Below are 47650 nucleotides of genomic sequence, written 5' to 3' on the forward strand. Positions count from 1 at the left end.
GGGTTGCCCGAGGGGAAGAAGACATGGCCGAGCGTGACGGCGATGTAGCCGTAGACGCCGAAATCGAACCATTCCATGGCGTTGCCGAGCGCGGCAGCGCCGACCGCGCGCTTCAGCAGCGAGCGGTCTACCAGGGTAATGTCGTCAATGGCCATTTCACGGCGGGATTTGAACCAGCCGAATTGCGCATGTTGCGCAGCGGCGCCAGATTGCGCATTTCGCGCAACAGGATCGTGCATGTCTGTCTCCGTTCACGCCCGGGCAGGCGCAACGAAGCGGCACCACGATCACCAGGCGAGAGAACGGCCGCAAGGCGGCCGTAAAGGGATGCGATGCCGACAGGGCATCAAGCGGGGGAGGCGCCCCCATAGACAGGTTTGCGGAAAAAGGGGCTGCTAATGGCCGAACCGTGCCTCTGCAGCGATGAGTTGAAAATGCGCACGACTGAGTCGGCGGCGATTGTGCATCGCCGCCGACCAGGTTTTCGTCAGTTCAAAAGGGATCAGAACTGGAAGTTGACGGATGCCGAGAAAGTGCGCGGAGCACCGATATAGGCATAAGTCGTCGCGGTATTGGTGATGCCCGCGTCGTCGAAGGCACCGTAGTAGAACTTGTCGAACAAGTTGGTGACGTTGACTTGCACGAAGGTCTTGTCGTTCAGGCCCAGGAAGCCGAGGTTGAGCCGTGCGTCGAGGTTGACGACGGTATAGGCCGGGACCTTGGCAGCCCAGAGCTGGTTGCCCGAACTGTCGACCACGGCGGCGTTGAGGCTGTTGTAGTAGCGCGATCCGGTCTTCTTGACTTCCACGCCCAGCGATGCGGGGCCGGCATTGCCTTCCACGCGGCCGCCAAAGCTGTAGTGCGGCACGCCGCCTTCCATCTTGCCGGCGGTTTCCGCGTAGCTGGAAGCGCCGGTCTGCACGTCGTCGCGGATGCTCGACCAGAGGTAAGAGCCGAACAGATAGGCCGAGACATGCTTGTCGGGACGGAACGAGACGCTGCCGTCGATGCCGTAGCGATCCACGGTGCCGAGGTTGGTGTACGTGGAAGTCTGGGTGTCCGGGTTGTAGGCCGAGGACAGGCGGTTGGAGAAGATCGTGTACCAGCCCGCGACCGATGCCTGGAACATGCCCGAACGGTAGCGCAGGCCGAGGTCGAAGTTGTCGGTCGTTTCCGGCTTGGGATCGGCCGAGCCGTCCGAATAGTAGAAGGCGTTGGTGTAGAGGTTGTCCGTGCCCGGGACCTGCAGGCCCTTCGAATAGTTGGCGTTCATCGACAGGGCCGGGGTGAAGTCGTACGTGAAGCCCACGTTCGGCAGCACGCGGCTATAGTCGAACACCTTGTTCTGCGGCGCTGCATAGGTCGTGGTCAGGCTGGCCTCGTAGGCGGCCAGGCTGTCCGCATCGGCAAGGCAGTTGACCGAGCCGCTGTTGCTGTAGGTCACGCAGTTCTGCGTCAGGTTGCGGCGGAAGAACGGCACGCGCAGGCCGCCGACGACGTGGAGCGAGTTGTTGACGAAATCGCCCGAGTATTCGCCCGAGACCTGATGCAGGATCGCGTAGGACAGGCGGTCGCGCTTCTGCAGGACGTTGCCGTTCACGTCGGTCAGCGCATCGTCGGTGTTGAAGTAGTTCGATGCGAAGCCGTTCGAGTCCAGGTAGCCCAGCTCGCCGGTCTGGTGATGGCGGCCGCGATCGTAAGTATAGGCCACGCGGACACGCTGGTTGTCCGAAAGGTCGTAGCGCAGCGAGGCGATCACGCCGATGCGGTAGGTTTCGGTCTGGCTGGGCGCCGAAAGGCGTACCGTGTCCAGCGTATCGCCGTCGCCGTTGAGGTCTACGCCCCCAAAGTAGGGGGTGCCGCCGATATAGCCGCTGGCGATCGTGCTGCTGTAGCTGCCTTCCTTGGCTGCCACGGTGCCGCCGCCGTTGGCGGAAGTATACTGGAGGTAGGGATCGACCGTCAGGGTCAGCTTGTCGCTGAGGGTGAAGCGCGAATTGATGCGGATGTTCGCGGTCTTCGACGGGTTGTAGCGATATTCCCAGGCCGATCCGCAGGAGCTGGCGGCATCGGCCACGCCTTCGGTGCCGGCCGGGATGGTGCAGCGCGCGACGGTATAGGCGTCACGCTCGTCGGCATTGGTGGGGATGCCGCTGGTGTTGGTCAGGGCCCAGTCAGAGGCCATGGTGTTGTGATTGACGTTGTAGTGGCCCGAGATCGCGATGAAATCGCCGTTGCTGCCCAGCGGCTGGTAGAGCTTGGCGTTGAACTGCGTCTTGTCGATCTGGCCGATGCCGCCGTAGAGCGCGTCGTACGTGTCCTTGGAGGCCGAGAACCAGGCGCGGGTGCCGGACGAATTGAGATCGCCGGTGTTGACCATGCCGAACACGCGCATCTTGCCGTAATCGCCGACGGTGCCGACCATGCGGGCGCCGAATTCGTGGCTGGGGTCGATGGAGCGGTAATTGACGGTGGAACCGGAGGCCGAGGCAGTCGGCGAATCGACATCGGTCGTGCCAAGGTTGACGTTGACCTGCTCGATCAGTTCGGGATCGAGCTGTTGATTGGTATAGAGCGCATAGTTGCCGGTATCGTTCAGCGGAATACCGTCGAAGGTCTGCGAGATGCGGCTGTCATCGAAGCCGCGGATCATCAGGCTGCCGCCCGAGGAGCCGTAGCCGTCGTAGCTCTGGAAGTTCACGCCGGGGATCAGGTTGATGATCTCGTCGATCGACTGGCCCGGCGTCTCGCGGCCGATCACGTCCTTGGTCAGGACCTGCTTGGCCTTGGGCGTGTTCGGAATCTCGATTCCGGCAATGTCGTTCTGGGTGCGGCCGGTGACGACGATTTCCGACTTCTCGAAATCGAGCGAACCGGTGGACTGGGCGCGGGCCGGGGCGGAACCGAGCACGCAAGCAACCGCGAAGCTCGCCGCGGAGGCGGCGAGAACGGAACGTTTCTGCATTGGATTTACGACCTCATTGGTTCCCCCTGAAGGGGGCATCATGGCTTCAGCATGCGTCTCCGGGCCTCGGGAAGCACAATCGTCCGCCAACGGTCGTCTTCGGGCAGCCAGGGCGTCGCTGCTGCCGAAGCCTTAATCGGTTTTATGTGACAGTGTCGAGACAGTTGCCCCAGAGTTGAACTGACGAAGATGCCAAACTCTATTTGGTGAGGACTTTATGCAACGGCGTAAATCCACATTTCAATCGGATTTCAACTCTGTTGCATCGCCTTGATACAGTCGTGCCCAATTGTATCGGCGTCGTCAATCGCGAACGACTTCGCCTTCACCGCGAATCGATGTAGCCGGAATGCGGATTTCGGCGATCAATCCGCCGCCGTCGCGGTTGCGCAGGCCGATCGCGGCGCCGAAAGTACCGACCTGGGCCTGGGCGATCGCCAGGCCGATACCGGTGCCGTTGCCCTTGCTGGACGACAGGCGGCGGAAGGGCTGGAACGCCAGTGCCAGTTCGTCCTCGGGCAGGCCCGGCCCCCGGTCCGCCACGCGGATCACGAGGTCCGCGCCCTCGCGGTGGCAGCTCAATTCCGCACCGCCGCCGTACTTGAGCGCATTGTCCACGAGGTTGCCGAGCGCGCGCGCCAGGGCATGGGGCTTGACCCGCGCTTCGACATCGCAGCCCTGGCTGAAGACCACGCGGTGCCCGAACTCGGCCGCGTCCTCCGCCGTGCTGGAGAGGATGGAATCGATGTCCAGCACCGACCAGGGTTCGCGGATCTCGCTGCTGCGGGCAAGGTCCAGCCCGTCGCGCACCATCTGCTGGGTCACTTGCAGGTCGGCGACGAGCCGGTCGCGCAAGGCTTCGTCCTCCACTTGCTCCAGCCGCAGGCGCAGCCGGGTGAGCGGGGTCTGGAGATCGTGCGTGACGGAGGCCAGGATCTGCGTGCGTTCGCGCAGGCCTTCGCGCACGCGCTCCTGCGCGAGGTTGAAGGTCTCCAGTGCGGCGCGCACTTCGCTGGGGCCCTTGACCGGGATCGGCTCGAACTCGCCGACCAGCGAGAAGGCGCGGGCGGCGCGTTCCATGCGGCGCAGCGGCGTGGTCGCCAGGCTGGCCGCGAGCAGGCCCAGCAACGCCCCGGCGACGATGATGAGTTCGATATAGGGCGGCCCGACGCGGTGCCGGTTCCAGCTGCGATCGGGCCAGAGGTCGACGACATAGTCCAGCTTGCGGTCCCCGGCATCGACGCGGATGAACCAGCAGTCCGGCAGCGGGTCGGTGTTCATGCCCGCCGCGTGGGGATAGCGCGTCAGCTGGGCGAAGCATTCGCCGTTCAGCAGCGGCATGACCTGGGCGGGACGGCCGAGGCGCTCGGACAGGCGCCGCGAGAATGTCGGGTCCGGCGCGGTCATGCGCCATGCGGGATTGGCATCGTGCGCCCCCAGGATCACGCCGCGTGACAACAGGTTGGCGGTCCTTACAGGCTGCCGCTCGAAGCGGTGTGCGATGTCTTCGGCGCTGTCGAGCGCGGCATCGACCTGGTCCCTGCGGAACGTATAGTGGCCCAGGCCGTCGGAGGCCTGCAGCGCCAGGATCGCCGAGGCCGCCATGCCCAGCGAGAGCACCAGCGTCAGGCGCCCGGCCAGCGAGCGCGGATAGTCGCGCAGGCGCTTCAGGAAGCCGGGTTTGACAGGTTCGGCGCTCGTCATTCGAAGGCGATGGGCCCAGGCAGGACGTAGCCTTCGCTGCGCACCGTCAGGATCAGTTCGTCGCCGCCCGGCTCGCTGGCCAGCTTGTGGCGCAGGCGGCTGATCTGGATGTCTATCGAGCGGTCGAAGGCGACGGTGGCGCTGCGCTCGGGCAGCAGTTCCTCGCGCGAGAGCACCTGGTTCGGCGCTTCGATGAAGCGTGAGAGCAGGCGGTATTCGGCGGAGGAGAGCATGACCAGCCGGTCGTCGTGAGTGACCAGGCGGCGCTGGTGCAGGTCCAGCCGCCACGGCCCGAGGCGCGCGAAACGGGCGACGCGGGGGCGCTGGCCGCCCTGTCCCGCCGCGCCGTCGAACACGCGCGAGCGGCGCAGGAGATTGCGCACGCGGGCCAGCAGCTCGCGCGGTTCGAAAGGCTTGGTGAGATAGTCGTCCGCGCCGAGTTCCAGGCCGAGCACGCGGTCGATCGGGCCTTCGCGCGCGGTGACCATCATGATCGCGCCCTGATGTCCGGCGGCGCGCAAGTCCCGGCAGATGTCCAGCCCGTCGCCGTCCGGCAGGTTGAGGTCCAGGATCAGCAGGTCCACCGGATCGCCCTGGAGGCAGGTGCGCAGTTCGGCCACCGAGCCGACCGAATCCACGCGCTGCGGCTCGCGCGAAAGCTGCGCGGCGATCAGTTCGCGAATGTCGGGATCGTCCTCAAGGACGATGATGCGGCCTTCCGGCGCATCGCTCTGCGGGATCATGAATGAAGCCATAAACGCGCTGCCCGGTGAAGTCTGCCCTGGTGATACACGATGAAACAATAGGCTACCGCCGGCAACTTGACGATACGCGCTGTTGATTGCCGTTCCGTGCTGCGGCGCACAATTGCAGGATCAAAGCTGCAACCGTGCACAGGAGCCCCCCGCTTGCGCCCTTCGTTCAAACATTTCGCCATGGCCCCGATGCTATCCATGGCCGCGCTTTCGCTGGCGACGCTGAGCCTTGGCGGGTGCGGCCAGCAGCAGGCCATGCCGCAGCAGGAGGTCGAAGTGGGCGTGGTGACGCTGCGGGCGGAGCCGGTGACGGTCTCCACCACGCTGTCGGGCCGCACCGCTGCGACGACGGTGGCGGAAGTGCGCCCGCAAGTGGACGGGGTGATCCAGTCGCGCCTGTTCGAGGAGGGCTCGCTGGTCCACGCCGGACAGCCGCTCTACCAGATCGATTCGCGGCTCTATCGCGCGTCGCTGGATACCTCGCGCGCGCAGCTGGAGAACGCGCAGGCCACGCTCTACAGCGCCGAGGCCAAGGCGAAGCGCTATCGCACGCTCGGGGACAGCGAGGCGGTGAGCGGACAGGACCGGGACGAGACGATCGCCGCCGCCCGCGCCGCGCAGGCCGCCGTGCACCAGTACCAGGCGACGAGCCGCAGCGCCGCGGTGAACCTGGAATTCACCCGCGTGCTGGCCCCGATCACCGGGCGCATCGGTCGCTCCTCGGTAACCAGGGGCGCGCTCGTCACGGCCAGCCAGACCGATGCGATGGCGACGATCCAGCAGCTCGATCCGATCTTCGTGGATATCACCCAGTCCTCGGCCGACCTGCTGCGCCTGCGCAGCGCGCTCGCCAAGGGCAGCATGATGCCGGCCAGCGCGAAAGTCTCGCTCACGCTGGAGGACGGCACGAAATACCCGGGCGAGGGGACCATCGAGTTCAGCGAGGTCAATGTCGACCCCCAGGCCGGAACGGTGACCCTGCGCGCCCGCTTCCCCAACCCTGACGGCCTGCTGCTGCCCGGAATGTTCGTGAACGTCGCCGCGCCGCAGGGCGTGGTGCAGAACGGAGTGCTCGCGCCGCAGCAGGGCATTTCGCGCGATGCAAAGGGCAACGGCACGGCGCTCGTCGTCGATGCCTCGGGCAAAGTGGAGCAGCGCAAGGTCGTGACGGGCCAGGCGATCGGCGACAAGTGGCTGATCGTCAGCGGGCTGAAGGCGGGGGACCGCCTGATCGTGGAGGGCACCGACAAGGCCCGCGCCGGGGCCAGGGTCAAGGCCGTCATCGTGAAGCTGGGCGACTGATCCGATGAACCTCAGCCGCTATTTCGTCGACCGGCCGATCTTCGCCTGGGTCATCGCCATCATCGTCATGATGGCCGGCGTTGCCGGCATCATGAGCCTTCCCGTCGCGCAATATCCCGATGTCGCGCCGCCCTCCGTCACCGTCAGCGCTACTTATCCGGGCGCTTCGGCGCAGACGCTGGAGAATTCGGTCACCCAGGTGATCGAACAGCAGCTGACCGGCATCGACAACCTGCTCTACTTCTCGTCGAGTTCGGACAGTTCGGGTTCGGCTTCCGTCACCGCGACTTTCGCCAAGGGCACCGACCCCGACGTGGCGCAAGTGCAGGTGCAGAACAAGGTGCAGCAGGCCAATTCGCGCCTGCCCACCCAGGTCCAGCAGCAGGGCCTCACCGTCACCAAGTCGGGGTCGGACATGCTGCTGGTGGTCGGCCTCTACGACGAGAGCGACAAGACCACAGACAGCGACGTGGCCGACTATCTCGTCTCGAATTTCCAGGACGATCTCGCCCGCGTCAACGGCGTGGGCGGGGTGCGCGTGTTCGGCGCGCAATATGCCATGCGCATCTGGCTCGACCCGGCCAGGCTGGCGGCGCGGCAATTGATCCCCTCGGACGTCACCAGCGCGATCTCGTCGCAGAACGTGGACCTTTCCGCAGGCCAGCTCGGCGCCGAGCCGCTGGCCAAGGGGCAGATGCTGAACGCCGTCGTCAAGGCGAAGTCGCGCCTGCAGACGCCCGAGCAGTTCCGCGACATCGTGGTGAAGACGCTGACGGACGGCTCCGTCGTGCGCCTTTCCGACGTGGCGCGGGTGGAGCTGGGACAGGAGAGCTATTCGACTTCGGCCCGCCTCAACGGCCATCCGGCTTCGGGCATCGGCATCGAGCTGGCCTCCGGCGCGGACGCGCTCAAGACCGTGGCCGCGGTGAAGGCGCGTGTCGACGAACTCGCGCAGGGCCTGCCCAGCGGCTACAAGATCGCCTACGCCCGCGACACCAGCGACTTCGTGAAGCTTTCGATCAAGGAAGTGATCGAGACCCTGGTGATCGCCATCGTGCTCGTCGTCCTGGTGATGTACGCCTTCCTCCAGAGCTGGCGCGCCACGCTGGTGCCGGCCATTGCCGTGCCGGTCGTGCTCATGGGCACCTTCGGTATCCTGGCGTTGCTGGGCTATTCGATCAACACGCTGACCCTGTTCGCCATGGTGCTGGCCATCGGCCTCCTCGTCGACGACGCCATCGTCGTGGTCGAGAATGTCGAGCGCCTGATGCACGAGGACGGCCTCAGCCCCTATCGCGCCACCGTCCGCTCGATGGAGGAGATCGGCTCCGCGCTGGTCGGCATCGCGCTGGTGCTTTCGGCGGTGCTGTTGCCGATGGCGTTCTTCGGCGGCTCGACGGGCGTGATCTATCGCCAGTTCTCGGTCACCATCGTCTCGGCCATGGCGCTTTCGGTGCTGACCGCGCTGATCCTCTCGCCCGCGCTCTGCTCCACTTTGCTGAAGCCGCGCGAACATGAGGATCACGCGCAGGTCCCCGCCACGGGCCTGCGCGGCACTGTCCAGCGGGTCCAGAAGCGGATCGACGGCTGGTTCGGCGGCTTCAATCGCTGGTTCGACCGCATGACCGGCCGCTATGTCGACACGACCGAGAAGCTGATCGCCAGCCGCCGCGTGTGGCTGGTGGTCTACGGACTGGTGATCGTCGCGCTCGTGGTGGTCTTCACGCGCCTGCCCACCGGCTTCCTGCCGACCGAGGATCAGGGCCAGGTCATGGTCGTCTACCAGCTTCCCGCCGGCGCGACCTCCGAGCGGACCGACAAGGTGCGCGAACAGATCGAGGCGGCCTTCGCCTCCGAAGGCGACAACGTGCCGCTGCGCTTCACCATCGGCGGTTTCAGCTTCAACGGAGCGGGCCAGAACGCGGGCATGGGCTTCGCCAGCCTGGCGCCGTTCGACGAGCGCAAGGATTCCAGCAAGAGCGCCGCGGCGATCAGCGGGCGGATCATGGCCAAGCTGGGCAAGATCCGCGATGCGCAGGTCTTCGTGATGACCCCGCCTTCGATCCAGGGGCTGGGCCAGTCGAACGGGTTCTCGTTCCAGTTGCTCAATTCCACCAACATGGACCGTACCAAGTTCGTCGCCCTGCGCGACAAGCTGATCGCGGCGGCCAACCAGGATCCCAAGCTCTCGCAAGTCCGCGCTTCCACCCTGCCGGATACGCCGCAGTTCGACGTCCACTACGATGACGCCAAGCTCTCCGTCCTCGGCCTCTCGGTGGACAATGCCACCGACACCCTGAGCACGGCCTGGGGCGGCACATACGTCAACGACTTCATCGACCGTGGCCGCGTGAAGAAAGTCTACGTCCAGGGCGAGGCTACCGCGCGCATGCTGCCGAGCGACCTCGACAAGTGGTTCGTCCGCTCGACTTCGGGCACCAATGGCGACGGCACTAGCAAGATGGTGCCGTTCTCCGCCTTCACGACGATGGGCTGGGAAACCGGGCCGAACAGCCTCTCTCGCTTCAACGGCCGCTCGTCCTACACGATCCAGGGCGATGCCGGGTCGGGCTACAGCTCGGGCGATGCGATGAAGGAGATGGTCGCGCTGCAGCAGAAGATCGCGCCGGGCACGAGCTATGCCTGGAGCGACCTGTCCTACCAGCAGAACCAGTCGAGCGGGCAGGCGGTCTACCTCTATGCGCTGTCGATCGCGGTGGTGTTCCTGTGCCTTGCCGCGCTTTACGAAAGCTGGTCGGTGCCGCTGGCGGTGTTGCTCGTGATCCCGCTGGGCGTGATCGGCGCGGTGATCGCGGTGGCCGCGCGCGGGCTGGAGAACGACATCTACTTCCAGGTCGGCCTGCTCACCACCATCGGCCTTGCCGCCAAGAACGCGATCCTGATCGTCGAGTTCGCGGAAATGTCCTGGCGCGACGGCAAGGACATGCTCCACGCCGCGCTGGACGCGGCCCGCGTGCGCCTGAGGCCGATCATGATGACCTCCATCGCCTTCATGGCCGGCGTCGTCCCGCTCGCCATCGCCAGCGGGGCAGGCGCGCAAGGCCGCATCGCCATCGGCACTGCCGTGCTGGGCGGCATGCTGACCGCGACGGCGCTGGCGATCTTCTACGTGCCGATGTTCTTCGTCGTCGTTGCCAAGCTCTTCCACCGAGGCGGCAAGGACGACGCTGCCCGGGACCTGCGGCCTGCATCGCATGCCGAAGTCCCGGGCACCCCATCCGAAGGAGAGGCCTGAGCCTCCCCTCTCTCCCCATTCATCGGCGCGGAACAGTCGCACCCTCCCGCGCCGGTGAAGCCCGGAGCCCCATCAGGTCGGGGCTCCGGGCACCTTCATCGAGGAACCAGTCGATGCGTCGCACCCTGATACCGCTCCTTGTCGCCGCCACGGCCCTTGCCGGCTGCAACATGGCGCCCAAGTACGTCCAGCCCGAAGCGGCCGCGCCTGCGCAGTGGCCGCAAGGCGCGGCCTATGCCCCTGCCGAAGCGGGCGAGGCAGGCATGCCCTGGCGCACGCTCCTTGCCGATCCGCGCCTGCAATCGGTGATCGAGCGGGCGCTTGCGAACAACCAGAACCTTCAGGCCAGCCTGGCCAATGTCGCTTCGGCGCGGGCGCAGTACCATGTCGAGCGGTCGTACCAGTTGCCGACCCTGGCCGGCACGGCCAGCGCGACCGGTACGCGCGGACTCCGGTCCTCGCAGGGCGATACCCAGACCTACAGTGCCAATGCCGGCTTCAGCGCCTTCGAACTCGACTTGTTCGGGCGCCTCAAGAACCAGAGCCGCGAAGCGCTGGAGACCTATCTCTCGACCGAGTCCGGCTATCGCGCCGCCCGGCTGACGCTCGTGGCCAATGTGGCGACGGCCTATGTCACGCTCGCCTCCGACCGCGATCTGCTGACCCTGGCTCAGGAGACGCGCGCCAGCGGCCAGCGCTCGGTGGACCTGACGCAGAGCCTGCTGAAATCGGGGCTTGCGGCGGCCGGAGACCTGGCCTCGGCGCAGACGGTGCTGGAGCAGGCCAACTCCGACGTCGCTTCGCAGACGACGCTGGTGGCACAGGACCGCAATGCGCTGGAGCTGCTGGTCGGCGGCTCGGTGGAGGATGCCCTGCTGCCCGCCTCGCTGGCCGAACTGGATGCGCGCATCGGCCAGGTTCCTGCCGGCCTCTCTTCCGAAGTCCTGCTGCGGCGCCCGGACGTGGTGGAAGCCGAGCATCAGCTGAAGGGGGCCTATGCGCAGATCGGGGCGGCCCGCGCGGCGTTCTTCCCGACGATCTCGCTGACTTCCGCGCTCGGCCTGGCCAGCACGGCGCTGGGGGATCTCTTCACCGGCGGCGCGCTCGGCGCCAGCGGCACGGCGAGCGCGAGCCTGCCGATCCTGGGCGGCACCAACAAGGGCAACCTCGAATATACCAAGGCGCAGCGCGAATATTACCTCGCGACTTACCGCGCGGCGGTGCAGTCCGCCTTCAAGGATGTCGCCGACGCGCTCGCCCGGCGCGGCACCATCACCCAGCAGCGCGCGGCGCAGGACCGGCTGGTGACGGCGGCGGAGAGGAGCTACCGCCTGGCAGACGCGCAGTACCGGGCGGGGACGGATACCTATCTCGATGCGCTGGTCGCCCAGCGGTCGCTCTACGCCTATCGCCAGACCCGGATCGCGACGATCCTGGCGGACCTCACCAACCGGATCACCGTCTACAGCGCGGTGGGCGCGGACGATACGCTGGCAGGGCCGGTGAGCGCTGCGACCTAGGTCCCGACCCTAAGCGACCGCGGCGGCGCGTCTCGGGCCGTGCGCGGTCAGGCAGGAGACGACGCTTGCGCCCATGCAGGCGATGGCCAGCATTTCGGGAACGGTCGGCAGCCGGGCTTCCCAGAGGAAGGCGTAGAGCAAGGCAAAAGCGGTCTCGAACAGGATCATCTGGCCGACCATGGTGAGCGGCAGCAAGCGGCTCATGGTGTTCCACAAGGCATTGCCCACGACCGAGGCGAACAGCGCGACCGCGCCGGACACCGCCAGGAACCGGTACCATGCCGCCGCATCGTGCGCGGCCGGTTCGAGCAGGAGCGCGAGCGGCACCAGCACCACTGCCTGCAGTCCGGTGACGATGCCCAGCAGCAGGCTCCAGTCGTGGGCGGAGACGTGCTCCAGCCGCACCAGCCAGCGGCTGTTGATGATGGCGAACGTCGCCCAGGACGCCAGCGCGCCCACCGCGCAAAGCAGCCCGATCAGCGGCATGATACCGGCCTGGGCATGGCTGCTCGCCAGGGTCTGCCAGCCGATGCAGCCGATCGCGCCGATGCCGAGCAGCAGCGAGGGCGCCAGCCGCGCCAGCGAAGGCGCGCTGGCATCGCGGCTGCCGACGATGGTGACGACGACCGGGATGAAGCCGATGATGAGCGACGTCACCGCGATCCCCGCCATCTGTACCGCGCTCGACAGCAGGATGTAGTAGAGCGTATTGCCCAGCAGGCTCAGCCACGCCAGCGCGATCCACTCGGTACGGCCGAGATGACGCACCAGCATCGGCCACCTGGGCACCAGCAGCGCCGCCGCGATCAGGCCATAGGCAAGATAGCGCCCGGCGGCGAGGTAGAGCGGGCCGAAGTCTCCCGCCAGTTCCGGCGCGAGGAAGACCAGCCCCCAGACCGCGCCGGCCGCTGCGCCGAACCCCACTCCGACAATCGTGTTCCGCGCGTCCGACACTGCTGACTCCGTCCAGAAAGGCGGCAGGTTGCAACGGTTGCCCGCGGGGGTCTTGTCCCCGTCTACGCCGGTTTTGACCGAGGCTCCGGCCCGGTCTCGCCCTGCGTCTCTGGCGGGCTTTCCGCGATCGCATCCTGCATCTGGCGGCGATAGGCCGCCGGCGGCAGCCCCGTGGCCTTGCGCAGGGCGCGCGTCAAGGCGCTCTGGTCGGAATAGCCGAAGCGATAGGCCAGTTCGGCGATGGAGCGATGCCCCGCGGCCAGCGCCTCGCGCACCCGCTTCAGGCGCAGATCGGAAAGCCAGGCGCGCGGCGTGGTGTCCAGTTCCTGGCGGAACAGCTCGTGAAGGCGGCTGACGCCGACACCGGCATGGCGGCCCATCGCGGCGGCCGTCCAGTCCCGGCCCGGCTCGGCCTCCAGGGCCGCGAGCAGGGCGGCCAGCCGCAGGCGAGAGCGCGGCATGCCGCCTGCCAGCGTATCGAGGAACAGCGGTGCCCAGCGATCGACCATGGCCTGTGTCGTTTCCGCCGAGGCATCCTGCTGCGCGGCCATCAGCGCCATGAAGTCCACCAGCTTGCCCGCGGCGGGCGAGAGCGCGGTGTAGGGGCGGCGGATCAGTTCCTCGCGCAGGCGCGGGGCCAGCGCCTCGGGGTCGAGGTCGAGAATGAACGAACGGTTCGGCACCGCGCTCACCTGGTCGTGGAGCGTGTCGCTTTCGACGAAGGCCATGTCCCCGCGCAGGATCGCCGCGCCGCGCGTGCCGATCTCCATCGACAGCGCGCCTTCCAGCGGCAGCACGATCTGTGCGAAGCCGTGGCGATCGGTCGTGCTGTCCGGGCCGTAGCTGCGCAAGTCCAGGGAAAGGGTGGGTGGCGGCGCCATGCCCCCGTCTACCACCGATCGCCGCCCCGGTGACAGACAGTTTCGCTATCAGGACTGGCGGGCGGGGCGCTGGCCGTGCGCAGGAACTGGCAGGTGCAAGGGTTGAAACCGGCTGGCAAGGTCGTGTAAGGGGCCGCCATTCGCAAGGAGCCCGGTGAGAATCCGGGTGGCTATTCCGGCCGCCGATCCGCCGGACAATCTCGCATGACTTCCTTCATTCAGCACCGGCACTGCCGGCGTCATGCGCAATTGCGGACTTTTTCCATGTCCAATGCTCTCACCCGCTATCGGCGGCAGTGGTTCAGCGACGCCCCGACGGCGCGCCGCGACGTGCTTGCGGGGATCGTTGTCGCCCTCGCGCTCATTCCCGAGGCCATCGGCTTCTCCATCATCGCCGGGGTCGACCCCCGCGTGGGCCTCTACGCCTCGGTGGCGATCGCCATCGTGATCTCCATCACCGGCGGCCGCCCGGCAATGATCTCGGCCGCGACGGCCGCGGTGGCCGTGCTCATCGGCCCGCTGGTGCGCGATCACGGCCTCGAATATCTCTTCGCGGCAACGATCCTCATGGGCCTGTTCCAGATCGTCGCGGGCCTGTTGCGGCTGGACCTGGTGATGCAGTTCGTCTCGCGCTCGGTAATCACCGGCTTCGTCAACGCGCTGGCGATCCTGATCTTCATGGCGCAGCTGCCCCAGCTGACCCATGTGGGCTGGGAGACTTACGCCATGGTCCTGGGCGGGTTGGCGATCATCTACCTGTTCCCGCGCCTGACCCGGGCCGTGCCGTCGCCGCTGGTGGCGATCCTGGTGCTTTCGGCCATCGGCATCGCCATGGGCCTGCCCGTGCACACGGTGGGCGACATGGGCCGCCTGCCCGAGGGCCTGCCGAGCTTCGCGCTGCCGCAGGTTCCGCTGACGCTGGACACCTTGCGCATCATCCTGCCCTATTCGCTGACGATGGCCGCCGTCGGCCTGCTGGAATCGCTGCTGACCTCGCAGATCGTCGACGACATGACCGATACCGACAGCGACAAGCGCCGCGAATGCGCAGGCCAGGGAAGCGCCAATATCGTTGCCGCCCTGTTCGGCGGCATGGGCGGCTGCGCCATGATCGGCCAGTCGGTTATCAATGTCAGCTCGGGCGGACGCGGACGGCTTTCGACGTTCGTGGCAGGCGCCTTCCTGCTGTTCCTGCTGGCGGTGCTCGGCCCCTGGGTGGGCCGCATTCCCATGCCGGCGCTGGTCGCGGTGATGGTGATGGTCTCGATCGGCACGTTCAGCTGGGCCTCGATCGCCAACTTGCGCCGACATCCGCCGACCTCCTCGGCGGTCATGCTGGTGACGGTCGTGGTCGTCGTCGCCACGCGCGACCTGTCACTGGGCGTGCTGGCGGGGGTCCTGCTTTCGGGCGTGTTCTTTGCGGGCAAAGTGCAGCGCATGTTTGCGGTGGAACGGGTGCTTTCCGCCGACGGCACGCATGCCACGTACCGCGTCACCGGGCAGATCTTCTTCGCCTCGGTCCAGCGCTTCACCCGCGCGTTCCAGTCCGAGAGCGAGGCCTCGCACGTCCTTATCGACGTTTCGGCCGCGCATTTCTGGGACATCTCCGGCGTCGGCGCGCTGGACAAGGTGGTCGCCCGCCTTCGCCGGGAAGGGCGCAGCGTGGAGATCGACGGCTACAACCGGGCCAGCGCCGATATCGTCGACCGCTTCGCCCTGCATGACAAGACCGGCTTCGAGACCGGCGCGACGCCGCATTGACGATGAAGCTCCGGGACTGCCTCGCGCCGTCCCGGAGCGCGTGGCACCTTTCAGCCGGTGCCGGCCGTATCGCTTCCCGTGCGGATCAGAAGTGGCCCGAGCAATAGGCCAGCAGCAGGATGATGGGGATCGGAACGCCGATCAGCCAGAGAAGTCCCGAACGCATGGTTTTTCCTTTCCAATTGTTCGGGAAACAATCCACGGAAGCAGCCGCGGTTCCCGTCAGGACGCGGCCGGGGCACCCTCTTCGGCGGGCTGGAACTGCATCGGACCGCGCATCCCGAGACGCTCCGAGACGATCGTGGGTACCAGGGCCTGCCCCGCCACGTTGACCGCCGTGCGGCCCATGTCCAGGATCGGGTCGATGGCCAGCAGCAGCCCCACGCCCTCCAGCGGCAGGCGCAAGGTGGAGAGCGTGAGCGTCAGCATGACGACGGCGCCGGTCAGGCCGGCCGTGGCGGCCGATCCGATCACCGAGACGAAGACGATCAGCGCATAGTCGGAAAGCTGCAGCGGCACGCCGTAGAACTGGGCCACGAAGATCGCCGAGATCGCGGGATAGATCGCCGCGCAGCCGTCCATCTTGGTGGTCGAGCCCAGCGGCACGGCGAAGGCGGCATAGGAGCGCGGCACGCCGAGGCGCTCCGTCACTTCCTCGGTCACCGGCATGGTGCCCACCGAGGAGCGCGAGAGGAAGCCGATCTGGATGGCCGGCCAGGCCACCGAGAAGAACCGGATCGGGTTGATGCCGTGGATCAGCAGCAGGATCGGGTAGACCGCCAGCAGGACGATCGCGAGGCCGATGTAGACCGCGCCGGCAAAGGCGCCGAGCGCGGAAAGAGCATCCCACCCATAGCTCACCACGGCATTGGCGATCAGCGCGGCGGAGCCCAGTGGGGTCAGCGCGATCAGCCAGCGCAGCATCTGGCGCAGCACGAGGTTGGCGGACGTCATGAAGGTCAGGAACGGTTCCGCCTTGTCACCGATGCGCACGGCAGCGGCGCCCACGGCCACGGCCGCGATGATGATCTGCAGGACGTTGAACGAAACAGCGGTTTCCGGGCCGCCCGCCTCGATGGTGGTCGATGCGGTGATGCCCAGGTAATTAGCGGGGACCAGTCCTTTCAGGAAGTCCAGCCAGCCGCCCACCGCCTTGGGGACTTGCGCGGCGCCGGCATCGACGCTGGCGTGAAGGCCGGGCTGGATCGTCAGGCCCAGGGCTATGCCGATGAGCACGGCGATCAACGCGGTGATCGCGAACCACAGCAGGGTCTGGCCCACCAGCTTCACTGCATTGTCGAGCCCGCGCAGCGCCGCGACCGAGGCGATGATGGCGGTGAAGACCAGCGGCGGCACCAGAGTGCGCAGCAGCTGGACGAAGATCTGGGCGATCGTATGGAATGTCTCGCTCGCACCGCTGGCCAGCGCACTGTCGGCACCCAGTTGCCGGACCACCAGCCCCGCGCCGAGGCCGACGACCATGCCCAGCATGACCTGAGTCCCGAAACCGGGAAGCCATGACCGTTGGGAGCGCGGGGAATTCGACATTCGCTTACTTTCGTTACCGGCTTGCCGCCACTGGCCTGCTTCGCCGGTGTGGGCCATCGGCGGTGCTGGCCGGAAGGCCCGGGCCGCAGCCCATTTCGTCGCTTGCGGTGCATCCTGCAAGGGCAGGCGGCCGCAAACTGTCGATCCGGGCGCTCGCACACTGCCTCTTCAATGTCAACTTAATCGGTAGACAATGCGTCCGATCCGACGTTCTCCGCCTCCATGTCGCGCGGCTATAACGTAAAGATAGACTTCCATAACTTTATGGTTTGGAATACTATAGCAATAACAAAGCAATAAGCGATTGCCCTTGCGCAATTCAAATTGGTCGAGAGCGTGATGGAGTGCCAATGCGCGACGCTTCCAATCCGTGCAGTCACCAGACCGGCAAAGCATTGATTGCGCGCTGTTCCTGCTTTCCTGAACCGGAAGGCCGGATCGCGCGTGTCCTGACCGTTTCTGTTCGCCTTTTTCCGCGCTGCGCGATTCTGAATCGCATGTGAAATCAAAGCAAGGAGGTGCCGAATGCGGGGCACGAAGTACGACGCCAGGAAGCACGACGCCAATATGCCGACAAGGGCATGGCTCTTCCTGCTGGGGGTGGTGGTCGTGGCCGCCGGGCTCTTCTTCACGATCGGCGGCGCGAAGCTCGTCAGTCTGGGGGGCAGCCTCTACTTCGTACTGGCCGGCCTCGCGCTGATGGTCTCGGGCGTGCTGATCGCGCGCCGCCGGCCGATCGGTGCACTGCTGTTCGGCGCAGTCTTCCTGCTGACGGTTCCCTGGGCGCTCTGGGAAGTAGGCTTCTCGTTCTGGCCGCTGATCTCGCGCCTTCTGGCCATGGGCGTCGGCGCGACGGTGGTTGCGGTCTCCTATCCGCTGCTGCGCCGCGCTGCCGGCCTGGCTCCGGCGTGGAAACCCGCGCTGGGCGTGGCGGCGGTCGTCGGGCTTGGCTCGGCCGCGGGTTTTGCGGGCATGTTCGTGCCCCATGCGACCGTTGCCTTCTCGGGTCCGGAAGGCGCTCTGGTCCCGGTCGATCCCGCGCATGAGCAGAAGAACTGGGAAGCCTATGGCAACACCAGCGGTGGCAGCCGCTTCGCCGCGCTGGACCAGATCACCCGCGACAACGTGAAAAACCTCAAGGTCGCCTGGACCTACCGCACCGGCGATGTGGCCGTGAGCGACGGCAATGGCGCCGAGGACCAGGATACCCCGCTCCAGGTGGGCGATACCGTCTATATCTGCACGCCGCACAACAACGTCATTGCGCTCGATGCCGATACCGGGCGCGAGAAGTGGAAGGCGCGGATCGATGCGCGCGCTTCCGTCTGGAACCGCTGCCGCGGCCTGGCCTATTTCGATGCCAGGGCACCCCTTCAGCAGCCGGCGATGCCCGGATCGAGCCCGGTGACCGCCGTTACCGTGCCTGAGGGCGCGCCGTGCCACCGCCGCATCCTGATGAACACCATCAATGCCGAACTGATCGCGCTCGATGCCGAGACCGGCAAGTTCTGCCCGGACTTCGGCAACGGCGGCCGCGTCGACCTCAAGGCCGGGCTCGGCAATGCGCCGGACCCGCAATATCAGCTGACCTCGGCGCCGACCCTGGCCGGCACTACCGTGGTCGTCGGCGGCCGCGTGGCGGACAACGTGCAGGTCGACATGCCGGGCGGCGTGATGCGCGGCTTCGACGTGGTCACCGGCCAGCTGCGCTGGGCTTTCGATCCCGGTAACCCGGCGATCACCGGCATGCCCGCGCCGGGCCAGACCTATACCCGCTCCACCCCCAATGTCTGGGCGGCGATGTCCTACGATCCGGCGTCGAACACCGTGTTCATGCCGGTGGGCAGTTCCTCGGTCGATCTCTACGGCGTTCCCCGGAGGTCGCTGGATCACCGCTACGGCGCTTCGATGCTGGCGCTCGATGCCACGACCGGCAAGGAGAAGTGGCACTTCCAGACCGTCCGCAACGACCTCTGGGACTTCGACCTGCCGATGCAGCCCAGCTTCATCGACTTCGCGGCCAAGGACGGGCGGACGGTCCCGGCGCTGGTCTTCGGCACCAAGGCCGGCCAGCTCTACGTGCTCGACCGCGCGACCGGCAAGCCGCTGACCGAAGTGGCCGACGTCGCGGTCAAGGCCGCGGATATCCCCAACGAGCCTTACGCGCTCACCCAGCCGCGTTCGGTGGGCATGCCGCAGATCGGCGTGGGCCCGCTGACCGAGGCGGACATGTGGGGCGCCACGCCTTTCGACCAGCTCCTGTGCCGCATCGCCTTCAAGGGCATGCGTTACGAAGGGCTCTACACCGCGCCGGGCACCGACAAGTCGCTCAGCTTCCCGGGATCGCTGGGCGGAATGAACTGGGGCGGGCTTTCGACCGACCCGACCACGGGCACGATCTTCGCCAACGACATGCGCCTGGGCCTCTGGGTGCGCATGGTCGCCCAGACCAGGGCGCAGGCGGGCAAGGCCGGCGCCGCGGGCGAGGCGATCAACACCGGCATGGGCAGCGTGCCGCTGAAGGGCACGCCCTATTCGGTGGTGAAGGACCGCTTCCTCTCCGCGCTGGGCGTTCCCTGCCAGGCCCCGCCCTTCGGCACGCTGACGGCGATCGACATGAAGACCCGCAAAGTGAAGTGGCAGGTCCCGGTCGGCACCGTGCGCGATACCGGCCCCATGGGCATCAAGATGGGCCTGCCGATCCCGATCGGCCTGCCGACCCTGGGCGGAACGCTGGCCACGCAGGGCGGCCTGGTCTTCATCGCCGGTACCCAGGACTACTACTTGCGCGCCTTCAACGCGGCGAACGGCAAGGAAGTCTGGAAGGCCCGTCTGCCGGTCGGCAGCCAGGGCGGGCCGATGAGCTACAAGTCGCCCCGGACGGGCAAGCAATATGTCGTCATCACTGCAGGCGGTGCGCGTCAGTCGCCCGACCGCGGGGACTACGTGATCGCTTATACGCTCAAGTAGCGGCTGGGGGCGGCGCCGGTCGCCGCCCCTTATTCCTTCAAACGAAAGCAAGCCCGCGTCACGCAGGACGGCGGGGAGGAGGGGGCCTTGGCCCGAAGCATCCAGACCTTGATTCGCCGTGCCGCCCGGACCACCGGTTTCGGGCTGCTTCTCGCCGCGCCGCTGGCCGCGCTTCCCGCTCATGCGGATGAACCGGAAGCGCCGCAAACCGCCGGGCCGGTCGAACCCCCGGCCGCCGCCGAAAAGCCGGTCCCGCCGCCCGCCGGGCGCGAGACCCTCACGGGGGACTGGGGCGGCTTGCGCACCCGGCTGAAGCAGTCGGGCGTGACCTTTCGCGGCGACTACGTCTCGGAGACATTCTCGGCCGTGGATGGCGGAGAGCGCCGCGGCACCACGTACGTCCAGCAAGTCCGCATGGGTACGGATCTCGACATGGAGCGCCTGGCCGGCTGGCAGGGCGCCACCGTGCACCTGACCGTGAACGACCGGCGGGGCGTGGGCCTCTCTTCGGACTACGTGGGCAATCGCCTGCCGATCCAGGAGGCGGCCGGCGGCTATTACGCGCGCCTGACAGAGGCCAGCATCGAGCAGAGCCTGATGGGCGGCAAGCTCGACCTGCGGCTCGGCTATTTCGCCATGGGCAACGATCTGGGCGGCATGCCGATCGGCTGCAATTTCGTGAACGCGGCCTTCTGCGCCCATCCGCTGTCGATGTCCGGCGACAGCGGCTGGTACAACTACCCCAATGCCCGCTGGGGCGCGGCCTTGCGCTATCGGTTGCGGCCGGACCTGATCGTGCGCACCGGGCTCTACCAGGTGAACCCGCGCCTCAACGATCAGGACAATGCCTGGAACCCCTTCGCCGGCGGCACCATCGGCGTGCTCCTGCCGCTGGAGTTCGAATACGATCCCGGCGCGGCGAAAGGCAGCCGCGTCCTTCCCGGGCACTACAAGGTGGGCGGCTATTACGATACGTCTCGCGTCACCCGGCAGGGCGGCGGCGGCACCGTGAAAGGGCGCTACGGCTTCTATATCCTGGCGGACCAGATGATCTGGCGCGAGAGTAGGGGGCGGAGCGGCAGCAGCCGCGGCCTCTCGGTCTTCGGGCAGTTCACGGCCAATCCGCAGATCTCGGCGCAGATCACCCGCTGGTACGCGGGCGGCCTGGTCAAGACCGGGACGTTCGCGGGCCGTGATGCCGACACCGTGGGGCTGGGCTTCACCCATGCCGTTGTCGATCCGCGCCTGCGCCGCCTTCATGTCGATACGGCGCCGGTGCCGGGCAGCTATGCCTCGCTGCCGGCAGGGGAAACGGCCATCGAACTGAGCTACGGCTTCCAGGCGAACCGCTGGCTGGTGGTGCGTCCGGACGTGCAGTACATTCTCGACCCGGGCGCGTTCAGCTTCCGCTCCACGGCAGATGCGCTCGCGCTCGGCTGTCAGGTGAGGATGCAGTTCTAGGCTTTCGGGCGGCCGCATTTTCTCCGCGTGCGATGAAATCGATTCCTTGAGCGTTGGGCAGTGGATCGTCTGTCCGTCCCGCCACGTTCCACTATCAGCCGATGCAGAGCGCGCCCCCGCACCCCGGCCGGGGCCGGTCTCGGCATAGCAGAACGACACCAAGGAGAGCATCGATGAATCGGCGTGATTCGAACTTCGGCGGCCAGCAGTCCGGTGGTTACCGCAACGAAGACTCCGACTGGGAAACTCCCCGCCAGGCCAACCAGTGGCAAAGCGAATCCCCTCGCCAGACCGGCGGCTGGGGTAACGACGAAGACCAGCAGACCCGCTATTCCGAAGAGACGCGCCGCCGCCGCGCCACGTCCGCGGAGGACCTGGAAGGCCGCTATCGCAGCGATCCCCGCGACGAGTCCGGCTATCGAGCCGCTGGCCGCGACGGGGCGGGCTATCGAGAGGGCGGACGAGCCGGCGGGCGCTATGGCCGCGAGCGTGGCTACGGCGAACGCGCCTATGGCGACGACTACAGTCGGCGCGGCGGTGACCAGTCCTATCGCTTTTCGGGCGACCGCGGCGCTTATCCCAGCCGCGAATACGATGCCAGCGGCGGCAACGACTTCGCCAGCTTCACCAGCGAGGACTACGGCGGACGGGACTTTTCTGCCCGGCGCGGCGGTGGGGGCGGACTGAGCCCGAGCTTCAGCTACCGCCCGACGTTCGACACGTTCGGCCGCGGATATTTCGGCAGCCGTGGCTATGGCGAACAGGAAAGCGAAAGCCGCAGCCCGCGCGATTACGGCGAGTGGCGCGAATATGGCGAGGAACGCGGCTTCTTCGCGAAGGCCGGTGACGAGATCGCCAGCTGGTTTGGCGACGAAGAGGCCGCCCGCCGCCGCGAGGACGACCATCGCGGTCGCGGTCCTTCGGACTATACCCGATCCGACGAGCGCATCCGCGAGGATGTGAACGACCGCCTGACGCAGGACTGGCGCGTGGATGCCACCAATATCCGCGTCGTCGCCAAGGACGGCGAGATCACGCTGGACGGCACCGTGGGCAGCCGCAACGCCAAGCGCCGTGCGGAAGACCTTGCCGATGACGTCACCGGCGTGAAGCACGTCCAGAACAACTTGCGCGTCACCGGCGGCACGAACTGGACGGACACCGGCCAGGGGGCTTCGGTTCCCGGCTCGGCACGGACAGGTTCCACGGCCACGGGTTCGACTGCCACTGGTTCGACGACGGCCGGTTCGAGCGCGAGCGGGCTGACCCCCACTTCGGGTTCGAGCACCACAGGTAGCTCTTCGTAAGCGATCACGACCGCTTGCGAAGATTGGCCGCGGAGTTCCCCAGGGAATTCCGCGGCCTTTCCTTTGGGCCTGTGGGATGTGCGGCGGGCGTGGGAGGATCAGAGCCAGCGGGTATGGCGGAACCACGCATAGAGCGTGGCGCAGAGCACGGCGATCACGGTCAGCACCCCGAAATAGCCGTAGCGCATGTGCAATTCGGGCATGTTCTCGAAGTTCATGCCGTAGATGCCCGCAATCGCGGTGGGGACAGCCAGGATGGCGGCCCAGGCGGCGAGTTGGCGGGTGATCGTGCCCTGGCGCTGCGATTCCAGCAGGTGGCTTACTTCGAACACTGTCGTCAGCACTTCGCGCAGGCTGGCGACCATGGAATCGACCCGGCGCACATGATCGAAGACGTCCGCGAAGTAGGGCCGCACCGCCGCATCCAGATAGGGCACGTCGAGGTGGACGAGCTTGCTGCTCACTTCCGCCATCGGCCCCAGCACGCGCTGGAACCGGATCAGTTCGCGGCGCAGGCCGAACAGGCGCATCACGTCCTCGCGGTCGAGGAAGGCGTCGAGCGCGCGCTTCTCGATCTCCAGCACGTTTTCCTCGATGGTCTCGACGATGGGCAGGTAGCCATCGACGATGAAGTCGAGAATGGCGTGAAGGACGTAGTCGACGCCATTGGAGAGCAGGGTGGGCGCGGCCTCCAGCTGGGCGCGCAGCTCGGTATGGGCCCGCGCGGAACCGTGGCGGACCGAGATCACATGGTGCTTGCCCACGAACACCGAGGTCTCTCCATAGACGATTTCGTCGCCTTCGAGGTGAGCGGTGCGGGCGATGACGAAGAGCTGGTCGCCATAGATATCGACTTTGGGCAACTGGTGCGCCTTCAGCGCATCCTCGACGGCCAGGGGATGGAGGCCGTAGGTCTTCTGGACCGCGCGCAATTCGGCTTCGGTCGGCTCATGCAGGCCGATCCAGACGAAGTCCTCGCCTTGCCCCTGGGGCCGGTCCTGGATCGGCGGGCAGTTTTCGAGCGAGACCGGCTCGGCGGGGTGGCCCTGGCGATAGAGGCGGGCGGCAATGACGGACATCGGGGCGTTTTTCCGGAATTCTGGTGACTTCGCCGATTACGATAGCGGCGGGGGGAAGGCATGTCCTGCCTTATCGAGTGCCGTCCGCGGCTGCGTCCCGGCGCAGGGAAGCCGTGGGCGGGACGGGCCTGCCCATGTTCGGAACCCGCTTGCGCCTCAACGCATTTCCCGCTGCCGTTCGGTATGCTGGCGCGCGGCGCTGCCCTTGCCGTCGGCGATGAGCGACTGGAGATCCAGCAGCGCGCGGCCGGTGGCCATGCCGCCGTTGCAGGCGATGTAGCGCGGCTCCCAGAGGGGGGAGAACTTCTCCTTGTAGTTCCGCAGGCCTTCGAAGCCATAGAAGGCCTCGCCGTGGCGGAACAGCATCCCGGCGGCCCGTGCCCAGGTCGGCGCGAGGCGGCGGGCCTCGATGCCGGAGAGCGGCGCAAGGCCGAGGTTGAACCAGGCGTAGCCTTCCTGCCGGCCCCAGAGCATGAGACGGGTGAACAGGAAGTCCATGCAGCCATAAGGTACCTCGGCGCGGTGGCGCATGAGGTCGACCGAGAGTTCCTGCCGCCCCGCCGTCTTCCAGAGATTGGCGAAAGCGACGATCCGGCCCGCGCAGCGGACCACGGCCACGTCGCAGCGGGCGATATAGGCCGCATCGAAGCGGCCGACGCTGAAGGCTTTCTCGCGCTGGCCTTTTGCGCGCAGCCACTCGTCCGAAACCGCGCCAAGCTCGGCCATGAGGCCCGGCACGCGGGCGGCGGGGACGATGGCGAATTCGGCGCCCTCGCGCTCGGCGCGGCGCATGGCATGGCGCAGCGGCCGGGCCGCAGGGCCTTCGAGACCGAAGCGGGTGAGCTCCACGCGGGCTTCCTCGCCGTATTTCATCAGCTGCAGGCCCATGTCGATGGCGATGGGCAGGACTTCGGGCGTGACCTGGTAGAGCAGGACGCGGCCCTGGTTGGCGTCCGCCCGCTCGCGCAGGCGCCAGAGCAGTTCGGGCCAGTCCGCGGGATCGCCCACGGGGTCTCCCATGACGATCCAGGAATGGCCCTGGACCTGGTACATCAGCATGCTGCGATTGTCGGGACCGGCCAGGAACAGCTTGTCCCCGGTGAGCGCCAGCATCGATTCCGAGCGGGTGGCATGGCGGAGTGCGGCGTCAACGTCGACCGCGATTTCATCCGGCAGGCGTGCCCGGCGCGAGGGGCGCAGGAAGGCGAGCAGGACCGAGGCGCACATCAGCACCGCGACGGCGAAGCTGGTGCGCAGATAGCGCGAAGCGTCGCCGGACCAGGCGAACTTCCACCAGAGGCTGCCGCGATAGGCGGGGAAAGTCTGGGCGAAGTAACCGATGACGATGGCCAGCGCGATCGTGGCGACCATCGCCAGGATCCAGTTGGCGCTCATCACGTCGGCCGTCAGCGCGGTTCGCCGCCAGAAGCCCTTGCGCGCCAGTTGCAGGATACCGGCCACCGCCAGCAGGGTGAGCGCTTCCTCCCAGTCCAGGCCCTTGATCAGCGAGAAGGCGGCCCCGGCCAGCAGCAGCGCGCGGGTGAGCAGAAAGGCCGCGTCCAGCCGGCGATAGAGCGCGGGGGCCAGCAGCAGCAGCAGCGTGCCCACCAGGCTGGCGGCGATCTGCGAGGCTTCCACGAAAGGCAGCGGCACGATGCCGCGGATGTCGGCCATGCGCTCGGGCAAGGCGGGGGTCGCGCCGGAGAGCAGCAGGATGGCGCCGCCCAGGAACACCAGCAGCGCCAGCGCGCGCGGCGCCAGGCTGACCATCATCGTCTCCCCCGCCTTCAGCGCCAGCACCGCGGGGCGGCGCCAGCGGGCATGTTCGTGGCGGACCAGCAGGACCATCGCGAAGGCCAGCGGCAGGAGATAGTAGACAATGCGGTAGACCAGCAGTGCGGCCACCAGTTCACCCGCCGGGATCTGCGGGCAGAGCGCGACCACCGTGGCTTCGAACACGCCGAGGCCGCCGGGAACGTGGCTCACCAGCGCGATGACGATGGCCAGGACGTAAGCGAGCAGCAGCGGCGGATAGAGCGCGATCGGCGCGTGAGGGAGCAGGACGTAGAGCGTGCCGCAGGCGGCGGCGATTTCCGCCAGGGCCACCAGGGTCATCCGTGCGATCGCTGCCGGGGGCGGCAGGTGCCAGCGCCGGGCCGTCAGCGCGCCGGCCGACAGCAGTACGAGCAGCCCGGCACCCACGCCATGCTGGACGCCCAGCGGAAGGACGTGCTCGGCCACGACCAATGGCCGGCGATGGACCAGCAGGGCCAGCGCGCCGGAGGCCAGCACGCCGGTCCAGAACGTGATCCCGGCAATGGCGGTGACGCGGGCGACTTCGCCGGTGCCCAGGCCTTTGGCGCCGTAGATGCGCAGGCGCGCGGCGGCGCCGGTCAAAAGGCCGAAGCCGAGGTTGTGGCTGAGGGTATAGCTGGTGAACGAAGCCAGCGCGGCCGTGCGATAGGGCAGCGGGCGGCCGATGGTGCGCAGGGCCATGACATCGTAGATGGTGAGCAGCAGGTAGCTCGCCCCGGTCAGCCCCAGTGCGGCGGCGAAGCGCCATGCGGGGATGGCGCGCGCGGTGCGGACCAGCGCGTGCAGGTTCAGCGACATCGCCAGCCGGTGCAGGCAGATCGCCGCCAGCGCCAGCACGAAAGCGGCCACGGCGAGCTGCGCGGGGATCGCCAGGCGGCGGGCCAGCGGCTGGAGGTGGGCGAAGCGGCGTCCGAGCGGCTGCAGGATCCCGGCCGCGCTCATGACCGGCGTGTCCATGTCTGCGACTTGCAGATCAACCCGTGCAGGATGCAGCCGCTGATCTTGAGGTGCGCCGGATCGGGCTGGCGAATGCGGGAGAAGAAGCTCTCGCCCATGTCCGGCACGAAGACCTGCCCCTGCCAGCCGCCGTCTTCCTCGCGGTGGTAGTCGCGCAGGAGCTGGGTGCCGACGAGATGGCCGACGCCGGCATCCGTGGCATCGGCCACCGCCGCGCCGCCGACCCAGGTGACCGTGCCGCACAGCATCGCCCCGCAAGGCGCGACCGAGACTTCCACGTCGCCGCGGGGATTGAGCCAGCGCCCGTAGGGGCTGATGGTATTGACCGGCCGGGCCGGGGCAGTGGCGGCCAGCGCGCCGATCAGCAGCGGCGCGAGCACCGGCAGGAAAGCGCGCAGGCGGGGACGCGGCAGGGTGCGCTGCAGAGCGCTCCGCAAGGCGCGGGTGAACGAAGTCATGAGGCGATCTCCGCGCCGCTCGTGAGGCGCTTGGCGAATATGCGACCGGGGCCGAAATGCGCGGTCAGGGCGCCGCGGATCGCAGCGAACAGGCGGTCGGCATCCTTGTCGAGGTAATGGTCGCCGGGCAGGACGATCTGCGTCAGGCGCGGCAGGTGAAGCAGCGGGCAGAGGCTGTCCGGCTCGTCGCGGCCATGGATACAGACGACGGGAACCCAATCCAGCTTCATGGCGCTGGGCAGGGCAGGCGCGTCGGGCGGCGTGCGATCCAGCCATTCGAGCGGCGAGACGCGCAGGAACACGGTGCGCGTGGGCACGGTGAGCACGACCATCGCGACATGGCGCCGCACGTCAGCGGGAAGATGCTCCAGCCCGACATGAACCATGTCGGAGCCGAACGACTGGCCGAGCACGATCACGCGGTCGGCATGGCCCAGCGCCATGGCGCGGTGGATGGCCTCGGCCAGCATGGCGGAAACCTCGGCGGGCGTGCGGCGGACCTTGAAGTAGGTGAGCGAATTGACCGAGACGGTGGCCAGGCCGTGATCCGCGAGGCGGGTGGCCAGTTGCCCGCCCAGCCCGGCGCGCGGCCCCATGTCGCCTGAGAGCAGGACGGCGGCATAGCGCTCGCCCTTGACCGTGCCGGCGCTTGCTGCCGGCAGGTCCGCGAAAGGGCTGGCGTTCCAGGCGCCGAGCCATCCGAGCCAAATGGCCAGCACGGCCGCGGCGACGATGACCACCGCGGCCAGCCAGGCGGCGCGGCGCCGCGACCGACGGGGTGCTGTTCCTCTCATGCTGCCAGCCTTCTTCATGCTGCAGGTCTGGGCGCGCGGACCTTGCCGCAGCGTGGAGCAAACATGGACTTTCCTTAATGTGACTCCGGCACGCCGTGCTGCGATAGTGCAGGGCAAGGGTGTAGCTTGCGGTCAGTCTCGTACTGGCGCCGAGGATCGTGCCGCTTCATGTTCGTTTCGCCCATCTCCCCTTTCCTTGCCGGCAGGCCCGGCTGCATGTCCTGCTGTGGCCGAGCGGCTTTGGGCCAGCCGGCTTTGGGCCAGGAGGCTTTCGCGTGAGCGAGGCGCAGGACCTGGGCAGTCGCCGCAGGACGCGGATACTCAGCCTGCTGCCGATGCTGGGCGCGCTGCTGGCCGTGACCGGCGCGCTGACCTGGGGCGACATCTGGGCGCAGCGGCACTTCGGCCTGATCGGCCAGACCCTGCCCCATCCCCATGGCACGCTTTCGGCCGAGGGCTGGCGGCAGGCTCTGGACTTCACCGCGGACCCGGTGCCGGGGCCGCAGCCGGGGCTGGTCGTCACCAGCGTGCGATCGCGCGGCTATGCCGAGAAGGCGGGGCTGGCGGTGGGAGACTGGATCGAAAGCGCCGACGGCCACGAACCGCCGAGCCTGCAGGCCCTCGCCGAGGAGTTGTCTGAGCGCGGACAACGGCCTATTCACCTGAAGGTAGTGCACCAGGGCGCGGTCCGCACGATCGATCTTGCCCGGGAGCCGGGGCCGCAAGGGCTCTGAACCGCGATGTGAAGGGGCCGGGCAAAGAAATGGGTCACAAGCTGCTGGTCGTCGAGGACGACGACGCCACGGCGACCTATATCGCCAAGGGCATGGCCGAGGAGGGCTTCGTGGTCGATCGGGCCGCGAACGGGCGCGATGCGCTGTTCCTGGCCAGCGACGGGACTTACGATGCCATCGTGCTGGACCGCATGATCCCGCAGATGGACGGCATGTCGGTACTGGGCGCCCTGCGCGCAGGCGGGATCGAGACGCCGGTGATCGTGCTGTCGGCCCTGGGATCGACCGATGACCGCGTGGCGGGGCTCACCTCCGGCGCGGACGACTATCTCACCAAGCCTTTCGCCTTTGCGGAACTGCTCGCCCGGGTGCGCCTGCTGGTGAAGCGCAGCGGCGGGCAGGCGGCGGTTGAAACCCGGCTGGCCTGCGGCGATCTGGAAATGGACCTGCTGGCCCGCAAGGTGCGGCGCGGCAGCCGCGCCATCGATCTCCAGCCGCGCGAATTCCGCCTGCTCGAATACTTCCTGCGCCATGTCGACGAAGTGGTGACGCGCACCATGCTGCTGGAGGCGGTGTGGGACTATCACTTCGATCCCGGCACCAATGTCATCGACGTGCATGTCAGCCGCTTGCGCCGCAAGCTGGACGAGGACGGCGCGGCGCCGCTGCTGCACACCGTGCGCGGGGCGGGATACCGCCTGGGACTGGCGGCTTGACGGGCGGCGGGGTCGCGCCCGCGCGCCTGCCGCGCTTCCTGCGCTCGACGACGTTCCGCCTTTTCGTTCCGGTCGTGCTGTTCCAGCTCGTCGCCACCGGCGGGGTGCTGACTTTCGTATGGATCGCCGGTCAGCAGAGCGTGCGGGACGAGCAGCGGGCGCTGGTCGAGGAACTGCGCGACGACTTGCTGGACACTTATCAGGACGGCGGATCGGCGGCGCTCCAGGCGAATATCGAGCGGCGGCTGCGCAGCGAGGGCCGCCGTGCGCCGGTCCTGCTCCTGGCCGATCGTGAGGGGCGCAGCCTGGTGGGCAATCTTTCGGCCCTGCCGCCGCCCGATCCCGAGGCGGGCGGCCAGTTCGAGACCGTGCTCTACCGGAGCGACAGCGCCCAGCCGCTGAACATGGCGCTATCCGAGACGCGGCTTGCGGACGGTACGATCCTGCTGGCCGGAATCGAGATCGGGCGCGACCTCAAGCTGCAGCACAGTTTCGAGCAGGCGCTGTTCGCGGCGCTGTTCCTGGCCCTGCCGCTGGCGATGCTGGTGGCGGTCCTGACCTCGCGGCTGGTGGGCCAGCGCGTCCACGACATGGCGCAGACCGCGCACCGGGTGGGCAGCGGCGCTTTCGACGCCCGCGTGACGCTGGACGGTTCGGGCGACGCTTTCGACGAGCTTGCCGGCGAGATCAACGCCATGCTCGCGCGGATCGAGACGCTGGTGGGCGAGCTGCGCGTGGTGGCGGAAGGGTTGGCGCACGACTTGCGCTCGCCCGTCACGCGGCTGCGCGCGGTGCTGGAACAGGCGGCGCTGGAGGCGCGTGATCCGGCTGCCGAGGCTGCCATGCAGCGCGCCCTGACCGAGGCGGATACGCTCACCCGCATTCTCACCACCGCGCTCCAGATCGGCCGTGCGGAAGCCGGTATCGGCCGCGAGCGCTTCGAGCAGACGGAAGCGGGCGATTTCCTCGGCGATCTCGCGGCGCTCTACGAGCCCTATGCCGAGGACGCGGGCTTCGTGCTGCGAGCCGAGGCGCCGGTGGGGCTCACCGTGCTGCTCCACCGCGAATTGATGAGCCAGGCGCTCGGCAACCTGGTCGACAATGCCGTCAAATATGCCGAAGGCGGCAGCACCATCGCGCTTTTTGCCCGGCGGCGCGAGGGACAGGTCGTGCTGGGCGTGCGCGACGATGGGCCCGGGATCCCGGAAGCGCGGCGCGAGGCGGCCTTGCAGCGTTTCGGCAGGCTCGATCCCAGCCGCGCGGTCGCCGGTTCGGGGCTTGGGCTGGCGCTGGTCGAGGCCGTGGCGAAGCTGCATGGCGGGCGCGTCGAACTGGCGGAAACGCCGGGCGGCGGGCTGGAGGTCCGGCTCGGCATTCCGGCCTGACGCCGATCTCCGCGCCGATTTCCGCGCCCTTCAGACCGTTTCCAGTTCGCGCTCCCGTGCCGGCGTTGCCGGGCCGGCGCCCGGCGTCGCGGTGACGCGGCCGGTGCGCTCCAGCTTGCCCCAGCCGATGCCCTTGCCGGCGAAAGCGGCGCTCACCGCGCGGATCACCACGCTATACATGAGCTGGCGGTAGACGAAGCGCTGCGCCAGCAGCAGCAGCGGCCGGAAGCGCTCGCGGCGGGTGTCGAGGCGGTAGGCGATCCAGCCGCAGGCGAGGTCCACCAGGGTGAAGGCCAGCCAGTAGGCGCCCATGCGCAGCACGTCGGTCTGGGTCTGGGCCCAGCCGTGCTGCGAGACGCGCAAGGCGGTGCCGGCGATCGAGATCAGCAGGGCAAGGTCGATGGCGGGCGAGATCACCGCGAAGACGATCTGGAACAGCCAGGCCTGCGGCATGCCGATGAAGGCGAGGCCGGAAGGACGGCCTTTGGCCAGGGTGCCGCGGTGCTTCCAGAGGCACTGGAGCGTTCCGAACGACCAGCGGAAGCGCTGTTTGGACAGCGCGCGGAAGCTCTCCGGCGCTTCGGTCCAGGCCACCGCGTCTTCGTCGTAGGCGATCTTCCAGCCCTTGCGCTGGATGGCGATGGTGAGGTCCTGATCCTCCGCCAAAGTGTCCTCGGGATAGCCGCCGACATCGTCGAGTGCTTCGCGGCGCCAGGCGCCGACCGCGCCGGGCACGACCATGATCGCGTCCAGCCGGGTCAGCGCGCGGCGCTCCAGGTTCTGCGCGGTGACATATTCCACGCCCTGCCAGCGGGTGACGAGATTCACGCGGTTGCCCACTTTGGCATTGCCCGCGACCGCGCCGATGGCGGGATCGGCGAACCAGCGCACCAGGCGCGAGATCGTCTCGCGTTCGAACTGGGTATCGGCATCGAGCGCCACGATCACGCCGCCGCGCGCATCCTTCAGGGCCCGGTTGAGCGCCGCGGCCTTGCCGCCGTTGACCAGGGTGAGCAGTTCGACGCGGGGATTGCTGGCGAAAGCCTCGCGGACGATGGCGCTCGTCCGGTCCTTCGATCCATCGTCGGCGACGATGATCTGGAGCTGGCGATAGTCGCTTTCGAGCACGCGCCGCACCGAGGCCTCGATCACGCGTTCCTCGTTGAAGGCGGGAATGATGACGGTGACGAGCGGATCGCAAGTGTCCTCCGGGGCGGCCATCGGCTGCGGACGGCGCAGCAGGCTTGCCAGCGAGGCGAGGCCGATCGAGCGCAGCACGCCCAGCGAGATCGCGAAGAAGAACGTCCAGTTGAGCGCCACCAGGATCGCCGCCAGCGCGCCGAACAGCGCCACGTCGGCGCGAACGGCGGCCAGGTCCACGCCGTCGACCTTGGGCATCACCGCATCGTGCGAAAGGCCGGCAAGGGTGGAGACGGGCACGAACGTGTAGCCGTCCTGCTTCAGGCGCTCGATGATGACGGGCAGCGCCGCCACGGTCTGCGAACGGTCGCCGCCGCCGTCATGCAGCAGGATCACGTTTTCCGAACGGTCGGGCGAGGCGGATTCCACCTGCGCGATCGTGCTGTCGATCACATGCTGCACGCCGGGGCGCTTCCAGTCGTCCGGATCGACGTGGAGGCCGACCACCGTATAGCCGCGGGCGTGGGCGATGGCCGCCGGCACCAGTTCGTCGGCCGTGGTGGGCTCCGCGTCTCCGAAATAGGGTGCGCGGAACAGGCGCGTGGAGCGGCCGGTGGTGGCCTCTACCAGGCGCTGCGTGGCGTTGAGTTCCAGGCCGATGCCGGTCGCCGCTTCCTCGGCCATGTTCGGGTGCGTGTAGCTGTGGTTGCCGATCTCGTCGCCGTCGTCGGCGATGCGCTTGATGAGGTCGCGGTTGGTCAGCGCGTTTTCGCCCACGACGAAGAACGTGCCGGGGACGTGGTACTGTTCGAGGATCGAGAGGATGCGCGGGGTCCAGGTGGCGTCCGGGCCGTCGTCGAAGGTAAGGGCGACTTTCTTCGGCAGGGCGCCGATCCGGTGGACGACGTAAGGCGTGGGCAGGCGGGTGTAGCTTTCCGCCGAGATCATGCCGGTGGCCGCATCGAAACCGACGGTGCGGCTGCCTTCCTGCGGGGTGGCGGTCACGTCGAGGATCTCGCCCTGGCCTTCCACGTCGACATTGGCGGCCTGGACAAGGCGGGTGAGGTTCGGCCGCGTGCCGGTGCGCCAGGCCTTGACCGTGTTCCAGAAGCCGGGATCTTCGGAGCCGAGGCGCCAGAGCGCGATGTCGCCCACGCCCAGGCGCGAGAGAACCTGCATCTCGTTCCAGGTCGCGGCCGCATCCAGCATCCACACGTCGTGGCGGTGATCCTGGCCGTCCTGCGGATCGTCATAGGAATAGCCGGCATTGCCGCTCATGGCGTCGTACTGCGGCGGCGCGCCGCTGTCGTGCGCGTCGAGCCAGGCCTCCTCCACCGTCATGCTGTCGGCTTTGCCATCGTGCCAGTTGTAGGCGTATTCGCCCAGAGCGACGATCGCCTTGCCGCGCGGCAATCCGGCCAGGGCATGGGCGACCTTCTGCGCGAACCACGGGTTCGAGGCGATCGGGCCGGGTGTGCCGCCCTGCCAGTGCTCGTCATAGGCCATCAGCACCAGCCGGTCGGCGACTTGCCCGAAGGCGCGCATCGACCATTCGGGATTGTCGATCGGCATGGTGACCGAGACGATCCGGTGCTTCGGCGCCAGAACCGCGCGCAGTTCGCTCAGGAAGAGGCGCAAGTTGGGCAGGCTGGCGCTGGGCATGGTTTCGAAATCGACCATGACGCCAGCGGCCGAGGTCCGGTCGAGATAGGCGGCGACTTGCGTTTCCAGGGCGCGGCGGCGGACCGGGCGGGCGAGCAGGGCGGCGGTGGCATCGCCCTGCCAGTCACCGTCGACGGTGTTCTGGAGCACCGGCACCACCAGCGGGCGGTGGAGCGCGGAGGAAAGGATGTGCTTCAGGCGCGCATCGTCGTCGACCTTGAGAGCGCCGGTCGCGTCTACGGAGAGGGTGGCCGGGGCCACCCAGTCCAGCCGATCGATATGGCGTTCCAGCGATGTGGCGCTGTCGTCGCTCCAGGGCGTGTAGAAGCCCACCGTGATCGGCTTTGCACCGGGCGTCGGGGTCTGGACGGCCGCCTTGCCGAACAGGAACTTGCGTGCGCTGCGGGTGAGGTGGCCGATCTGCGCGCGGAACGGCAGGGGGGAGGCATGTTCGTAAGCGATGGGCAGCGGCGGCGGGGCCGGTACGCTGGCCACGGTCGTCGCGAAGACGACGCAGGCGGCGATCGCCAGCAGCAGCGCCAGGAACGACAGGCGGCGGACCCGGACGCGCCGGTTTCCGGTGGGGTCGAAGAAAACAGGTGCTGCCACGGCGTGCCTCACGAAGTTCCGGGCGGCGTGGGGGAACGCCGCCCGGAGGCTCATTGGTCTTCTGGAAGGTGCGGCCCGGGAACCAGAGGCAATGACGAGGGTGCGAATGTCAAATTCGGTTCCCGGACCGCATGGCCGTTCTAACCCCGGCGGCATGGAGCCGGCGTGGAGGCAAGGTTACAAAAGATTCATGTTGCGGCGAGAAGGGGGCCAGCGCTCCCGGACCGCGTCCGGGAGCGCTGGCGGATCAGAAGCGCTTCTTCTCGGTGACGTCGAGCTGGACGACGCGGCCGTCGTGGATGGTCAGGGCGATCTGGCCGTAGCGCAAGTCCTGCAGGGCCTCGCGGACTTTTGCGAGGCTTTCCTCGAGATTGCGCTCGGACTGGCTGTCGCGGGTCATCAGGCTTCCTCCGCCAGTGCAAAGGTCCGGGCCCGGCGTGCGGCGATGGCGACCGTCTGGCCGATCCCGGGCGGCGGCTCATGGGCATCCACGTCGATCTCGACGATCGTCTCGCTACCGTGGAGCCGCCCTTCAACGCGCCAGGCGCCGCCCTTGCGGAACACGTTGTCCACCAGCAGCTGCCCTTCGCCCCGGCCGCTGGCCGCGGTGACGATCTCGATGTCGTGCGGGCGGATGTGGCGGCCGTCGGGCAGGCGGTTGGTCTCGCCCACGAAGTGCGAGACGAAAGCGGTGGCGGGCTCCATGTAGACTTGCTCGGGCGTGCCGATCTGGTCGATCCGGCCGTGATCCATCACCACCACGCGGTCGGCGAGTTCGAGCGCTTCTTCCTGGTCGTGCGTGACGAAGATCGAGGTGAGCCCCATCTGCTTGTGCAAGTCGCGCAGCCAGCGGCGAAGGTCCTTGCGGACTTTGGCATCGAGTGCGCCGAACGGCTCATCCAGGAGCAGCAGGCTCGGTTCGATGGCCAGCGCGCGAGCGAGCGCCACGCGCTGGCGCTGGCCGCCGGAAAGCTGGCCGGGATAACGGTCGCCCAGCCCTTCCAGCTGGACCACGCGCAGCAGTTCCTGCGCGCGTTCCTTGATCTCCGCCTTGGCCGGGCGCAGCCGGGCCTTGCGCACGCTGAGGCCGAAGGCGATGTTGTCGGCCACGGTCATGTGGCGGAACAGCGCATATTGCTGGAACACGAAGCCGACATTGCGCTTGCCCACGGGAATGTCGGAAACGTCCTGCCCGTCGAAGTAGACGTGGCCCTCGTCCTGGAACTCCAGGCCGGCGATGATGCGCAGCAGGGTCGTCTTGCCGGAGCCGGAGGGGCCAAGCAGGGCGATGAACTCGCCCGGCTGGATCTCCAGGTCGATGCCGTGAAGCGCCGGGTAGTTGCCGAAACGCTTGGTGATGTTCTGGACGCGGATCAATGGCTTGCTCCCGAGTGAAGGTCGAAGCGCCATTCGAGCACGCTCTTGAGGACGAGCGTGACGAGGGCGAGGGCGGCCAGCAGCGAGGCGACCGCGAAGGCTCCGACGAAATCGTATTCGTTGTAGAGGATCTCGACATGCAGCGGCATGGTGTTGGTCTCGCCGCGAATATGGCCGGAGACGACCGAGACCGCGCCGAACTCGCCCATGGCGCGGGCATTGCAGAGCAGCACGCCGTAGAGCAGGCCCCAGCGGATGTTCGGCAGGGTCACATGCCAGAAGGTCTGCCAGCCGTTGGCGCCCAGCGAGAGCGCGGCTTCCTCGTCGTCCTTGCCCTGCTCCATCATCAGCGGGATCAACTCGCGCGCGACGAAGGGGAAGGTGATGAACACGGTGGCGAGGATGATGCCGGGTACGGCGAAGATGATCTTGACGCCGTGCGCTGACAGCCATGGCCCCAGCAGGCCTTGCGCCCCGAACAGCAGCACGAAGATCAGGCCCGAGACCACCGGGGAGACCGAGAAGGGCAGGTCGATCAGCGTCAGCAGCAGGTTCTTGCCGGGGAAGCTGAACTTGGTGATCGCCCAGCTGGCGGCAAGGCCGAAGACCATGTTGAGCGGCACGCTGATCGCCGCGATGATGAGCGTCAGCCGGATCGCCGAGAAGGCGTCGGGGTTGGTCACCGCGTCCAGGAAGGGACGGATGCCCTGCTTCAGCGCTTCGCTGAACACCGCGACCAGCGGCAGCATCAGGAAGAAGGCCAGGAAAGTGAGGGCAAGGCCGATCAGCAGGACCTGTGCGGTCCGGCTCTCGGTGCCGGGAGCGTGCCGCCTCATGCGCCGAGCCTCCTGCGACGGATCGACTGGAGCGCGTTGAGCGTGAAGAGCACCGCGAAGGACACCAGCATCATGACCATGGCGATGGCCGTGGCGCCGTCGTAATTATACTGTTCGAGCTGGGTGACGATCAGCAGCGGGGCGATCTCCGTGCGGCCGGGCATGTTGCCCGAGATGAAGATCACCGAGCCATATTCGCCCACGCCGCGCGCGAAGGCCAGCGCGAAGCCGGTGAAGAGCGCGGGCAGGATCGCCGGGAAGATCACGCGGGCGAAGGTCTGCGCCCGGTTCGCGCCCAGGGTCGCGGCGGCTTCCTCCACGTCCTTGCCCAGGTCGGCCAGCACCGGCTCCACCGAGCGGACCACGAAGGGCAGGCCGATGAAGATCAGCGCCACGGTGATGCCGATCGGCGTGAAGGCCACCTTGATGCCCAGCGGATCGAGGTACTGGCCGACCCAGCCGCTGGGCGCGTAAAGCGCGGTCAGGGCAATGCCGGCAACGGCGGTGGGCAGCGCGAAGGGCAGGTCCACCAGCGCGCTCACCACCCGCTTGCCGGGAAATTCATAGCGCACCAGCACCCAGGCCACGAGCAGGCCGAAGACGGCGTTGACGAAGGCCGCGGCGATGGCGGTGCCGAAGCTCAGGCGATAGGCGGTGAGGGCGCGGGAGGAAAAGCCCACGTCCACGAAAGCGTGCCAGCCCATGCCGGCGGACTTCAGGAACAGCGTGGAAAGCGGGATCAGCACGATCAGGGAAAGCCAGGCCAGGCTGAACCCGAAGGTCAGCCCGAAGCCGGGCAACACGGAGGGCGCACGCCAGCTGGCCTTGCGCGTCGTCATGGATGGCATCTGCAGTGGCCTGCTCGATTTCTGGCGCGAAGGGCGCGGTTTACTTCTTGGTGTAGATGCGGTCGAACACGCCGCCGTCGTCGAAGAAGGTCTTCTGCGCCTTGGTCCAGCCGCCGAAGTCCTTGTCGATGGTGACGAGGTTCAGCTTCGGGAACTGCCCGGCGAACTGTTCCGCGATCTTGGGGTCGCTCGGCCGGTAGAAGTTGCGTGCGATCGCGACCTGGGCCTCGGGTGTGTAGAGATATTCGAGGTAGGCCTTGGAAACCGCTTCGGTACCGTGCTTCTTCGCATTGTTCGCGATCACGGCGACCGGCGGCTCCGCCAGGACCGAGATCGAGGGGACGACGATCTGGAACTTGCCGGCGCCGAGCTTCTTTTCGGCCAGCAGCGCCTCGTTCTCCCAGGCCAGCAGGACATCGCCGATGCCGCGTTCGACGAAAGTGGTCGTGGCGCCGCGCGCACCGCTGTCAAGCACCGGAACTTGCGCGAAGAGGCGCTTCGTATACGTCTCGGCGGCGGCATCCGATCCGCCCGCCTTGCGGCCGTAGGCCCAGGCGGCCAGGAAGTTCCAGCGCGCGCCGCCGCTGGTCTTGGGATTGGGCGTGATGACCTGCACGCCCGGCTTCACCAGGTCGGCCCAGTCGTGGATGCCCTTGGGATTGCCCTTGCGGACCAGGAACACGATGGTGGACGTGTAAGGCGCGCTGTTGTCGGGCAGGGCCTTCTGCCAGTCGGCCGGGAGCAGCCTGGCCTTGTCCGCGATCACGTCGATGTCATAGGCCAGCGCCAGGGTGGCGACGTCTGCTTCCAATCCGTCGATGATGGCGCGGCTCTGCTTGCCCGATCCGCCGTGGCTCATGCGGAAGGTCACGTCCTGGCCGGACTTCTTCTTCCAGTAGGCGGCGAAGGCCGGGTTCACGGCCTGATAGAGTTCGCGGGTGGGGTCGTAGGAGACATTGGTGATCTCCACCGCGTTGCCCGACTTGCCGCCGGAGCAGCCCGCCAGAGAGGCGGCCAGTGCCGTTGCGGCGGCCACCGAAATAAACAGGCGGCGATTGAGGGTTCCGGCTTTCATCGTGTCATGTCTCCCGTCAGAAGGCGCATTGCCTAAACTCAATCGATTTGGTTGACATTAAATATGTATTTGCAGGGTGGCAAGTCCACCTTTTGGCCGATGCGGAACTCCGCGGTTTCCCAAGGGTTCGGCGGCCCCGCCAGCGCCGAAGCGCGCGAAAAGAGCGCCCTTCGGTGCGTTTCCATAAGGACGGTATCCGTCCCGGGCCCTACCCAAAGGGAGCAGCGCCCCATCGTGCTGCAAAGCCCCGCACCCTTCAACTGCGAGAAAACCCGGGTGCCGCCGCGACCGATTCAGCCGAGCTGGGTGCCCTCGATGGTGATGCGGTGCATCTCGCGGCGATGGCCGTGGTAATCGTTGTAGGCGTAGTGCCAGGTGGCACGGTTGTCCCAGAAGGCGATCGAACCTTCCCGCCAGTGGAAATCCTCCTGGAATTCCGGACGGCGGCAATGGGCATAGAGTTCTTCGAGCAAGCCGCGCGAGTTCTCTTCGGACAGGCCCTGGATGTGCAGGGTGAAGCTGGGGTTCACGTAGACTGCGCGCTTGCCGCTGAGGGGGTGCGTGATGATGACCGGATGGACCGGGTCGTCCAGCAGGTCCGCAGCGCCGGCATTGCCGATTCGGCCGTCCCGCCGGGTGTCCTGCGCGGCCTCGTAAGCGCCGGCCCTGCTTCCGAAGACATGGCGTGCGGAATGGACGGCATGGCGCCCCTCCACTTGCGCCTTGAGCGGCGGCGGCAAGGCGTCATAGGCGGCGTACATCGAGGCGAAGGCCGTGGATCCGCCTTGCGGCGGCAGTTCGCGGGCCACCAGGATCGAGCCCAGCGCGGGGGCGAAGTCGTAGGAATGGTCGGTGTGCCAGCCGCCGCCGATATTGTGCTGCTGGTCCGGTTCCTTCACCACCAGCGCGATTTCCGGATAGACCGAATGGGCGGTGAAGAAGCGGTTGATGTTGATCGCGCCCCAATGGCGGGCGAAGTCGATATGCTGCTGTTCGGTGATGGACTGGTCGCGGAAAAAGACCACGCCATGTTCGGCAAAAGCCGCGCGCATCGCCGAAAGATCGTCTTCCGTCAGCGGACGGGCGAGGTCGATCCCGAGGATTTCGGCGCCGACGCGCCCATGCTTGCGGATTTCAATCGGCATTGTACGAACTCCTGACCGGGTATTCTCAACCTATTTGATTGAGTTTACCCGGTCAAGCCGTCCCAGCCCTCTCCTGGCAAGCGTTTCGCCGCAGTCCAGGCCCATCCGGTCGGCCCTGCGGAGCGGGAAGCTCAGTAGTTCACATATACCGGATTGGTCATGAAGAGCCGCGGCGCCCCGTCGCGCAGTTCGAAACGGATCCAGTGTCGCTGGCCGTCCGAGGTCCACTTGAGCGGCAGGGCCTGCCGCGCTTCGGTCAGGCTCTCGGCCGAGAGTTCCGCCGCCGGCTGACCGTCGACCAGGCCCACGAGCTTGCGGCCTTTCGCGCCGGTGATGGTGAGCGCCAGTTCCAGGGTCTGGCCGGCAGGCAGCGCGAAGGCATCCCCGACCGTTCCTGCACGGGCGCCGCCGCGCGCCGAGAGATCGAAGCCGAGGCCCGGTTTTCCGGTCATGTCGATCATGACGTGGCCTGCCTTCACGGCATCGAGAATGGCGCGTTCGGACAGTTCCGGCGCCCGCACCAGCGTGGTCGGGAAGCCGACGCCGAGGCGGCCGAGATCGACGTCATGGTTGTCGCTGCCGCCGATCGCGGTGATGCGGCGGCCCTGGGCGAGCTGCTTTTCCCAGATCGCCACATCGCCCCCGGCGTCCCCGCCGCCAAGCTGCTTCCAGAGGTTGCCGCTGTTCATCACTTCCATGGCGTCGGTCGCGGCGTAAGTCGCCTCGGGGGCGGACCAGCCGCAGCCGCGGCAACGGAAGTCGGTGGGCGATCCCGGATGGTTGATCGAGAACAGGCCGCCCGCGGCATGGGCGCGCTCGATCATGGTCGCCATGTCGGGCATGGATTTCTCGCCGAGGCGGTGGTCGATATATTCGGTGGTGCCGAAGACGTTGGCGTGGCCCTGCTCGGTGGTCATTTCGCGGCCGGGGATCAGCAGGATATCGTCGTAGAAGGGCTGGAGTTCGCGCATCGAGCCATAGAGCGCGACATTGTTGTGATCGGTGATCGCCGCGAAATCGAGATGGGCGGCCAGCGCCGCATCCACGGTGCGGTAGAGCGGGCAGGGCACGCTGCGACCCCGGCGGCTGGTGCAGAAGCCGTCGCTATGGCCGGTGTGAAGATGGAAGTCGCCGCGATACCACTTGTCGGCCGCTTCCAGCGGCTCGGGCGAGAAGGTCGAGACGGCTGGCACTTCGCCCGGCCGCCAGAACCAGATGCGGGCGGTGAAGCGCGAGGTCACCCCTTCGCCGATATAGGACACGCCCAGATCGAGCGACCAGCGCCGCCCGCCGACCGGCCCGGCGATGAACGAGGGCGTGGCGTTGTTCTCGTCGATCACGACGGTGTGCTTGTTGCTGCCGCTCCAGCCGCGGAACGTCCTGCCGTCGAACAGGCCGAGGTTGATCACGGTCTTCCCGTCCGGGCGGGTATATTCGTACTCCACGCCGATGCGGGTAACGCCTCCGGGGACGTCGAACGAGACCGGGACGTTGCGCTGGTAGTCCGAACGGTCGACCGTGCCGGTCAGCACGAGGTCCGGCTTCTCATGCCCTTTTGCCAGAGGCACCTTGTCCCATTCCGGCAGGTCCTGCGCGATTGCCTGGTGCGACCCGAGGGCAGAAGCGAGAAGGAGGGCGAGCGAGGCGAGGCGGGAGAAGGTCTTGGGCATGTCGATTGTCCCCGGAGGTGAGGGTTCCGGCGGGCGCGGCCATGGCGCCCGCCGGAGGGAGAGAGCGGAGAGGCCGATCAGAACCTGAACGTCACCGCGCCGCGCACGCTGCGGCCGAAGATCGAGCGCGCGATGTAGACCAGGTCGCCCACTTCCTCGTTGTCGATCGAGCCGGCACGGGGATTGCCCTCGGTCAGGCCGATCGTGTTGGTGAGGTTGTTGACGTAGAGGTTGAAGGTCAGCCGGTCGTTGACGTCGAACTTGGCGTTCAGGTCCACCGTCGAATAGGCGGGCAGGCTGATCTGGTTGGCCACTTCGGCATAACGCTGGCCGTAGTAGGCGAAGTCAGCCTCCACGCGCAGGCGGTTGTCCATCAGGTTGACGCCCGGAGTGATGCGGAAGCTGTGCTTCGGCACGCGGATCAGGCGGTTCTTGGAATAGTCGACGACCTGGCCGCTGGAATTGGTGTAGACGAAGTCGGTGAAGCGCGCGTCCTGCCAGGTCCAGTTGGCGTGGATGTCGAACCAATTCGCGGGGCGCCAGGTGGCTTCCAGCTCGGTGCCCCAGGTCTTGGTGTCGCCGTAGACCGTGTTGAGCACATATTGCCCGGCCGCGTTCTGGCGATAGTCGCTGATCTCGTAGCTCTTGTAGATCGAGTTGAAGCCGGTGAGATAGACGTCGAACGTGGGCGAGGCGTACTTCAGGCCGACCTCGTAGAAGTCCATCTTCTGCGTGACCGGGCTGGCCGCCGCATTGCCGAGGAAGCTGGAGACGCTGGGCAGGCGGAACGTGGAGGTGAAGCGGGCGAAGGCGCCCATGCGCGGCTGGAGCTGGTAGTTCGCGCCGAGCGTCCAGGCCATGTGATCGTACTTGCGCGAGAACGGCGCGAACACGCCCGAGCCGACCAGCACCGCGTCGTCGGCGGCGGTGGCGGACTGGCCGAGGTTGATCGTGCTCTTGCCTTCCACCTGGCCGCTGGTCTTGATCTGCTCCCAGCGAATGCCGCCATCGACGCGCAGGCGGTCGGTCAGCTTCCATTCGTCGCTGGCGTAGACGGCGATGGTGTCCGACTTGCCGAAGGCGTTGTTGAATTCCGAGCCGTAGCTGGCGATGCCGTCATTGGTGAACTGGTAGAGCGTGTTGCCGGCCGCATCGCGCAGCACGGCGTCGAGCAGGGCGGCATTGTCCTTCACGTCGGTGAAGATCGCCGCCGAGTTCGAATGGTAGGTTTCCTTGACGTGGGCATAGTAGAAGCCCAGCGCCAGGTCGTGGTGGCCGGCCAGTTCGAAGTCCTGCAGGAAGCGGGTGTCGGAAACGAACTCGTCTTCGGGAATGGTGAAGGAACGGGCGAGGTTGAGCAGGGCCAGGCCGTTGCCGTTGGCATTGGCCAGGTCCATCGGGCCGCTGCCGTTGGTATAGTTGAAGCCCAGCGTCTGGCCGGCGACCGTGTCGACGTACTTGCCATAAGTCGAGGACAGCAGGTCGGCGGCCGAGGCGACCGTGCGCGGGGTGATCGAGTTGCGCTTGGTGTAGCTGTCGCGGTAGCGCATCTTGTGCTCGACGCGCAGGCTGTCGGTCAGTTCGTAGTCGAACTCGCCGGTCAGCTGGGTGAGCTTGATGGTGGTGCCGATGCCGTTGTCGAACTTTTCCACGCCGTCCGGCGTCAGGAAGTCGAAATAGCGGGTTTCCTTGCCGGCGATGATGTCGCGCTTGGCGTTGAAGCCGGGCACGCCCACCGGATCGCCATTGCTGTCGTTGACGAAGGGCGTGACCATGGCGTTGCCGATGCGCTCGTCGATGCGCTTGACGCCCAGCATGAGCGAGCCGCGCTCGAACTCGCGCGAGATCGTGGCGCGGATCTGGCCGCCTTCGTCCTGGCGGTAGCCGGTGTGGCGCTGGCCGTCCGACAGGCGGTAATAGCCGCCGACCAGGAAGCGCCAGTCGCTGTTGCCGATCGGGCCGCCGACCCAGCCGTCCACGCGGTGCGAATTGTAGTCGGCCACTTCGTAGCGGACCGAACCTTCCAGATGGTCGCCGCCGCGCCGGGTGATGAAGTTCACGACCGCGCCGGGGGCGTTCGAATAGAAGATCGACGACGGACCGCCGCGCACCACTTCGATGCCCTGGATGGTCTGGTCCATGCGCAGGGCCTGGTCGCCGTTCAGCCAGCCGAGGCCGGCGTCGTGCTGGATGGTGATGCCGTCTTCCAGCAGCGAGAGCGCGGAGAAGCCGTCGGTCGGGATGCCGCGCACGCGGATATTGCCGCTGGCCTCGCCGGAGGAACTTTCGATCCAGAAGCCGGGCACGTTCTTCAGCGCCTCGCCCACGCCGATGGGCGCCTTCATCTGCAGTTCGGCTTCGGATATCGTCGAGATGGCGTAGCTCGCCTCGACCTTCTTCTGCGCACTGCCGGCGCGCGCGGTGACGATGATGTCGTCACCCGATCCGGCGGCGGGGTTGGGCGAGGCTTCGTCGGCATGGGCGATGCCCGAAGCGCAGGCGAAGACGGCCATCGCGCAGGCCGAGGCCTGCACGCGGAAACGGGACTTGAACATGGATGCGACCCCTGTATTTGCTGTGCGGACCGCATATGGTAGCTATAATTATCATTTTTATGACACCACGCGGCATTTGCGGTGTCCGGAGCACGAATTGGACCCTGACAAACCCCCTTACCGCAGGCCCGTGCAGGAGCGATCGCGCAAGACATTCAATGCCTTGCTCGATTCCGCCGCGCATCTGCTGGGGGAGGTGGGCATCGAGCGCATCTCGACGAACCAGATCTGCGAACGCGCCGGAATGACCCCGCCCGCGTTCTATCGCTATTTCGACGACAAATACGCGATTCTCCATGCCCTGGCCGAGCGTTTCATGGAGCGGCAGAACGTGGCGCTACAGGCCTGGCTGGACAATTACCGCGAGGCCGGGCTCGACGTGATCGAGGGCAAGGTGGTCGAACTGATCCGCACCATGCATGAGATCACGGCCAGCGAGCCCGGCGCCTTGTGGATCATGCGGGCGCTGCGGGCGATCCCGAGCCTCACGCCGATCCGCCTGTTCTCGCATAACTTCGTCTCGGACCTGCTGACGGACATGTACATGCCCTATCTCGCGCATGTTCCGCGTGAACTGGTGCTGCGGCGCACCCGCATGTCGGTGGAGATCGCCTATTCGCTGGACGAGATGCTGAAGGAAAAGGAAATGGACGCAGAAGCGCTGTTCGCCGATGCCGGCCATGTCTTCAGCGCCATGTTCCATTATCCCGAATATGCGCGGCCCGGGCACAAGGGCCCGGATTGATCGCGGTTTCGCAGCCGCAGTTGGCCGCCGCCCTCAGGCTTCGGCGCTGTCGAAGACATATCCGAACGAACGCACGGTGCGCGGCAGGTGCGGGACCTGCATCGAGCGCAGCTTGCGGCGCAGGCGGCTGACCCAGGAGTCCACGGTCCGCTCGTCGCAGACCTCCACGCTCTTGCCCAGCACGCCGATCAGTTCGCCGCGCGTGAACACCCGGTTGGGATTGCGCGCGAAGTGATTGAGCAGGCGCTGCTCATTCGATTGCAGCGGCACGACCAGACCCCGGTACCGGGTGAGATGCGAATCGGGCTGGATCATCAGCTCGCCGATCTGGATCGCCGGGGTTTCCTTGCGCGCGGCCGCGGCAGGCTGGTAGATTCGCAGGCGCTGCACGAGCGCATGCGGGGTGAGGGGCGCGATCAGGTAGTCGTCCGCCCCCGCGTCCAGCGCGCGGGCCTGGGCGCGCGGATCGGCCTCCGGCAGGATCATCGTCATGTGGAGGGGATGGTCGTTGATGCGGTCGCGCAGCAGCCCGCAGAGCTGAAGTCCCGACATTTCCGGCAGAAGCCAGTCCACGAAGATCCAGGTCGGGGCCCTGGCGGGCCGCGCGCAGAGTTCGGTTGCGTTCATCACCGCCGCCTCGAAGGAGAGGAAGTTGTCACGAACGGCGCTGACATGGGCAAGGTCGCCCGAGGTCAGCACGATGTCGCCAGATTTGATCATGGTATCCTGCAGTTTCGATACGAATGATCCGGCCACATAGTGCCGTGATCGCCGCCATGCACATGTCAAATTTGTCATGTTCGCCCGGCCGCGTGTCGCCACAATTGCGTCAAGAAAATTACAAGAAAGCAACACGGATGTGACGCGGGTTGCGCCTAGTCAGCCTCCCTGTCGCCCCGCCGGGCGGGCCCCTTGCCGCGACTGCAAGGAGGAAGACCAAGCATTTCAGGGAGTTTTCGCATGATTCGCCACGCCATCCGTCTGGCGGCCACTTGCAGCATCGTCGCGTTGAGCCAGGCGCCGGTAGCCGCTTTCGCCGATGAAGCCGCAACAATCGCTCCCGCGGCCGACAGCGCCGCCGCGGCCGACAGCGACGGCTCGGTGCCGATCATCGTCACCGCCACCAAGCGCGAGACCGACCTCCAGAAGACTCCGATCGCCATCGCCGTCATCGGCAGCGCGGATATCGAGAAGCAGCACGTCCAGAGCCTGATCGACCTGGCCAGCGGCACCGTGCCCTCGCTGCGCGTCGCCACGTTCGAAGCGCGCCAGTCTGCCCTTACCGTCGGCATCCGCGGCATCGTGCCGTTCGACGCCAACCAGACCGCGCGCGACCAGGGCGTGGGCGTCTACCTCGACGGCGTCTACCTCGGCCGCCAGCAGGGCCTGAACGCCGCGCTGTTCGACGTGCAGCGCATCGAAGTGCTGCGCGGGCCGCAGGGCACGCTGTTCGGCCGCAACACCGAAGGCGGGGCGCTCTCGATCGTCACCAAGGCGCCCACCGGCGAATTCGGCGGCCGCGTTTCGGCGGGCCTCGGCAACTATGGCCAGCGCGACGGCGAAGCGCACATCGACTTCCCCGAGTTCCACAACATCTCGGTCAAGGTAGACGGGGTCTACCAGCACCAGGACGCCACGGTGAAGAACCCGCTCGCGGGGCAGACCGGCTGGAACTACTACGACCGCGTCGGCGGCCGGATCCAGGCCCAGTGGAAGCCGTTCGAAGGGCTGACGGCGAACATCTCGTACGACAAGTCGCGTGACGACAACACGCCGATGTACAGCCAGCTCATCAACTACAACCCGAACAACCTGACGGTCGCCACGCTGGCGGATATCGCCAGCCAGGGCGGCAAGCTGAAGGCCGGGCAGATCGCCCCGCTTTCCCCGCTCGTCCAGGTCAGCGGCGACAAGCGCATGAAGACCGCGGACATCGGCGTGCCGCAGCAGCCCAGCGTCGATCGCACGCAGGGGGTGATGGGCAACCTCAGCTACGACCTCAATCCGAACCTGACGCTGCGCTCGATCACCGCCTGGCGTGACGTCCACACCGACCAGTACGACAACTCGGGCGGCGCTCACCGCACCGTGTTCCTGCCGAACGCCAAGTTCAGCCGCTACTCGCTTTCGTTCCTCGACCAGAACCAGTTCAGCCAGGAACTCCAGCTGGTCGGCAGCCTGCCGCACCTCGATTTCGTGGCCGGTGCCTACTATTACAACGAGCACGCCAGCGAGAACGCCGCCACTCCCAGCTCCAACCAGTGGAACGCGGACGGCTCCGGCTACACCGTGCTGAGCCCCAGCGTCTCGGGCGTTGTGAGTTCGTCCAACCAGGGCTGGGACGACAGTTCGCTGTTCCTCCAGCGCGACAGCCACGCCAAGGCCCAGAGCCTGGCCGCCTTCGCGCAGGCCACGTATACGCCTGCCGGGCTTGACCAGGTCCACCTGACCGCCGGCGGCCGCTTCACGCACGACAAGCGCGACGGCGTGCTCGATATCGTCAACGGCGCGGCTTACGATTACACCTTCCGCTACCGCAAGGACCGCTTCGACCCGATGGTCACGCTGGCCTATGACGCCACGCAGGACGTGAACCTCTACGCCAAGTACTCGACCGGCTACCGGGCCGGCGGCGCCAACGACCGCTCGCAGACTTTCGACGCCTTCGGCCCGGAAACGGTGAAGTCCTATGAAGTCGGCGCCAAGATGATGTTCCTCGATCGCAAGGTTCGCCTGAACCTGGCCGGCTACATCATGGACCGTGATGGCACCCAGGTGGACTTCGACAACGTCAACACCGATCCCACCAGCCCTTACTTCAACCTGCACACGCAGGAGACGCTGAATGCGCCGGGTACCACCAAGATCCGCGGCGTCGAGGCGGAACTGAACGTCCACCCCACGCACAATCTCACGTTCGGCGCCTCTTATGCCTATACTTATACGCGTGTGCCGCGGACGCTGAATCCGTTCCTCAGCACGGCCGACAACCCGGTCTACCAGAACGTCTTCATCGTCTACACGCCGAAGAATGCCGCCTCGGTCTTCGCGGACTACACGGTGCCGGTGGGCAGCGGCGACGAAAGCGTCCAGGTCCATCTCGACGCCGCCTATGCCGATGCGCAGTACAGCTTCGAGGACGAAGACGTGAAGGCGCAGAGCAGCTTCATCGTGAATGGCCGCATCGCCCTTGCCGACATCCCGATGTCCGACAACGGCACCAAGCTGACGGTCTCGGTCTGGAGCCGCAACCTCCTCAACGAGACGCACATCTACCGCCTGTCCTACGCCAATGCGAACACGCTGGGCGCTTACGGCAACTTCAATCCGCCGCGCACTTTCGGCGTGGAGGGCACCGTCAACTTCTGACGTTTCACCGTTTCGGCAGGCCTCTCCCTGTGGCCTGCCGGCAGGTTCCTGCCTGCATTCCTGCACGCGGCGCGGCTCCGGCCACGCCGCGTGTCGTTTTTCTGGTCACCCCGGCGGGTGTGGAAAACTTTTCAGGAAAAAGGGTTTGACCGAATCACGGGTGGCACTTAGAGGGCCTCTCACCGCAGCGGACCACACGGTCTTGCAGCGGTCGCCAACAGAGACGGACAGCTTGTTCCCCCATCGCAAGAAAGCGGGGAGCGCTAGTTGTCCGGCTTTACTGTTCGGCGGGTCTCG

The 47650-nt window shown here is 67.1% G+C and carries 34 protein-coding genes and 1 other annotated feature (1 of these 35 only partly in view); of the genes, 13 read left to right on the plus strand and 21 right to left on the minus strand.

Translation table 11 applies throughout. The features are described from left to right. From proP to EDF57_RS22690, 4 genes are all read right to left on the minus strand, one after another. Positions 1-155, minus strand: partial view of a glycine betaine/L-proline transporter ProP gene (gene proP / locus EDF57_RS22675; protein ID WP_243841238.1) — the start only. It extends 1291 nt beyond the left edge of the window; 155 of the gene's 1446 nt are visible here — the first part of the coding sequence; it begins with the start codon at positions 153-155; its stop codon lies beyond the left edge, outside the window. 347 nt (positions 156-502) lie between these two features. After that, a complete protein-coding gene (locus tag EDF57_RS22680; protein ID WP_132268842.1) occupies positions 503-2965 on the minus strand; it encodes a TonB-dependent receptor in 2463 nt (820 codons plus the stop codon). A 303-nt stretch (positions 2966-3268) separates the two neighbouring features. Then, positions 3269-4669 carry an ATP-binding protein gene (locus EDF57_RS22685; protein ID WP_134095963.1) on the minus strand — a complete coding sequence of 467 codons (1401 nt, stop codon included), beginning with the start codon at positions 4667-4669 and terminating at the stop codon, positions 3269-3271. After that, positions 4666-5412, minus strand: coding sequence for a response regulator transcription factor (locus EDF57_RS22690; RefSeq protein ID WP_132268970.1), 747 nt, complete (start codon positions 5410-5412; stop codon positions 4666-4668). Before EDF57_RS22690 ends, EDF57_RS22685 begins: the two co-directional genes overlap by 4 nt. A gap of 192 nt (positions 5413-5604) precedes the next feature. Between EDF57_RS22690 and EDF57_RS22695 the strand changes: the two genes are divergently transcribed. From EDF57_RS22695 to EDF57_RS22705, 3 genes are all read left to right on the plus strand, one after another. Continuing rightward, the gene (locus EDF57_RS22695) at positions 5605-6726 is read left to right on the plus strand and encodes an efflux RND transporter periplasmic adaptor subunit (RefSeq protein ID WP_134095964.1); all 1122 of its coding nucleotides are present in this window, start codon (positions 5605-5607) and stop codon (positions 6724-6726) included. 4 nt (positions 6727-6730) lie between these two features. Next, positions 6731-9982, plus strand: coding sequence for an efflux RND transporter permease subunit (locus EDF57_RS22700; RefSeq protein ID WP_134095965.1), 3252 nt, complete (start codon positions 6731-6733; stop codon positions 9980-9982). A gap of 113 nt (positions 9983-10095) precedes the next feature. Further along, complete coding sequence (locus EDF57_RS22705; protein ID WP_134095966.1) at positions 10096-11502, plus strand: efflux transporter outer membrane subunit; 1407 nt, start codon at positions 10096-10098, stop codon at positions 11500-11502. A 9-nt stretch (positions 11503-11511) separates the two neighbouring features. Here EDF57_RS22705 and EDF57_RS22710 read toward each other — a convergent pair whose 3' ends face one another. Next, entirely contained in the window at positions 11512-12456 is a 945-nt protein-coding gene (locus EDF57_RS22710) for a DMT family transporter (protein WP_132268835.1), read from the minus strand. Positions 12457-12518: 62 nt separating this feature from the next. Further along, entirely contained in the window at positions 12519-13337 is an 819-nt protein-coding gene (locus EDF57_RS22715) for an AraC family transcriptional regulator (protein WP_134095967.1), read from the minus strand. Between the two features lie 143 nt (positions 13338-13480). Next, positions 13481-13537, plus strand: a sequence feature (sul1 is cis-regulatory element that is thought to sense ions involved in sulfur or methionine metabolism; They are found in Alphaproteobacteria). A 64-nt stretch (positions 13538-13601) separates the two neighbouring features. Here EDF57_RS22715 and EDF57_RS22720 point away from each other — a divergent pair. Next, the gene (locus tag EDF57_RS22720) at positions 13602-15098 is read left to right on the plus strand and encodes a SulP family inorganic anion transporter (RefSeq protein ID WP_134095968.1); all 1497 of its coding nucleotides are present in this window, start codon (positions 13602-13604) and stop codon (positions 15096-15098) included. Between the two features lie 222 nt (positions 15099-15320). Here the strand turns inward: EDF57_RS22720 and EDF57_RS22725 are convergent, their stop codons facing one another. Beyond that, positions 15321-16646, minus strand: coding sequence for a dicarboxylate/amino acid:cation symporter (locus tag EDF57_RS22725; protein WP_134095969.1), 1326 nt, complete (start codon positions 16644-16646; stop codon positions 15321-15323). 350 nt (positions 16647-16996) lie between these two features. Here EDF57_RS22725 and EDF57_RS25650 point away from each other — a divergent pair, with 350 nt between their 5' ends. From EDF57_RS25650 to EDF57_RS22740, 4 genes are all read left to right on the plus strand, one after another. Then, complete coding sequence (locus EDF57_RS25650; RefSeq protein ID WP_165921496.1) at positions 16997-17149, plus strand: hypothetical protein; 153 nt, start codon at positions 16997-16999, stop codon at positions 17147-17149. Positions 17150-17171: 22 nt separating this feature from the next. Next, positions 17172-19616 carry a glucose/quinate/shikimate family membrane-bound PQQ-dependent dehydrogenase gene (locus tag EDF57_RS22730; protein ID WP_134095970.1) on the plus strand — a complete coding sequence of 815 codons (2445 nt, stop codon included), beginning with the start codon at positions 17172-17174 and terminating at the stop codon, positions 19614-19616. An 87-nt stretch (positions 19617-19703) separates the two neighbouring features. Beyond that, on the plus strand, positions 19704-21077 hold the full coding sequence (locus EDF57_RS22735; RefSeq protein WP_243841239.1) for a carbohydrate porin: 1374 nt from the start codon (positions 19704-19706) through the stop codon (positions 21075-21077). Between the two features lie 173 nt (positions 21078-21250). Further along, a complete protein-coding gene (locus EDF57_RS22740; RefSeq protein ID WP_134095971.1) occupies positions 21251-22384 on the plus strand; it encodes a BON domain-containing protein in 1134 nt (377 codons plus the stop codon). Positions 22385-22482: 98 nt separating this feature from the next. Here EDF57_RS22740 and EDF57_RS22745 read toward each other — a convergent pair whose 3' ends face one another. The 4 genes from EDF57_RS22745 to EDF57_RS22760 all read right to left on the minus strand — a co-directional run bounded on the left by EDF57_RS22745 (position 22483) and on the right by EDF57_RS22760 (position 27487). Further along, positions 22483-23463, minus strand: a complete 981-nt coding sequence (locus EDF57_RS22745) for a magnesium and cobalt transport protein CorA (protein WP_132268825.1) — start codon at positions 23461-23463, stop codon at positions 22483-22485. A 156-nt stretch (positions 23464-23619) separates the two neighbouring features. Beyond that, entirely contained in the window at positions 23620-26235 is a 2616-nt protein-coding gene (mprF, locus tag EDF57_RS22750; protein ID WP_243841240.1) for a bifunctional lysylphosphatidylglycerol flippase/synthetase MprF, read from the minus strand. Next, positions 26217-26693, minus strand: coding sequence for a DUF2147 domain-containing protein (locus EDF57_RS22755; RefSeq protein ID WP_132268824.1), 477 nt, complete (start codon positions 26691-26693; stop codon positions 26217-26219). Before EDF57_RS22755 ends, mprF begins: the two co-directional genes overlap by 19 nt. Further along, positions 26690-27487: an AcvB/VirJ family lysyl-phosphatidylglycerol hydrolase gene (locus EDF57_RS22760; RefSeq protein ID WP_134095972.1), complete on the minus strand. Its 798-nt coding sequence runs from the start codon at positions 27485-27487 to the stop codon at positions 26690-26692. The genes EDF57_RS22755 and EDF57_RS22760 overlap by 4 nt, the downstream gene beginning before the upstream one ends. A gap of 275 nt (positions 27488-27762) precedes the next feature. Between EDF57_RS22760 and EDF57_RS22765 the strand changes: the two genes are divergently transcribed. From EDF57_RS22765 to EDF57_RS22775, 3 genes are read left to right on the plus strand one after another with little or no spacing between them, the layout of a single operon-like run. Beyond that, complete coding sequence (locus EDF57_RS22765; RefSeq protein ID WP_134095973.1) at positions 27763-28221, plus strand: PDZ domain-containing protein; 459 nt, start codon at positions 27763-27765, stop codon at positions 28219-28221. A 29-nt stretch (positions 28222-28250) separates the two neighbouring features. Next, complete coding sequence (locus EDF57_RS22770) at positions 28251-28937, plus strand: response regulator transcription factor (protein ID WP_132268819.1); 687 nt, start codon at positions 28251-28253, stop codon at positions 28935-28937. Next, positions 28934-30322, plus strand: coding sequence for an ATP-binding protein (locus EDF57_RS22775; protein WP_243841241.1), 1389 nt, complete (start codon positions 28934-28936; stop codon positions 30320-30322). The genes EDF57_RS22770 and EDF57_RS22775 overlap by 4 nt, the downstream gene beginning before the upstream one ends. Positions 30323-30352: 30 nt before the next feature. Here the strand turns inward: EDF57_RS22775 and EDF57_RS22780 are convergent, their stop codons facing one another. The 9 genes from EDF57_RS22780 to EDF57_RS22820 all read right to left on the minus strand — a co-directional run bounded on the left by EDF57_RS22780 (position 30353) and on the right by EDF57_RS22820 (position 43239). Continuing rightward, a complete protein-coding gene (locus EDF57_RS22780) occupies positions 30353-33733 on the minus strand; it encodes a glycosyltransferase (protein ID WP_134095974.1) in 3381 nt (1126 codons plus the stop codon). A 247-nt stretch (positions 33734-33980) separates the two neighbouring features. Next, on the minus strand, positions 33981-34133 hold the full coding sequence (locus EDF57_RS22785) for a YezD family protein (protein ID WP_132268813.1): 153 nt from the start codon (positions 34131-34133) through the stop codon (positions 33981-33983). Further along, positions 34133-35110 (minus strand): sulfate ABC transporter ATP-binding protein, encoded by a 978-nt coding sequence (locus tag EDF57_RS22790; RefSeq protein WP_243654394.1) that lies wholly within the window; start codon positions 35108-35110, stop codon positions 34133-34135. Before EDF57_RS22790 ends, EDF57_RS22785 begins: the two co-directional genes overlap by 1 nt. Next, on the minus strand, positions 35107-35946 hold the full coding sequence (gene cysW / locus EDF57_RS22795; RefSeq protein ID WP_132268810.1) for a sulfate ABC transporter permease subunit CysW: 840 nt from the start codon (positions 35944-35946) through the stop codon (positions 35107-35109). The genes EDF57_RS22790 and cysW overlap by 4 nt, the downstream gene beginning before the upstream one ends. Continuing rightward, complete coding sequence (gene cysT / locus EDF57_RS22800) at positions 35943-36785, minus strand: sulfate ABC transporter permease subunit CysT (RefSeq protein WP_243654393.1); 843 nt, start codon at positions 36783-36785, stop codon at positions 35943-35945. The genes cysW and cysT overlap by 4 nt, the downstream gene beginning before the upstream one ends. Before the next feature lie 49 nt (positions 36786-36834). Beyond that, positions 36835-37869, minus strand: coding sequence for a sulfate ABC transporter substrate-binding protein (locus EDF57_RS22805; RefSeq protein WP_134095975.1), 1035 nt, complete (start codon positions 37867-37869; stop codon positions 36835-36837). 293 nt (positions 37870-38162) lie between these two features. After that, a complete protein-coding gene (locus tag EDF57_RS22810; protein WP_134095976.1) occupies positions 38163-39014 on the minus strand; it encodes a TauD/TfdA family dioxygenase in 852 nt (283 codons plus the stop codon). A 131-nt stretch (positions 39015-39145) separates the two neighbouring features. After that, a complete protein-coding gene (locus tag EDF57_RS22815; RefSeq protein ID WP_134095977.1) occupies positions 39146-40684 on the minus strand; it encodes a CehA/McbA family metallohydrolase in 1539 nt (512 codons plus the stop codon). Positions 40685-40761: 77 nt separating this feature from the next. Further along, complete coding sequence (locus EDF57_RS22820) at positions 40762-43239, minus strand: TonB-dependent receptor (protein ID WP_134095978.1); 2478 nt, start codon at positions 43237-43239, stop codon at positions 40762-40764. Between the two features lie 97 nt (positions 43240-43336). Here EDF57_RS22820 and EDF57_RS22825 point away from each other — a divergent pair, with 97 nt between their 5' ends. Then, on the plus strand, positions 43337-43984 hold the full coding sequence (locus EDF57_RS22825) for a TetR/AcrR family transcriptional regulator (RefSeq protein WP_243841242.1): 648 nt from the start codon (positions 43337-43339) through the stop codon (positions 43982-43984). A 33-nt stretch (positions 43985-44017) separates the two neighbouring features. Here EDF57_RS22825 and EDF57_RS22830 read toward each other — a convergent pair whose 3' ends face one another. Continuing rightward, positions 44018-44704 (minus strand): response regulator transcription factor, encoded by a 687-nt coding sequence (locus EDF57_RS22830; protein ID WP_165921495.1) that lies wholly within the window; start codon positions 44702-44704, stop codon positions 44018-44020. Between the two features lie 240 nt (positions 44705-44944). Between EDF57_RS22830 and EDF57_RS22835 the strand changes: the two genes are divergently transcribed. Beyond that, positions 44945-47353: a TonB-dependent receptor gene (locus EDF57_RS22835; protein ID WP_134095981.1), complete on the plus strand. Its 2409-nt coding sequence runs from the start codon at positions 44945-44947 to the stop codon at positions 47351-47353. Positions 47354-47650: the final 297 nt, after the last annotated feature.

Source organism: Novosphingobium sp. PhB55 (assembly GCF_004368805.1).
Taxonomy (GTDB): Bacteria; Pseudomonadota; Alphaproteobacteria; order Sphingomonadales; family Sphingomonadaceae; genus Novosphingobium.

Bases quoted from the DNA above. Each gene is read 5' to 3' on its own strand.
- EDF57_RS22680 (WP_132268842.1), bottom strand. From the start codon at position 2,965: ATGCAGAAACGTTCCGTTCTCGCCGCCTCCGCGGCGAGCTTCGCGGTT.
- EDF57_RS22685 (WP_134095963.1), bottom strand. From the start codon at position 4,669: ATGACGAGCGCCGAACCTGTCAAACCCGGCTTCCTGAAGCGCCTGCGC.
- EDF57_RS22690 (WP_132268970.1), bottom strand. From the start codon at position 5,412: ATGATCCCGCAGAGCGATGCGCCGGAAGGCCGCATCATCGTCCTTGAG.
- EDF57_RS22695 (WP_134095964.1), top strand. From the start codon at position 5,605: ATGGCCCCGATGCTATCCATGGCCGCGCTTTCGCTGGCGACGCTGAGC.
- EDF57_RS22700 (WP_134095965.1), top strand. From the start codon at position 6,731: ATGAACCTCAGCCGCTATTTCGTCGACCGGCCGATCTTCGCCTGGGTC.
- EDF57_RS22705 (WP_134095966.1), top strand. From the start codon at position 10,096: ATGCGTCGCACCCTGATACCGCTCCTTGTCGCCGCCACGGCCCTTGCC.
- EDF57_RS22715 (WP_134095967.1), bottom strand. From the start codon at position 13,337: ATGGCGCCGCCACCCACCCTTTCCCTGGACTTGCGCAGCTACGGCCCG.
- EDF57_RS22720 (WP_134095968.1), top strand. From the start codon at position 13,602: ATGTCCAATGCTCTCACCCGCTATCGGCGGCAGTGGTTCAGCGACGCC.
- EDF57_RS22725 (WP_134095969.1), bottom strand. From the start codon at position 16,646: ATGTCGAATTCCCCGCGCTCCCAACGGTCATGGCTTCCCGGTTTCGGG.
- EDF57_RS25650 (WP_165921496.1), top strand. From the start codon at position 16,997: ATGCGCGACGCTTCCAATCCGTGCAGTCACCAGACCGGCAAAGCATTG.
- EDF57_RS22730 (WP_134095970.1), top strand. From the start codon at position 17,172: ATGCGGGGCACGAAGTACGACGCCAGGAAGCACGACGCCAATATGCCG.
- EDF57_RS22740 (WP_134095971.1), top strand. From the start codon at position 21,251: ATGAATCGGCGTGATTCGAACTTCGGCGGCCAGCAGTCCGGTGGTTAC.
- EDF57_RS22745 (WP_132268825.1), bottom strand. From the start codon at position 23,463: ATGTCCGTCATTGCCGCCCGCCTCTATCGCCAGGGCCACCCCGCCGAG.
- mprF (WP_243841240.1), bottom strand. From the start codon at position 26,235: ATGGACACGCCGGTCATGAGCGCGGCCGGGATCCTGCAGCCGCTCGGA.
- EDF57_RS22755 (WP_132268824.1), bottom strand. From the start codon at position 26,693: ATGACTTCGTTCACCCGCGCCTTGCGGAGCGCTCTGCAGCGCACCCTG.
- EDF57_RS22760 (WP_134095972.1), bottom strand. From the start codon at position 27,487: ATGAGAGGAACAGCACCCCGTCGGTCGCGGCGCCGCGCCGCCTGGCTG.
- EDF57_RS22770 (WP_132268819.1), top strand. From the start codon at position 28,251: ATGGGTCACAAGCTGCTGGTCGTCGAGGACGACGACGCCACGGCGACC.
- EDF57_RS22785 (WP_132268813.1), bottom strand. From the start codon at position 34,133: ATGACCCGCGACAGCCAGTCCGAGCGCAATCTCGAGGAAAGCCTCGCA.
- cysW (WP_132268810.1), bottom strand. From the start codon at position 35,946: ATGAGGCGGCACGCTCCCGGCACCGAGAGCCGGACCGCACAGGTCCTG.
- cysT (WP_243654393.1), bottom strand. From the start codon at position 36,785: ATGACGACGCGCAAGGCCAGCTGGCGTGCGCCCTCCGTGTTGCCCGGC.
- EDF57_RS22805 (WP_134095975.1), bottom strand. From the start codon at position 37,869: ATGAAAGCCGGAACCCTCAATCGCCGCCTGTTTATTTCGGTGGCCGCC.
- EDF57_RS22810 (WP_134095976.1), bottom strand. From the start codon at position 39,014: ATGCCGATTGAAATCCGCAAGCATGGGCGCGTCGGCGCCGAAATCCTC.
- EDF57_RS22815 (WP_134095977.1), bottom strand. From the start codon at position 40,684: ATGCCCAAGACCTTCTCCCGCCTCGCCTCGCTCGCCCTCCTTCTCGCT.
- EDF57_RS22820 (WP_134095978.1), bottom strand. From the start codon at position 43,239: ATGTTCAAGTCCCGTTTCCGCGTGCAGGCCTCGGCCTGCGCGATGGCC.
- EDF57_RS22830 (WP_165921495.1), bottom strand. From the start codon at position 44,704: ATGATCAAATCTGGCGACATCGTGCTGACCTCGGGCGACCTTGCCCAT.
- EDF57_RS22835 (WP_134095981.1), top strand. From the start codon at position 44,945: ATGATTCGCCACGCCATCCGTCTGGCGGCCACTTGCAGCATCGTCGCG.